This window comes from Streptococcus ovis DSM 16829 (assembly GCF_000380125.1).
Classification (GTDB): domain Bacteria; phylum Bacillota; class Bacilli; order Lactobacillales; family Streptococcaceae; genus Streptococcus; species Streptococcus ovis.
Map to the genome: position 1 here is coordinate 33,888 of NZ_KB904582.1, position 57,040 is coordinate 90,927.

Here is a 57,040-nt window from a genome sequence, read left to right on the forward strand (position 1 = left end):
TCTAGCTTGCTCAAGTAAATGATGATTTATCTGTTTATTAAGAGAAATTCTTTCATCAAAAGCTTTTAATATATTTACAATTTGTGACTGTACCTCTAAAGAGGGAATATCCAACTCTAAGGCGTTTAAAATTGCGGTTGTAAGGCTAGGTACTGCACTACCTACATTCATACTTGCTAGATTAAACATTTTTAACTTATAAAATAGAAATTCAGGCATTAAAATATTTTCGTCTATCTCAGTATAAAATAAAGTATCTACTGTCCAAAATGGCTTATTGGCAAAGAATAAATTTCCTAACGAACCTTTTCGTGGAATTAAAACAGATTTTTTATCATAAAGTGCGGTATCTACATATCTCATTATGCCACCTGAACCATAGACTGGGATATTCCCATCATCTAATTTTTTGTGGTCTTTACCATATCTTATCTTGGCAACTTCGCCTAGCTTATATCTCAAATCCAATCTCCTCCAATCGTTGTTTGATTTCTTCTTCTAGGACATGAGACTGTTTAAACAGTTCAGACAGTTCTGTGGTTAAGCGTTCCATCTTCTCTTCAAAGGGTTCGCTATCTTCTTCCTTGTCTTCAATTCCAACATAACGTCCTGGTGTTAAGATATAGTCCTGCTCAGCAATAGCCTTGGTCTCAACGACAGCACAAAAGCCTTTTTCATTTTCCAATGTTCCTTCTTGGAAGGCTTCAAATGTCTTAGCAATCTTTTGGATGTCATCGTCCGTAAAATCTCTATGTTTACGGTCAACCATGTGACCTAGATTTCTGGCATCGATAAAGACCGTTTTTCCTTTTTGCTTTTTATTCTTAGAAATAAACCAGAGGCAGGCTGGAATAGTCACACTGTAAAAGAGTTGGGCAGGGAGTGCCACAATACCTTCAACCAAATCATCCTCGATAATAGCTTTGCGAATATCCCCTTCGCCACTTTGCGTAGATGATAGTGACCCATTTGCCAAGACAAGACCAATTTTACCATTGGGCGCCAAGTGATGTATCATGTGTTGTATCCACGCATAGTTAGCATTACTATCAGGAGGTGTGCCGTACTTCCAACGAACGTCATCTGCTAGCTTATCTGCTCCCCACTTCTTCAAGTTAAAGGGAGGATTTGCCATGATATAGTCCGCCTTGAGTGTCGGGTGTAAATCGTTGGTAAAAGTATCTGCTTGATGAGGTCCAAAGTTAGGTTCAATACCGCGAATAGCCATGTTGATTTTTGCCATTTTCCACGTATCGGCATTGGCTTCTTGTCCGTAAATGGAGAGATTGTTAATATTGCCGCTATGATTTTCAATAAATGTCTCTGATTGGACAAACATACCGCCAGAACCACAGGCTGGGTCGTACACACGACCATTAAAAGGTTTTAAAATCTCAACAATTGTTTTAACAATGCTTGTTGGTGTGTAAAATTCCCCACCATTCTTACCTTCATAGGCAGCGAATTGTTCCAAGCAGTATTCGTATGTTCGACCGAGCAAATCTTTTTCATTACCATGATCATATATGTTGATATTTGTAAAAATATCAACGACTTCGCCCAGTACACGCTGATCCAAGTCAGGCGAGGCATAGACTTTAGGCAGAACACCACTCAGCGATTTGTTTGCACGCTCAATCTCACGCATGGCATCATCAATCGCAAGACCAATTTCAGGGGTGTGTGCTTTTTCCGCAATGTAAGCCCATCTTGATTTTGGTGGGATAAAGAAGATGTTTTCAGAAACGTATTCATCGCGGTCTTCTTCAAATCCTTCATCTTCTTTGAGAAGATAATTATATTTAATCGTAAACGAATCGGAAACATACTTTAAGAAAATCAAACCAATGATCACTTTTCGATAATCAGCTGCTGAAATATGACCACGTAAAGAATCTGCCGCATCCCAGAGCTCCTTTTCGAAGCCAATATTAGCACTCGTATTTGTATTTGCCATTTTACACTCCCAAATTGTTTTGTTTCCTCTATTATACCATTTTCAAACCCCTATCTCGAACTATTTCTCAAGGGGGTTGGGGATTCTCCCCAAAATAAAAAACGAACATCACCTCAAAAGGGTCACACTGACCTTTGCTGATGTTTGTTTTTTACGATAGTGTGTATACACTATCTGAGCTCGCAAAGACCTTTTAACATTCTAAGGACATAACCGTACTTTATACGGTGCCGCACATTGTCCGTACAAGGATTTTTTATGACGACATAATAAAAAACACTGACCACCATCAGCGTTTTTGCTATCTTATTTTAAAACTATGCTGCCAAAATTACTGGAGTACTATCACTTCTTAGCTACTCGTTGCTTATCTTCCCTGATTTGCTTCTCTACATGTTCTACAAGTTCCTCCATCAGCTGACCTAATTCCATCAAGTCTTGCGGAGAGATTTTCCCAAACTGGGTCGCACTCTTGGCAATAGAATTAATTGTTCTGCCAATAAATAGCAATCTATTCGTCAGAGTCTGATATTCCGGAAAGCTTACTAGCCATGTTTCAAAATCAGGTTTCAACAATTGCTTTCTAGCAAAAATAGAAAAGTTTGAGAAGCCATCTTGCTTCATTCGATTTAACAATTTTTGATTTTCTTCTTCAGATAAAAAGACTTGTTTAATAACGTTTCTAATTCTCCTTTTAACCATTAAGCTCCCTTAGATAATAATTTTCTTTTCTTCTGCTTGTAGTAATGAGTTAACTGCTTTTCATAATTTGAAACTAGCCTTCTGCTATACTCTATAGCTCTGTAAGCTTGAATATTTTGAGACTGCTCTGCAATACTTGATAACTGCCTTAAATTATTTTCGACACGTCTTAAAGAATAAATCAATTCCTCAAACTGTGATTCATCAAATTGAATAAAAAGTGACGTTTCCTTAAAGAGCATCCGACGAGCATAATTAGAAAATGACCCTAATCCTGTATCGTTTACTAACCGATTAAGGACGTCATTCTGCAATTCCGTCACATAAAACTTCTTTAAAATATTTCTGACACGTTCAACCATGACGAACCATCCTTAAATACTTATCTGCCTGCTTAGTGTCATAACGTTCCAACTGTTCAACTAGTTCTAAATAGTCAGTTAATATTCCTTCTTCTAAATCAGGAAAATCATTTTCTGAGGTCTTACAAATGATTTCAATCTGATTGGTGATTTCTCTAATAGAAAAGCTGTAGTCCTCTGACTCCCCTTCATAGTCTCTCTTGAGAGCCTGATAGCGGTCGTACTCCTCTTGTGACTTAAATCCAGCCACTAACATATTTTCTAATTGATAATATACTGTCATCACTAGTTATCCTTCTAATCTTTCCATATATCCATAGCTGCTATGAAATCTTCAGATACTTCCACATTTGAAATTTCTAATGGACGGTAGTCTTTTTCAGACGCTATCACTTGGTCAGCAGTTATAAACCCTCTAGCTTCCCAATTCATTAGTATCCCTTTGACATAACTCATGTTTTGTTTTTTTGGCTCAAGCTCAGCTGTTTTGTGAATAACTAACTGCAATAAAGAATCACTAACTGTTAATCCTTCTAGTAATACTTTTTCCTGTCGGGTTAATTCTCGATGCCATAGTGTTTCCATTAACCAGATGTCATCAGTCAGTCGTGATGAGATTGGATCATTATCTAATCCTATCTTATCTTGACTTAACTTATCTTTCCCTATCCTATCTTTACTTATCTTTAATTATATTGCGGTTCCCATCTGGATCCAGACTGGCTCCAACTTGGAGCCTAGTATTTTGAAGATAATTAATCAAGCGTGGACCTAAATTTAAATTCTCCAACAACTGATTATCCTTCAGATAATCTATAAGAAGTTGACGATGACTACTCGGTGTGTAACGATCTGCTTTGATGGTATTCTGCTCAAAGAAATCCTTGATAAAGTAAACCATTTCATTGTTTAACAAGAGTAAATACTGCTTAAGAGTTAATAAATTCAAACTGTCCTCATTAGCGTTGATCATTCGCATAACAGGAAAAGCTTCAACAATACCATCATCATCTGCATTGACTACCAAGTGACAGTAAAGCGCCTGCGCTTCAAGTGGCAGGCGTAAAAATCGTTGTGTCTGTACTACCGTTTTACTCAACATTCGTCTATTAGCCATCCTTTACCTCATCTTTCATATTGCTTCAACCAACGTGTAACCGCACGTTTATCGTACAGAGTCACCCCATCAATGACCATTGTAGGCATTCCTTCTCGTGTCCATTTTTGAAGGGTTGTCGTTGATACATCAAGCCACCTAGAAAGAGCGGCCATCCGAACCATAGGTTTGTATAGTTCTTTATCTTCTAGCGCTCTTTCAATAGCTGTAGAGACCATTTCATCATAATGTGCCCTTAACTGTTTTTCCAAAACTTTGGGAAGTTGAACAACTAAAGTCGCTTCTTCAGACATACTATTACCTCGTTTCCATTTCTCAATTAAATAAACTCCGAAATTTGTATATTTTATTATACATTTTAAATTATAAATACTTTTTGTATTCTTGTCAAGTGGTATTATACTTTTTGTATTAAATGTGGTAGAATATCAATTAGGAGGAATCTATGACTAATAATATAGCTAAACTTATAGAAGAAAGTGGCAAAAAAATAAAAAGTATCAGTGAAGCGCTAGATATATCCTACCCAACACTATCTAGCTATAACCAAGGAATACGAAAACCTAAAAAAGAGAATGCTCAAAAGTTAGCGGATTATTTTGGTGTTTCAGTGGCATACATCCTTGGAATTGACGAAGAAAAGTACGCTCCGTCAAATTTAAAAATCGTCACTGATAGTTTCAAGACATCTGAAATTACTTCTGTAACACCTTTTAAAAGCGATATGGAGAAGCTTAAGAAAGGAATCGAACTAGGAGAGATTCATTTGTCTATGCCCTTAAATGAAGGCTTCTCAGACGATTTTAGGCGCATTTTAGCTCGCTATTTGGTTAATAATGAAGAAGAATTCATGAAAATCTTCACTAAACACATGAATAGTTTAAAACGAGAATCAGAAATTTGGCAAACCTGGATTCAGACCGAAGAATACCGAATTAGACAAGAAGATCGACATAAAAAATAAACTAACAGTTTCTCAATTACATAAGCTCCGAAAACTTAGAAACGGAGAACTGTTATGTCTGTACACAAGTACCAATCTACAAAAGGAATCACCTATTTTGTTAAAGTTTACCTTGGTCTAAATGACTACGGTAAGAAAAAATATTATACTAAACGAGGGTTCAAGACGCGTAAAGCTGCCAAAGCTCATGAAACTGCTGTTAATCATCAGTTGAATAGTGGAACTTTTGTCCATATTACTGCTCAAACAACCTACACTTACCAAGAGCTTTATCAAAGGTGGTATGAAGCTTATAAAGATACTGTTGAAGCAACTACTGCAGTCAAAACTGCCGACCTCTATCGCCTACATATTCTTCCTGTTTTTGGAGAAAAGAAAATTTCAAAAATCAGTCCTTTAGACTGTCAAACCTTCATCACTGACAAAGCCAAGACATTCAAAAACATGAAGCAAATCAAATCTTATACTTCTAAAATATTTGAATTTGCCATTAATATGAATTATATTGAACGAAATCCCATGAGCAAGGTTATTATGCCTAAACTCAAAAAAACTGTCAGTGAGAACTATTGGACAGTTAACGAGTTGCATCATTTTTTGACAATCATTTTAGAAAATGAACCTTATAAACATTATGCACTATTTCGATTACTAGCATACAGCGGGTTACGAAAAGGAGAGCTCTACGCCCTTAAATGGGAAGATTTTGATTCTGAGAATCAACTATTAACAGTTAGCAAAAGTTTAGGAAGAATAGATGGCCATGCCATTGAAAAAGGAACTAAAAATACATTCTCTGTGCGCTCTATCTATCTTGATGATGAAACCTGTTCTATCCTCAACAAATGGAAACAGGAAACTAGCAGAGAAAAGTGGCAATTATCAGTACAGCCTCTTTCTCTCGACAAAGAATTTATGTTTACATACTGCAACCGAGATGGTGAGATAGAACCCTTACACGCTGACTATATCAACAATATTCTAAAACGTATTATACGTAAGCATAATCTTAAAAAGATTAGCCCACATGGGTTTAGACACACTCACGCAACCTTGATGATTGAAATGGGAATTGACCCAGTCAATACTGCTAAACGCTTAGGCCATGCAAGCAGCCAGATGACTTTAGACACTTATAGCCATGCTACAAAAGCTGGTGAAAAACAGTCAATTACAAAATTTGCAGAGTATCTTAATAAGGCTAAATGAACTAGATTTATTGCTCAGCCTCATATTGACCAAAAACCAAGTCTCGAAAGATTACCAAAAGGATTACCAAAGCACTTTTTTCATCAAAAAAGCACCTTGCGAAAACTTCGCAAAGTGCTCTGGAACGTTGATATAACTGAATATTAACGTTTTGAGAATTGTGATGCCTTGCGGGCTTTTTTAAGACCTGGTTTTTTACGCTCAACCATACGGGCATCACGTGTCAAAAGGCCAGCGCGTTTCAATGAATCGCGGAAGTCTGGGTCTACTTGCAAGAGTGCACGCGCGATACCGTGACGGATCGCACCTGATTGACCAGCGTAGCCACCACCTACAACGTTAACGAAAACGTCGTATGAACCTTGAGTTGAAGTAACTGCGAAAGGTTGGTTAATGACAAGACGAAGGTCAGCGTGTGGGATGTACTCTTCTACATCTTTTTTATTAACTGTGATTTTACCAGTACCTGGAACCAAACGGACGCGTGCAACAGCGTTCTTACGACGGCCAGTACCTGCATATTGTGCTTGTGCCATATTTTATGTGCTCCTTTCTCTTAGATCAATCCTGAAATATCTAGTACTTCTGGTTGTTGGGCAGCGTGAGTGTGCTCAGCTCCAACAAAGACTTTCAATTTCATACCTTGTGCACGTCCAAGAGTGTTGTGTGGAAGCATGCCTTTAACTGATTTTTCAATCAAGCGCACAGCGTTCTTAGAACGAAGCTCACCAGCAGAGATTTGTTTCAAACCACCTGGGTGAAGTGAGTGAGTGTAGTAGATTTTGTCTGTTGCTTTTTTACCAGTCAATTTTACTTTCTCAGCGTTAATAACGATAACGAAATCACCTGTATCAGTATGTGGTGTGAAAGTTGGTTTGTTTTTTCCGCGAAGTACGCTAGCAACTACTGCAGAAAGACGTCCAAGAGGTACATCAGTAGCGTCTACTACGTACCATTTGCGTTCAACTTGGCCTGGTTTAGCCATGAAAGTTGTTTTGTTCATGATTTCTCCTATACGAATTCGTTTCTGTTTACGATGTGGATGTTCCGGTCCACGAGCTATTTGAAGGGTTCCGGGGCCTTTCAAATGGGGTAAACAATACCGTCTACTATAATACCAAAAAAACAAGCCTATCGTCAAGCGATTTGAGCCTGTTTTTTGATTTTATTTTTTGCAAAATAGCAGAGCTGACTTCGTATTCGCTTTCTTCTAATCGTTCTCCCAGAAGAGCTCATCTAGTGTCTTATCCAATGCCTTGCAAATGGCAATACAGAGGTTGATGGTCGGATTATAGTCACCTCTTTCCACCGCCGCAATGGTCTGACGGGACACACCAACCAAGTCTGCCAAGTCTTGCTGGGTTAGGTCTTTGCCCGCACGTGCAGATTTTAATCGGAGGTTTTTCATTCTGAACTCCCCCATTTGTCTATACCAGCCTTAAAAAGTAGACAGAGTGTAAACATCAAAAAATAGAACAGCAGTAACACACTTATCAGAGCATTTTCTGAAAATTCCCAAAAGGACTGTCCTTGTCCAAACTCCATCCAATACTGATAAGTCCGATACAGATTCGTCACTTGCAACAAACTCATTGATAAGAAATTCAGCACTCCCCATAGCAAATGTTGTTTTTTAGGGAGAAAGTAGGCATCCTTCCAAATCCAATAGAGGATAGTTGTAAATAATCCTCCTGAAATAAGGATAAACGCTACAAGAGATGGCTTCATTAGAGAACCCAAACTATCCGCATTGCTCCACCCAATAACAATCAATAATAATAGGGTATAAAATCCGTATTTATATCCTTTGTCACGATGCATTTTTTGACGTTCGTCGTACCCATCACCCAATGCTTCAAAATCTTTAGCAATTATTTTTGCAAAGAACGCCACACCAAGAGCAATCAGTACAATGACCATGATACGATTAAACAGCATCTTACTCCTCCTCTCGTTTGTCGAGATAGTGACGGTAGGCAATCGAACTCCCAGTTACAAATAGGGATAGCCCCATCAAAACCATTGAGCCACTACCGCCTTGTGCAAAGAAATCTGCCCATCCAAGTCCAGCTACGACACTAGCTATAAGTGTCATTGCCACGACGATGACACCAAATAAAGCGATGGGCAGGGCAATGATTTTCCCAATTTTTCCAAAGCGTTTATCTACAAAAGGCGAGGCACCTTTTAAATTTGCATAAGCAACACTGATGGCCACTCCACCCCAGAGAGCCACAAAACTCATAAAACTAGCAGATACTAGAGGAAACAATCGGATCGTAAATGATTCTAACCATAAGACAAAAACCATGAACCAAAAACCAAGCTGGTAACTCTTGAGAACAAATTGTTGCTGTCGTTCATCATATACAGGAACTTTTTGCAACTGTCGCACTTCCTTGTCTGCAACATCTCCCCTGTCTATTTTTTCTTGAATCTTTTTAGCTGACTTTAAGCCCCAGACTAATAGGAAAAATAATATAGCCAGCAAAGTAAAACTAATCCATGCAACCCACCGAAAAGTAGAGGCATCTGATTTTACAGCACTAACGAAGGCAACAAGAGTCATGACTCCTACTACAAAAATGAACAACAACTGATTTTTAACAATATTTTGTTTGTTTTGCATCTTACTCGTCCTCCTTATTTTTTCTATCTCGCCACATACGGACACCAAGAATCAAGGCCGTTTGGAAGAAAAATACACTAATCAACAAGCTAGTATCTGCTCCTTCTTCAAGGAGATTTTCCAAGGAAATGGGAACATTCATCAACAGATAGAGCACTCCCATCGCTAGGAAATAAAATAAGCTAGATTTTGGACTGCTATGTCCTTCATTGATTGGAAAATAGGCACCAACCCAGATACAGTAACCAACCTGTATGCTGATACCGATGTAAAGCAATAAACTAGAAAACAAAGATAGAGACAGTGGAAGCCAGTTAGACAGGATAGAGCCCAAAACAATCATGCAAATCATGCCATAAAAAGCATAACGAAAGCTATTTCCACGTAGAATTTTTTGGTATTCATCATATTCATCTTTGACAATCAAGCCTTCCTTATGTAGTACATACACAAAAACCAATACAGCAAACAGAATAAGCAACATGCCAGCTACATTTTCCATTAGAAGTTCCTCCTTCTTTTTTACATCTCAAATATATCATATACCATTCTTTTTGTAAAGTATATTTTACAAAATGTAATGTAAAAGAGGACCATCCTATTGAATGATCCTCTTTTGAGTTTAGAATGTTAGTTTTCTTCTTTCTTCCACTTTGTCTTACGGATAAGGAAGTAGGCACCTGCTGCTACAAGAAGGGCTACTAGGCCATCTGCAGCGTAGAGCCATTTTTGCCACAATGGTGTGATAGATTGTACCTTCGCTGTTGAAGAAATACCATTCATCGCTAGACTGCGTGAAACAGAGTAAAGAGTGTGTTTAGAAGCTGTACGCAGTTGTGTCATCACTGTTGGATTCTTGGCATAATCGTCAATAGTCCAGTTATCTGTACCAGTATTGAGGTAGAGGTCTGTTCCTGCTTCTAGTCCACCACGAATGGCCATAAATGGAAAGGCTTGTGGGAAGGAAGCTTGGTCTGTTACGACAATTCCTTTGAAGTCCCATTCATCTCGGACGACATTTGTCATCAAGCCTTTGTGGTTTCCTGCCCAAGTCGCGCCAACACGGTTCATACCCGCCATCATTCCAAGCGCTCCACCTTCTGTCACGCTCTTTTCAAACGGAGCAAGATAGATTTCACGGATAGCCTGTTCATTGGCAAAAGTTAAGAGTGAGGCACGGTTTGTTTCTTGATCGTTGAGGGCAAAATGTTTGATAAAGGCAATCAATCCTTTTTCTGTCGCCCCTTTGGTAGTAGCAGCCCCCATTTGACCTGATAGGAAGCTATCTTCTGAATAGTATTCAAAGTTTCGACCGGAGAAGGCTGTACGGTGAATGTTCATGGCTGGAGCATACCAACCTGCAAAGTTTAGTTCTTCTTGCGCTAATGCGTCTTCTCCAATCATTTGCCCCATGTTGTAGAGAATGTCTTTATTCCATGAAGAGGCAAGGAGGATCTCTGAACTCCAAGCGTAGGTTTTTTCCTTGGTCGTCACACCTGTTAATCCTGCCACACCTACGTAAGCTGGTCCGTCTACATGGACAGTGGCGGGTGCTCCTACAGAAGAAACTGCCTGTGTTTGGTAACCCCCAATACGAACAAGATTGTACATTTCTTCCGCACTGAGTTGGTCCATGAAAGTATCCCAAAGCGGATCGCTGAAGTCGACTTCACGCATCATGGCCAATGTCAAACCATTCTTGGCATCTGTTGTTGGCATCTTGGCTTTTTTATGATCTGTTCCTTCTGGAATAGCTAGACCTTTTTGCAAGTCTTCTGTCAATTCAAGTTTGTACTGTTTTGGATATGTTTTTTCCCAGTCACTTCTTGAAAGATAGGTAAAGTCTTTGTCATAGGTTGCCATGTCTGCATCTGCAAATTGGTTTTTGATTTCATTGCCTGTTGCTTCAGATTTGGCAAATTCATCGCTAGAGGAAACTTTTGTTTCAACTGTTAGGTTTGCTTGCCCTTTGCCAGAGAGATTTTCAGCCCCTTTTTTCGCTAAGATATTGTTGATAGCTCTGTGAGCATCTGTTGCGGCGGTGAAGTAGTATTGCCCTTCTTCGACGATGTACGTTCCCTCACCATCATTAGCTGTTGCATCGTACACTTTAAGATTTTCTTCATCCACTGTAATTTTGACAGTTTCTGATTCACCTGCTGCTAGTTCTTTGGTTTTACCGAAACCGACCAATTGGACAGCTGGTTTTTCAATGCCTGCTTCTTTATCATAGTCCGTATATGGAGACTGCATGTAAATTTGTACGACATCTTTACCAGCTACATCACCTGTGTTAGTGACTTTTACTTCAAAAGTATAGCCATCGCCATCTTTGTCATCTTTCACCAACTCATGGTCGAATTGAGTATAAGAGAGACCATATCCAAATGGGAATTGGACTTCTTTTTCATATTGCCATGTTGTTGCATCTTTAGCTGTCACGCCAACATTGGCATCTGCCTTCCCTTGTTTTAGAACAGCATCTTCATAGCGGGTTTCATAGTATTTGTAACCAACATAGATCCCTTCTTGATAGACAACGTAATTTGTTCCACGTGGGTCTTCACTTTTAACAGAATTAGCACCAAAATTAACAAAGGCCGGTGAACCCGTTTGGTCATAAGCATAAGTGCCCACTAATTTACCAGATGGATTGATACTACCATTTAAAATGTCAGCAAGAGCGTAGAGACCATCTTTCCCCGGGTTTCCAATCCACAAGGCTGCATCAACACCATAGTCCGCTTCTTCTAAGAAACCAAGGTCAATGGGATTGGCTGAATTAACCACTAAGACAACATTTTCAAAATTGGCTTTTGCATATTGGAGCATCTCCTCTTCGTTGTGAGTTAATTCGAGGTAATGACGGCCAATATCTTCCTTAGAATCAACTGGATCAGAGTGGAATTTCCCAGCATAACCTTCTCCGTCTAGGGCTTCTAGGTAGGATTCATCATAGACTTTTGGTAGATCAGAAGATTCCCCTCCTGAACGAGAAATGGTGACAATAGCAGCATCAGAATAGTCTTTAAAGCTATTTTTCTCTTTTTCACCCAAGAGATTCATGCCAGCTTCGTGGATGACATAACGACCGCTTCCTGCTATATCTGGGACGTCCATCTTGATATCTTTTGCGGCACCCTTAGTATAGAAATCCCACATCGTACCATTGACTTCAAAACCACTACTTTCTAAGGCTTTCTTCATGGATGGTACTGTAGAAGTGTCAACAGCACCTGATCCACCGCCACCATAGAGGATGTTGTTGTTTGACACCCCAAACAAGGTCACTTTGCTACCTTTTGCAAGAGGGAGATTATTGTCATTTTTAAGAAGGACAATGCCTTCTGCTGCGGCATTTTTACCAGCTTTAGAATCGGCTGTCAAGCGCTCCGCTTCTGAAGCGAAACTCTTTTTAAAATAATTTGTATCTTCCTTCTTATCCCCATCTGTAATTTTGTAGGTCGTATGACCAAAATAAGTAGAGAGAATCGGACTATACTTAACAGCGTAATAGTTTCCCACCCCTGTCGCAATCGCTGCACCACAGAGTAGGGTCAATCCTGCAATGGCAATCGGTTTTTTGATTGTCTTTTTCATTGGATACTCCTTTTGTAATCGTTTTTATGAATCTACTGTATCACATTCTCAGGATGTAAAGGAATTTTCATCGTAAGTGGTAGATTTGTTTTCATAATCTGTCCTTATGGAAAATGAACCTCTCCACTAGAGGAGTCTGTTTTTTGGTATAATAGGATTAGAAAAACGTTTTCTTTTTTAGAAAAGACCGTATATGAAAGGATACGTTCCTACAGTAGAACGTAGAAATATGCAATGACCTATCGAATTGCCCTTGTCGATGACCAAGTCGACATCACAGAAGAATTAGCTGGATTTTGTCAGCGTTTTGCACAGGAGGAAGACTTAGAGGTTTCTGTCCTACAATTTAATTCAGCAGAAGTATTTTTGGATTATTTTCATGAATTTCAAGGAACGGACCGTTCTTTTGATTTGATTGTCCTTGATATTGAGATGGGAGCAATCAATGGAATGGAAGCTGCCCAACACATTCGGAAAGAAGATGAGATGGTCAGTCTCATCTTTGTAACGAGTTTGGCTCAATATGCCATTCAGGGCTATGCAGTGGATGCTCTTGATTTTGTCATTAAACCAGTGGATTACGACAGTTTCTCCTTCCGCTTGGAACGGGCTTTGCGAGCTTTTAAAAAGCAGGTGCAAAAGACTGTCCAACTGCCGTTCAACAAAACAAACCTCTCGCTCAATATAGAAGATATTTTATATATTGAGGTATCTGGGCACCAGTTAAGTTACCATACAGTAACTGAGACCTATGTCACATCAGGATCCCTCTCAACCATTGAACAACGATTACCATCCCATCTCTTTGCAAAACCTAGTCAAAGTTTTCTGGTCAATCTAGCCCATGTGGAAGCGATACAGGGAAATGATCTGCTACTTGCAGACCACACCATTCCTATCAGTCGCTTGAAGAAAGCTAGTTTTCTCCAAGCCTTTTCAAATTATATTGGAGGTTTTAAATGACAGCCCTCGAATTATTTGAAGAATGGCGGTTTTTACTCGAACTGATTGCTGCCATGCTTGTCTTTATCCTTCCTTATCAACCATTTCATCAAGAGACGCGTCGACGGCTATTACTTTCCAGCCTCCCATTACTGGGCTTATCTATTTTCTATTTTGTCATTAAAGAATTTGCCCGTTTTTTAATTTCTACCTTCTCTCCCAGTACCTCAGAAGCTCTTTTGATTCGTATTTTTCTATTTGTTGGCTGGTACCTTGCTATCCTATCAATAAGTTTATTTGTCATGAAGTGGGTCTTTCAGATTTCTGGAAAAGATTTAATTTTCATCGCCGTGGCGAGCTATGCCTTGCAGCATATTGCCTTTGTCTTCATTCATGAATTACTGGCCCAAGCTTTATGGGTGGATCTTTCACAGAATGTTTTCCTGTACCTCATTTTCACTATTCTCACTGTCACCATCATATATCGTATTGTTCTGCACTATTTTAAACCAGAATTGCAACGTTACGCTCAGAGTAGCCTAGTAAAATCTACTACCAGTCAAAAGGTATACAGTGTCATGCTGATTCTCCTGATTTTACAGGCGTTTTCTAGCCAGCATATTTTCAATACAACGACCGGACCCGAACGCTACATCAGTGCCTTATCAAGCATAGCACTCTGTGCCTTAATCCTTTATGCACAATTTATCACCCTGCACGCTTCAAGTCTATTAGAAGAACAATTCATCATGGAGCAACTCTTGAAAGAACGCAAAAAACAATATCAAGTGGAAAAAGAAGCCATTGACCATCTAAACTATCGCTTACATGATTTCAAAAATCAAATTCTGGCATTAAAGGAGCTGGACCATCGTGAAAAGGGACATTATTATGAAGAAATACTTGGCAAAATTATTGATTATGACCACACGCTAAATCTAGATAATGAATCCCTCAATACATTGATGACTCAAAAATATCACTATTGCCAATTGCATCATATCCAACTGACACATATGGTCAATAGTCAGGCTATAGATTTCATCAAGGCAATCGATCTATATGCTATTTTGGGAAATGCTCTAGACAATGCCATTGAATGTGTTGAACAATATAAGAATGAAAAAGACCGACAAGTCAGTCTGCAAATCAAGCAACACAAACAGTTTTTGGTCATTGAAGTCGCGAATAAACTCTTAGAACCTGTCAACTTGGATACTGAAACCAAATTACCTAAAAGCAGTAAATCTGATCAGCTGTCACATGGTTTTGGGCTGAAAAGTATCCAAGCAACACTAGAAAACTATAAGGGATGGCTGACAATCAATTCAGCGCACTCCTCTTTTGTATTGACCATGATTATTCCTATTCCGCAAAAAAAGGCTGATTAATTTCAGCCTTTTCGTTTATCTTGCTTCTTTCCCCACGGTAAATACTGCCAGCGTATCTGGTCCAACATGGGTGGCAATGACGGGACCCAGCGGAAGAATCAGGACATTGTCGATGTTTGATTGCGCTAATAATTGCTCTTTAAGGCTTTCTGCGCCCGCCAAGTCATTAGCATAAGCAACAACAGCTGTGCTGGCTGCTAAATGTTGAGTTGCTTTCGCCAACATTTCTTTCATTGCCTTTTTTCGACCGCGAACTTTGGCAATCGGCACCAGTTTCCCTTCCGCATTGATAGATAAGAGAGGTTTAATATTCACGAGTGTCCCTAAAATAGCAGAGCTTTTTGATAGACGACCGCCTCGCATCAAATGATAAAGGTCATCCACTAGGAAATAGGTCCGTAAACGAGGTAAAACCTCCTCAATCATAGCCTTGGTTTCTGCTAACGTTTGCCCTTCATCACGCGCCTCTGCTGCCAAGATAGAAAGGTACCCTTCTCCACCAGCCGCCGCTAGAGTATCGACAATCTCAATGACAGCTTCTGGAAATTCTTCCAGCACCATATCACGCGCCATGACAGCACTCTGATAAGTACCTGAAAGAACGGATGAAAAAGCTAGATAAAGCACATCTTCCCCAGCTTTGGCATGGCAACGAAAGGCTTCTTCAAACTGCCCCACATTGATTTGACTGGTGGTTGGTTGACTGCCTTGCTTCATCTGTTCTAACAAGACCTCACTGGTCAGACGATTTTCACCTACTGTCTCATAGACGATTCCATCTAAGGTGATGTGCAAGCCTAAAATTTCGACATCATGTTCTGTTGCCCATTCTTCGTTTAAATCTGCTGTCGAGTCCGTCATCAATTTAAAACTCATTTTTTTCCTCATACTTTCAACTATTTTGAATATCAAATCTTTTTTATTATACCAAAAAAATTCGCAAAAAGCGAATTTCGTTTTATAATTCATCTAATAGATCTTGTAATTGAGACAATTGCCCCTCATCCCAAGGACGAAGGCGAGGCTTGTATAGGTCCATGGTTTGAGACAATTTATCCAGTTCAGATTTGGTGCTGTTAACCCGTTTTTCCAACTCTCTAGCAGGGACACGAAGAGCTCCTTGCGAAAAAACTGCCCATTGCTCATTAAGATCGCTAGTCGCCACCTCCACCAAATGAATGGCGGTATTTAACTCGACAGCCATACGCTCAATATAGGCATCAGCTGTTTCTTCTTCCTCGGTAAAAATGACTTCTACCTTATATTGGTCATAACGCTGCCGAACTCCTGGCACGAATTGAGCATCAAAAACACAGGTCACTTCAATATTTTCAAAATGAGCATAGTTATTGAGCTTACGCAGGAGGATATTACGTGCTTCATCCAATTGATTTTTCTTAAAAAGCTGACGGGTTTCCTGCCAAAAGGCAATCATATTGTACCCGTCTACAAGGAGAATTTTCTTCTTCATGATTGTCCTTTCTTCTTTTATAATTTATTTCGGAAGACTTCGTACATGAGAATAGCTGCTGCGACGCTGGCATTGAGGCTCTGTACATGCCCATCCATCGGAATAGTAATCATCTCATCCACCTGCTTTTTAATATTGGCAGAAATGCCTTTACCTTCATTTCCGATGATGAGGGCGAGCTTGCCAGCAGTATTCCACTTGTGGCTTGGCGTGCCGTTCATATCTGTTCCGAAAATCCAAAACCCCTCTTCTTTTAACTTATCTAGCGTTTGGCTGAGATTGGTCACACGGGCAATCGGAACGTGTTCTACCGCGCCTGTCGAGGTTTTGGCAACAACAGGTGTCACGCCAACTGCACGGTGTTTGGGGATAATGACACCAGCTACTTTTGTCGCATCAGCTGTTCGCAAAATAGAGCCAAGGTTATGGGGATCGGTCAAACCATCCAAAATTAGCACAAGTGGATTATCTTCCTGCTCTGCTTTTTCTAAAATCGTCGATAATTCTGCATAGGCAAATTCCGATACGCGAAGGACGAAGCCTTGGTGGATGCCATTATCGGTCATCTCATTCAGCGTTTTTTTAGGTGTCCATGAGATAGACACCTTTTTCTCTGTAGCTAGTGCCTTTATCTTATCCACATTTTTCCCACGCAAGTCATCCTGAATGTAAAGCTTGTTACCTGTGTGGGCCTGCAAACTTTCTGTTACAGCATGAACACCATAGACGATGTCTGATGACTCAAGGTTTGTTTTTCTTACTCTTGTTTTCATGGCTCTATTATACCATGAAACTAGCTCACAATTCCCTTTTTACCCACTTTTCTTTCAGCAATTCAGAACAGACCCCATTCACTCATTTTTATGTTACAATAGCTTCATTACTTCTCGAAAGGAACATCCATGCCTCTTTTTCAACGAACGATTAAACTCATCTTGGCAACTGTCCTAGCAACATATCTGGCAAACTGGCTTGGCTTGGCCTATGCAACCTCAGCAGGAATTATTGCAATTTTGAGTGTCTTAGATACTCGGAAATCGTCTCTAAAAATGGCCATCAATCGCCTCTTTTCTACTCTTTTAGCGCTTGCCATCGCCTGGTTGACTTTCCGCTTTTTTGGCTATGCATTATGGACCTTAGTCATTTATATGGCCTTCTATGTCCCATCCGCTTATCATTTCAAATGGGAAGCTGGTATTGCTCCCTCAACCGTCCTTGTCACCCATCTCCTCCTTGAAAAAAATATTAGTCTTGCATTTTTGGGAAATGAGCTAGCGCTCTTTCTCATCGGAGCTGGCCTCGCTCTCCTCTTTAATCTCTATATGCCGTCTCAAGAGAAAAAAATCCTTGCCTACCACGAAGAAGTCAAGGACCTGCTCAAGCAGATTTTGCTCCGCTTTGAGTCATTCTTGCTCAATGGGGATGGCCGAAACGAAGCTACACTCATCAATCAGCTAGACCAAGTCTTGCAGGAAGCCTTAGCAGTTGTCTATCTTGACCGCCACAATCAAGTATTCAACCAAACCAATTACCAAGTCCATTACTTTGAAATGCGGATGGCACAAAATAAAATCTTACGCAGCATGGCACAGAATATCAATCGCTGTCAATTAGAGAGTCGAGAAAGTGTCATCCTGGCCAGCCTCTTTGAACGAACAGCTCAGCAATTAAGTAGGGAAAATCCAGGACATGAATTGTTGCTTGATATCGAACTCTTCCACGAAACCTTCCGAGAACGACCCCTCCCCCAATCACGACAAGAATTTGAAACGCGGGCCACACTCTTTCAACTCCTCCACGATATGGAAGCTTTTATTCAATTGAAAGTGAATTTCTATCAAGAATACCACGAAGAATAAGTTTTTTAGTATCGAAAGATGCTCCATCACTGACAACATATGATAAAGTCGCTAGAAAAGGACATTCTAGCGACTTTTCTCATTTCTAGCTAGCACTTGAAGCGGAAATCAGATTTCCCTATTCAACTTCCTCCTGCTTTTTTTTAAAACGAATACTGTTTGACCAATGCATCTACCTCCTGCAGTGTGTTAACGAATTCTTTTGGAGAAACAGCAGCCTTTAATTGGTCACAAACATCTCCATCTTGAATCCATTCTTCATACGGAATAGCGTTGATTGGCAAACTCTCCCACCCATCAAACACCCCCATTTGTTGATACAACGCGAGATATGTTTCACCAACCTCACTCGGTTTATGTTCCAAAAGCAACTGAACGACTGTCGCAAAGGCCAACGAGGCAACAGAATCTAATTGGCATAGCGGCTGAGTCTGCTTTCTAATAATCCGCTGTATGCTATAGGCAGGTATGATCCGTGTCTGTTCGCTTACTAAACCACTTAGAATACTGGCTTCTATAATGTTCTCTAAAGCAGGGGTTCGTGCTTGTCGTTCACAATCAACCAAAGCCTGCACCCCTTCATTAAAGATAGTCTCAGAGCAAGCTTGGGCAAGACAGCTAGAAAGGAGTATTCGGAAACTTTTGTCCACTTCCGTTCCTCCCAACTGGTTTGGCACTTGCCCTCCTAGACTATTTGCTAGGGCACCTACGATACCAGAAACAAATGACTGCTTCGGCGCACGGCAAATGACCTTCGTGTCCACCAAGACGATCTCGGGGACCTTGCTGAAACATGATGTCTGGTCATAATTTCCTTCATTAGAGCAGAAAATTGAAGCTATTTTGGTTACCGTAGTAGCTGAGGCAATCGTTGGGGCGACCACAACTGGAAGATTAAAAAGATCTGCAATTGATTTAGCTGTGTCAATCACCTTTTCCCCACCGATGCCAATGACCACATCACTTGCCTCTGCAAGAGCTACGATACAATCAATTTCTTTCCAAGCAGCCTCTCCATAAAATTGCCCTACCGTCACTAACAATCCATATCGCTGCAAATAGTCCCGCCACCTTTTACCAACAACTGGATACACCTCTTCGTCACAGAGTAAAACAGGGCGATTCCCCAAGCTCAAAATTGTCTTCGCACTGGTAAACAAAACATTCTCCCCTTGAATATAACGAGACGGACTCACAAACTCTCTCATCTCCAACCTCCTGTGTGTTTTTTCACAAATAAATATGAAAAATATCCTCAACTGGTTCTTGCCAATTGAGGATACTTCTGTTATAACCTATCTTTATGCTGGCACATTCTCCAATCCGCCGCAAAATCATCGACAGCTTTCTCAATAGATGGCATAGCGAACACAGCTTCAAAGACATCTGCTCCTGCTGTAATGGACTGGGCGCCTTGTGCTAAAGCTTTCGTCACTTGTGAAGCATTTTTAAAGCTTGCAGCTAAAATCTTGCTAGAAGCATTCGTACGCTCAATCGCTAGAGCCAGTTCGTGAATCACCTGCTCAGGATTAATATTCAGATTTTCCATACGATTGTAGTATGGAGCAAGATAATCCGCACCTGCACTGATAGCCAGCAATCCCTGCATGGTCGTATAAATTGCTGTCGCAGTCACATTGTAACCTTCTGCTTTTAAGGTTTTAATGGCAGCCAAGCCAGCTGGCGTTACAGGAACTTTGATATAAACTTGCTCATCCGTTTGTTCACGAATTTTAGCCGCATCTACTAAGATGCCTTCATAATCTTTGGCAACAACCTGCACATGTAACGTTGCTTCCATACCAATCACTTCACGCACATCACGAATTCGTTGGAAGAAATCAATTTCTCCTTCTTTTTTCGCAATGCTTGGATTTGAAGTGACCCCAGCAAGTGGCAAAATGTGATGCCATTTTTTAATATCTTCTAAATTTAAGGTATCAAGTAAAAATTCCATCCTCTATTCTCCTAAAGGGCATGCTCTGTACGGGCAATAATATCATCCTGAGTCGCTTTTGAAAGCACATTGAAGAAGGCAGAGTAACCAGCAACACGTACAATCAAATCACGGTGTTTTTCAGGATGTTTTTGTGCATCAATCAAGGTCTCACGAGACACCACATTGTATTGGATGTGATAGCCGTGTAGTCGATTGAAGAAGGTTCTAAGAAGAGCAATGAGTTTTTGTTTATCTTCTTCTTTGGCAAGGGTCTGTGGGTTCACTTTTTGATTGAGTAGGACTCCACCGACAATTTCTTCTGTTGGTAGTTTAGAAACGGATTTCAATACCGAAGTCGGACCTTTTTTATCCATATTATGTGATGGTGAACAACCTTCAGCTAGCGGTGTTCCTGCATGACGACCATCTGGTGTTGCTAGGGTACCACGACCTTGACCAACATTGGCTGAGATAGAAGAGGTTCCTGAATAGCGAATACCTCCAATTGGACCACGACCATAACGGGTATTTGGATATTTGGCGATTTCATCAACATAGACATCGTAGCACTCGCGTACAAGACTGTCTGCATAATCATCGTCATTTCCGTATTTTGGTGCATCACTAATGAGCATTTGACGAATTTCTTCACCACGCTCACCCGCATAGTCACTTTGTAGTGCTTCCCACAATTCATCGGTGGTGAGACGTCTTTCCTCAAAGACTAATTTTTTGAGCGCAGCCAGAGAGTCAGAAAGGTTGGCAATACCGACCTGCAAGCCAGAAATGTAATCATAAACCGCTCCGCCTTCTTTCAAATGCTTACCCCGACCGATACAATCGTCTGTAAGAGCAGAGCAAAGAATATCTGGCACTTCACGTTCAAGACTGATGTCAATGGCATTTTCCACAATAACACTCATGCGTGTGAGGTAACGAAGATTTTTATCCCATGCTTCTTTGAGCTCTGCGTAGCTCTTCATATCTTTGAAATGGCCATAGCCCGGTGTGAACCGCTTGCCAGATGCTGGGTCAATGCCATCATTCATCGTAATCAGCAAAATTTTAGGGAAGTTGATGTAACTCATGCCTGTGCAACGATAACCCCATTTCCCTGGAACCGCTGTTTCTACGCAGCCAATCGCTGAATAATCGAAAGCGTCATCTTCTGCGACACCTTTTGCAATAAAGGATGGGATAATCACTTCATCGTTGTTAAAGGCTGGCATCCCAAATCCAAGTTTCATGACTTCAATCGCTTCATTCATAAATTCAGGATCCAGACCTGCATGGTAGCGAACAGTTAAGTTTGGTTGGGGCAAATGCGTTTGCGCTACAGATTTTAATACCAAGAAGGATAATGGATTAACCGCATCTTTCTTATCACGCGTTTGCCCACCAATCGTCACATTTTGGTAAAGAGGACTTCCTGCAGATGAGAAGGTATGGGCCTGACTACGCACCTTATTAATCGTAATGGTTTTAATCCACAGGTTGGTCAACCGCTCTACAATTGAATCTTCTGTTTCACGACCTGCTTCCAAATCAGCCTTCACATATGGATACATATATTGGTCAAAACGACCATAAGACAATGAATGCCCATTTGACTCAATCTGGAGAATACACTGGATGAACCACACGGATTGAACGGCTTCCGCAAATGTTCGTGCAGGATAGTATGGCACGCGTTCACAGATAGCCGCTATTTCTAACAATTCTTTCTGGCGTTTCGCTGTAGCTGTCTCTGCCATTTCCTTGGCTAATTGAACGAAGCGATTAGCATAGGTCTTCACCGCATCAATCGTAATCAAAATCGAATCATAAAAATGATATTTATCAATACTTGCAGGATCTGTCAAATCCAGATTTGCCTTCGCTTCACGAGTGCGTTCTTCAAACCCAATCAGACCAAACTCAAGCAGTTTTTGGTAATTAACTGCTAAGTGAGCATCTCCTGAGTTCATCTTTCCTTCCATACCGAAGAAACCTGTCTCCATGTAGACAGACACTTCCTCAGGGAGCATGGCACCTGCACGCGCACGCAGGTTGTCGTTTTCCCAGAAAGGGGCAATCTCGCGCAACCGCTCTTTGGTTTCTTCTGTAATATAGAAGACATCACCATCACGTTTTTCGAAAAGATCCAATTCGTTGAGGACAAACTCAAGCGTATATTCAGGGAAGATGGGGGCATCCTTGTCAGACGAGGCTTGATTTCCGACAATCATGGTTTCGTCATCAATGTATAGTGACATTTTTTCCAAAATATTTTGAAGCATATAGGCACGTTTCAAGACGTTTGGTTTTTCTTGATGCTGACGGTAGCTTTCCGTCGCTAAAATGGCACGTTCTGCATCAATATAAGGTTTTTTATCCAAGACCTTATCACGGTAAGCATACATGCGTTCGGTTAAGTAACCAAAATGTTTTTGCGAATTTTGCTGAACATCGTTTGTATAGTATTGTGTTAAACGTTGAACTGTCATGACAGCCTCCTTTTGTTTCGTTTGAAATTATATTCGCTTCTTTCGTAAACATAATACCATGATTCTGTTCAAAAAACAAGGCAATTCTCATCTGCTCAAAAGCAATTCAAAAATTGCACATTTGTGCATTTCCTCCTTCTTTTTTCAAAAAATAGATTTCGAAACAATCTCTGTTTATCAATAAAAGGGATTTGGCCATACAATACCAATCCCTTTTTCTGTTACGTCACACCAGTTACGAACCTTTCATGCTAGCAAAACTGTCCATTAGGATGCTTGTTCTGCCTTTAACGCAATGTTATCTTGAATCTTAAAGAATGGGAAGTAGACAGCTGTGGATACTGTAAGAACAATGATTTGCACAACTGCACCTTGCCAACCACCTACCATAAATCCTGAGATAATAGCCGGTGTACTCCACGGAAGAGTCACACCAGAGAATGGCTGCATAAAGCCAATTGCAATCGAACCATAAACAATCAGCGCTGCAAGAATTGGTACTAAAATGAACGGCAAGAACATGACAGGATTCATTACAATTGGGAATCCAAACACAACAGGCTCATTGACATTAAAGAGTGCTGGAAAGGCTGCAACTTTACCGAGCGCCTTATACTGTTTTGATTTCGCTGCAAACATCATCGCAACAACCAAACCAAAAGTGATACCTGATCCTGACAAAATTAAGAAACTATCTAAGAATTGTTGGGTTACAATATGCGCACCATTGTCTAAAGATAATTTTCCAGCAGATAACAAGGCTTTATTAGCATCCAAATTTGATAAGAGTAAAGCTGTTACAATTCCATTTACTACGGATTGTCCATGAACGCCAAACCACCACAAGAAGGAAATAAAGAAGGCAATTCCAATTGCACCATAGAGGGAGCCTGTCAAACCTTGCAACGGCACTTGAATAATGTCGTAAATCATTTCAATGAAGGTTCCGCCTGTAGCGACTTTTGCGATAATATACAAAATCATTGATAACAAAAAGATAACAAAGGCAGGAATCATGGCTTCAAATTGTCTTGAGATGGCTTGTGGCACTTGGTCAGGCATCTTAATCACAATATGGTGTTGAATAAACCAAGTATAAATAGCACCTACTGACAAACCAATCAGAATAGCACCGATAATTCCTTGTCCTCCAAACCAAACCTTTGCAATGGCATCACCAATCGGTTCTCCTTGAGCAGGAATATAAGAAGATCTCAGCAAGATGAAAAATGATGACAGGGACAAAACGCCAGCTGGCAATGGTTCAACACCACTATTTTTCGCATAAGCATAACCAATTGAAAAACAGGAAATCAAGCCCATAATCGCAAAGGTCCCTGAGTACACTTGCATGAATGGCTCTGTCCATTCTGCTCCAAAAATACCTGCAATGGCGTGATTCAGTCCTTCAAATGGCAGTTGCCCTAAAATAAGGAACAAACTTCCAACAACTGTCAATGGTAGAATCGCCAACATCCCATCCTTGAGCGCAATGATGCCTCTCATATTCACAAATTTCATAATGGGTGTAATAATTTTTTGAGAATTAAATTGTGCCATGTCAACCCTCTCCTTCTATTATGCAAGCAAGCTAAGTGCCAAATTCAGCACTTTTTCACCATCCAGCATGCCATAGTCTGCCATCGGAATCACAGCAATTGGCACGCCATGTTCTTTACAGATAGCTTCTGATTGATCCAAGGTATAGGCAACCTGTGGTCCTAAAAGAGCAACATTCAAGTCTCCAACATGATCTGATAAATTTCCTTGAGAATACGCATCGATACTGGCTTCAATCCCTTTTTTCTCAGCTGCCACCTTCATGTTATTCACCAACATTCCAGTTGAAAATCCTGCAGCACAAAACAATCCAATTTTAATCATATGACTTCTCCTTTTTTATTCGTATGTGATAATGGTTTCATCTATTTGAAGATACTGGTGTATCCTTAACTTGCCTGTAATTCCTTACGTAAATCAATGATTTCCTTAATCAAATTAATCTCTGTAATCGTCGTCATTAAATGGTCTTGTGAGTGAACAAAAAGAGCTGTAATCTCCGTTTTTGTCCCCCCAGCCTCCTGTGCCAAGAACTTTGTCTGTAGGTTATGTGCTTCAATCAGTGCCTTGTCTGCTAATTGAACTTCTGCCTTACTTCTGTCAAAGTCCCCTTCTTTCGCAAATTTCAGCGCTTGATAGATATGCTGTTTCGCATCACCAGCATTTAAAATCAAGCCCATGATGATTTGATCTGCTACAATGATTTCCATCCTTGTTCTCCAATCTTTCTTTATTTTACGAGCCTGATGAGCTAGTCAGACTCTTTTTTCTTTTGTTCGTAAACAAATCGATTTCGTTTGACATTATTACTATACCACTCGAAGCAAGCGTTTTCAATATTTTGTCGCTCTTTCTTTTTTTTAGCACTTTTGTGCAATTTTATATTTTTTCTGTGCAACAGAAGAAACAGCTATTAGATACAAAAATTGCCCACGGTTCTACCGTAGGCAATTTGTTATACACTATTCATCGTTCATTCCTAGAAGAAACTTATCCTGATCTAAAGCCAATACCTTCAAAGCTGTTCGCTTATCTGTCACCAAGTGATTGACATAGCCCTGTCGGATGGCAGCTAAGATAGCGGCCGCTTTTTGCTCCCCAAATGCAATACCGATAATCTTAGGAATGTTCACAAAATCATGTAACGAAATCCCAATCGTCCGATCTTGCAGCCCCTGATGAACAGGGTTTCCATCCGCATCAAAGAAACGACAACAGATTTCTCCGACCGCATGTGTATCGGCTAACACTTGATAATCTGACTCCGTCAGTAAATCACGCCACTGACTATCTGCTGACCGAACAGGCTCGCCACCGATTCCAATAATGGCAACATCAATTTTCTTCCAATATTCTCGTAACTTTTCAAAATACTTGGACTGGTAAATACCGTTTGCTAACAGTTGACTTTCTTGAATCACGATTGAATTAATGAACAGCATTTTTGCGTGAAAAGATTGGGATAATCGATAAACAAGGCTATTCACATGAAAACGAACATTAATATGACTAGGTCCCCCATCAAGCGGGCAGATCATGATATCTTCCAAGGTCTTCGTCCCAATTTTATCAATTGTTTTGCTTAATGTAGAGCCCCAAGACAGGCCAATGACATCTCCTGATCGGACTGTACTCTTGACTAATTCTGCTGCAGTATTGGCAAGTCTATCTAAGCCTTCGTCTATCGATACACCTTCTGGAATATCCACTAATTCAACTTTTTTTAGCTTGTATTTCTGACGCAAATATTCTTCCAAGGCAAATAATTCGGCATCAAATTCTTTAATCGATATCTGAACAATCCCATCTTTTTTAGCCCGTTCCAACATCCGACTCACAGTGGTCCGATAAATCCCCATTTCTTCAGAAATTTGGGCCTGATTTTTCCCTTCAATATAATAAAGATAGGCTACTTTTGCTAATACTCTCTTTTTCTCAGTATTCATATCCCACACCGCTATCAAGATACTTGTACTAATTTTTCAGCAAGTTGGTGTTTCACTTCATCAGGGACATCTTGATCTGAAATCACATACGAAACTTGGTCTAGCGAGAATTGATGAACAAGACTCAATTTTTGGAACTTAGAAGAGTCTGTCAAGATAATTAAGTCATCTGCATGAGCTGCCATGCAATTTACCACCTCACCCCGCATCAAATCTTTACACATGAATCCACCCTCTTTAGAAAATCCATCTGTTCCCACAAAGAGCTTTTGAACATGAAACAATTGGATCATTTCTTTCAATAAGGGACCAACCGTTACTTCTGAATTATTTTGGTATTCTCCTCCCAATAAAAAGACACTACATGAATCATATTGACGAAGGTAATTCGCAATAAAACAAGAATTCGTAATAATGGTCACATTCCGACGCTGTTGACAGATAGCTTCTGCCAATAGAGCGCAAGTCGACCCCGACTCAATCATAATAGTGTCGTTGTCCTGAACCAGCTCTAGCGCCTTCTGGGCAATTCGCTTTTTCAAATTGTAGTGATACGAAAGGCGCACATTCAAGTCATCTCCGCTATTTAACACAGCATAACCATGCTCCCTCCGCAACAATCCCTTGCTTTCCAGTTTATCAAGGTCCTTACGTACCGTCACCTTTGAGACCTGCACTAGCTCAGATAGGGTATTAACATCGATACGTTTTTCCTGACTAACCAATTGAATAATTTTTTCTAATCGTTCCATAATTTACCTCTTTACTGATACTATCATAGAATAAATTGTTTAAAAAGTAAACAGCATTACGTTCGTAATTGAAAAAGTTTCGTAAGTGTGGTACACTAATCACAAAAAGAGAAAAAGGACAGAAATGATGACCAATACACAGTCTGGAATTATCTTTAATATTCAACACTTCAGTATCCATGATGGACCCGGGATTCGGACAACTGTCTTTTTAAAAGGCTGCCCTTTGCGTTGTCCTTGGTGTGCCAATCCTGAATCCCAAAAGAAAGCTCCAGAGCCGATGCTCAATCAATTGAACGGTGCGACTGAAACGATTGGAGAAACGCGCACCGTTGAAGAGATTATGGAAGAGGTTTTAAAGGATCGAGATTTCTACGAAGAATCTGGTGGCGGTATGACCTTATCAGGAGGTGAAATTTTTGCGCAATTTGACTTTGCACTCGCTATTTTAAAAGAAGCAAAGAGACACAATCTCCATACTGCTATTGAAACAACGGCTTTTGCAAAACACGAAGACTTTGCCAAGCTCATCGAGTATGTGGACTTTATTTACACAGATTTGAAACATTATAACCAATTGCAACACCGTAAGGTAACAGGTGTCAATAATAATGTCATTATCCAAAATATTCATTATGCTTTCAGCCAACAAAAAACAATCGTCTTGCGTATTCCTGTTATTCCTCATTTTAATGATCGTCTAAAAGATGCAAAGGCCTTTTCAGAATTATTTAATAAGCTTTCGATTGACACGGTTCAACTTCTCCCATTTCATCAATTTGGTGAAAACAAATATGCATTATTGGACAGAAATTACACCATGTCAGAGGTACAAGCATACCATCCAGAAGATTTAGTAGACTACCAAGAGGTATTTTTACAACACAATATTAATTGTTATTTCTAGCATCCATAACGCCGCTCATATTGAAAAAACAGCACTGAAATGACCAGTGCTGTTTTCATAAGGATGATTAGACCTTTTCTACCGTCTCAATACACCAATTAATCAGCTCTTCCATGCGTTCGATTTGCTCCGTCATGTGAAGGTAACCCATCACAGCTTCAAAACCAGTTGACATCTTGTAGGTGATAATGTCCGTATTTTTGGCCTTGGTGTTCGTGTTAGCGTTACGTCCACGCTTGTAGATTTCTTCTTCTTTTTCGGTCAATAGCTGCGCTTCTAACATTTTTGTAATGAGCATCGCCTGCGCCTTCGCCGAAACATAATGCGTCGCTAGACGGTGCAATTGATTGGGTTTGGTCTGCCCTTGAAAAATGAGGTGACGACGAATGTACAAGGAATACACCGCATCTCCTTCAAAAGCAAGAGCAATTCCATTGATGAGGTTGACATCTAGCTTAGTCACGTGTCCACCTCACACCATCTTTAGTGTCGAGGAGTTTAATTCCTTGTGCTGCCAATTCATCCCGAATGCGATCTGCTGTCGCAAAATCACGACTAGCACGCGCTGTTTGACGTTCTTCAATCAAGCGTTCAATGTCTGCATCCAAAACTTCTTCTTTAAAGACAATCCCAAAGACTTCCAACATCTTGGTTAATGCAGCCTTGACCGTTTCATCATAGTTGCCCGAATTAATCCACTTGGCCATTTCAAAGATGACGGTAATCCCATTTGCAGTGTTGAAATCTTCATCCATAGCTTCTTGGAAACGATTCACAAACCCAGCTAATTCGTCACTACTTACTTCGCCTGTGAAAGGTTGTTCATAGGTGTTTTTTAGGTATTTCAGATTGGTCTGAGCATCATGAATAGCTTTTTCAGTAAAGTTAATTGGTTTACGGTATTGCTGTGTGGCAAGGAAAAAGCGCAAGACCTGTCCATCAACAGTTTTCAGTGCATCGTGTACGGTGATAAAGTTGCCAAGGGATTTTGACATTTTTTCATTGTCCACATTGACAAAGCCATTGTGCATCCAATAATTAACAAATTTGTGACCTGTTTTAGCCTCTGACTGGGCGATTTCATTAGTGTGGTGTGGGAATTCGAGATCGGCCCCTCCACCATGGATATCGATAGTGTCACCAAGCAATTCTGTCGCCATAACCGAGCATTCAATATGCCAACCTGGACGACCTGCTCCCCAAGGACTTTCCCAAGAGACTTCACCTGGTTTAGCCGATTTCCAAAGGGCAAAGTCCACAGGATTTTCCTTACGAGATGTTTCTTCATCGGTACGACCACTGGCTCCTAAAACCAAATCATCGAGGGTTTTATTGGCTAACTTAGCGTAATCCACAGATTTTTCCACACGAAAATAGACATCCCCTTCGGACTCATAAGCGAAGCCTTTTTCCATAAGGTCAGCCACAAAGGCAATGATTTCATCCATGTAATCAATGACACGAGGATTTTTAGTGGCAGGCTTGATACCAAGCGCAGCTGTATCTTCCATAAAGGCTGCAATGTACTTATCTGAAAAATCCTTGGTGGTCATGCCTTCTATAGATGCACCATGGATAATTTTATCATCCACATCGGTGAAGTTAGACACATAGGTCACATCAAAACCACGGTATTCCAGATAACGACGGATGGTGTCAAAAGCCACTGCACTCCGCCCATTTCCCACATGGATATAGTTATACACCGTTGGACCGCAGACATACATCTTGACCTTGCCTTCTTCTAAAGGCACAAAATCACGCAAGCTACGGGTCATGGTATCATAAATTTTAATCGTCATACGCATACTCTTTTCATCAATCTAATGCCTCTATTATACCACAAAGAAACCCTCGCACAACGATACGAGGGGCATTCTTTCTTTTACTCTTTTTTCTTTTGGTCACGTTGGTATTGCTGATAGAGGCGGACAGAGTAAACCATGGCAACTATCAGCCAAATCAATCCCATCCAAGTTTTTCCAGCAACGAAATAATTCGTTGATAAGCCTAGCCCACCGATTATCGTAAGCAAGTGTGGCCAATAATGTTTGATAAATGTTAGCATACTATCTTTCTCCTACAAATGCGACGAGTGCAAACTTTCTTCACGTAATTGTTCCAATTTTGAGGTGTAATAACGACTTTCACGTTCCTCCTCAATCTGGTGGATGACCAAGTCATCCTTTTTGCCATGCACACGAACAACTTTGGCAGGTATGCCAACAACCGTCACTTCCGGAGGCACATCGGATACGACAACCGCAGCTGCTCCCACTTTAGAATGATGACCAATTTCGATAGGACCAATGACCTGTGCATGAGCTGAAATCAAGGCTCCTTCACGAACAGTTGGATGGCGTTTGCCACAATCTTTTCCTGTTCCGCCCAAGGTAACACCGTGATAAAGCATGACCCCTTTTTCAACAATCGCTGTCTCCCCAATCACCAAGCCAGCTCCGTGGTCAATAAAGACACCGCTAGCAATTTCAGCTCCTGGATGAATCTCAATCTGGGTCCAGAAACGCCAGAACTGACTATGCATGCGTGCCAAGAGTTTCAAATTATGTTTCCAAAGAAAATGAGACAAACGATGTGCCGCCAAGGCTTTAACACCTGGATAAGTCAACAACACTTCCAGGGTACTACGTGCAGCTGGGTCGTTCTCTTTTACGATGTTAATGGTATCCTTCCACCAACCCATATTTCCTCTCCTTAGTGAGAAAACAAGTCCATATCGAACTTGTCTTTCTCTTCTTATTTCTCTACTTTGTGGAATTTAAATTCGCCAAATCCAGCAGAATCCTTTTTCTCACGTTTGTCATGATGACGGCGTGGACGGTCAGAATGTTCTTTCTTGCCTTCTGCCAATCCTTCTGGTTTTGGAAGTAAGGCTTTCATTGAAGCATCTACACGGCCTTTTTCGTCAATTTTCATGACTTTGACATCGACTTCATCACCGATTTCAACTAAGTCTTCAACACGATTTGTCCGCGTCCAAGCCATTTCAGAGATATGAACAAGGGCATCTGTTTTGTCAAAGAGATTGACAAAGGCACCGAATTTTTCAATGCGCACAACTTTTGCCTTGTAGACTTCACCAACTTTTGCTTCACGGACTAAGCCTGCGATGATTTCTTTTGTGCGCTCAATCGCGTCACGGTCGCTAGAGTAAATAGCTACTGTACCATCTTCATCAATATCAATTTTCACGCCAGTCTCTTCGATAATTTTATCAATGGTTTCGCCACCCTTACCGATGACAATCTTAATCTTGTCTACATCAATCTTGATGGTGTCAATTTTTGGTGCAGTTGGTGCCAAATCAGGACGCACTTCTGGAATAGCTTCATGAATCACATCCAAGATTTCAAAGCGAGCTTTCTTGGCTTGAGCAAGAGCTTCTTCCAAGATTTGTGGCGTAATACCATCAATCTTGATATCCATTTGAAGGGCCGTAATCCCTTCACGAGTCCCTGCTACTTTGAAGTCCATATCGCCAAAGTGGTCTTCCAACCCTTGGATATCTGTCAAGACAGTGTAGTTTGTCCCATCTGAAATCAGACCCATGGCAATACCAGCAACGGGCGCCTTAATTGGCACACCACCTGCCATGAGGGCAAGAGTGCCAGCGGTGATAGAAGCCTGCGAAGATGAACCATTTGATTCTAAGACTTCCGCTACCAAACGGATAGCGTATGGAAATTCTTCCAAACTTGGCAATACTTGCTCAAGCGCACGTTCACCAAGGGCACCGTGACCGATTTCGCGACGACCTGGCGCACCGTAACGACCTGTTGAACCAACGGAGTATTGTGGGAAGTTGTAATGATGCAAGAAGCGTTTCTTATACTCATCATCCAAGCCATCGATGATTTGCGTGTCGCTCATTGGAGCAAGTGTCAATACAGACAAGGCTTGGGTTTGACCACGTGTAAAGAGACCTGAGCCATGTACTTTTGGCAAGAAGTCTACTTCTGCCGCCAATGGACGAATCTCATCGACACGACGACCATCAGGTCGAACCTTGTCTTCTGTAATCAGACGACGCACTTCTGCGTGCTCCATCAATTCAAGGATTTCATGAACATCACGCATGATGCGGTCAAATTCTTCGTGACCTTCAAATTTTGCTTCGTAGTCTGCAATCACGCGCTCACGCACCGCATTGGTCGCATCTTCACGCGCTAATTTTTCTTCCACTTGAACAGCGGCTTTCAAATCGTCATTGTAGGCTGCGACGATTTCTGCCTGCAAGTCAGCATCTACTTGAAGCAATTCAACATCGGCTTTTTCCTTGCCGACAGCTGAGACGATTTCATTTTGGAATTCCAATAATTTTTGGATTTCTGCATGACCTTTCAAGAGAGCTTCCAACATCATTTCTTCTGACAATTCTTTAGCGCCAGATTCAACCATGTTAATGGCATCTTTGTTACCAGCAACTGTCAATTCCAAGAGTGAAGCTTCTTGTTGAGCCTTATCTGGGTTGATGATGAGTTCGCCATCCACATATCCCACTTGCACACCAGCGATTGGTCCGTTGAATGGAATATCTGAAATCGCAAGGGCCAATGAGCTACCAAACATAGCTGCCATTGGAGCACTCGCATTTTCATCATACGAAAGCACCGTGTTAATGACTTGGACTTCATTGCGGAAGCCTTCAGCGAACATTGGGCGGATCGGACGGTCAATCAAACGTGCTGTCAAGGTCGCATCTGTTGACGGACGACCTTCCCGTTTCAACCAGCCACCTGGGAATTTCCCTGCCGCATACATCTTTTCTTCATAATTGACTTGCAATGGGAAAAAATCACCTGTCGCCATTTTTTTCGACATCACAGCCGCTGTGAGAACAGTTGAATCACCATAGCGAACCACTACCGCACCATTGGCTTGCTTGGCAACTTGTCCTGTTTCAACGACCAATTTACGACCAGCAAAGACCGTTTCAAATACTTGTTTCGTCATATCAGACTCCTCTAAAATTATTCATTTCGATACGTTTGTTTTCTACAAAAACCAATCTGTTTTCTTCAACAAACTCGTCTTTGCATAAAACGACGTACCGTCTTTTATTCTACCATATTTTTCTTAAAAGGACAGCATTCAAAATCAGGAGAAAGGAAATCTTTTCACATTTTTTTGCCATTTTTTGTACCTCCCAATCATCTTCCGAGTTCACTTCCTTGATGTTCTGGTAGAAATGGTATAGAATGGGAAAGAAATGGAGGTTTTCTAATGAAAAAATTTATTGCCGAATTGATCGGTACATTCGTCCTTGTCTTTGTTGGGACAGGATCTGTTGTTTTTGGGAACGGGACTGAAGGTCTTGGTCACCTTGGTATCGCCTTTGCCTTTGGTTTATCTATTGTCGCAGCTGCTTACTCAATCGGTGCCATCTCTGGTGCTCACTTAAACCCAGCTGTTTCGATTGCAATGTTTGTGAACAAACGCATGAACGCAAAAGAATTGGCTTGCTATATCGCGGCACAAGTCGTAGGTGCTATTGTAGCTTCTGCAGCTGTCTTCTTCTTGGCTGGCGGAGCTGAAAGTGGACTTGGAGCGAATGGTTTCTCTACTGTATCTGCTGCAGGCGCCTTCCTCTTTGAAGTCATTGCCAGCTTTATCTTTATCTTGGTCATCATGACAATCACTTCTGAAAGCAAAGGAAATGGTAAAATTGCTGGTCTAGTCATTGGTTTGACATTAACAGCTATGATTTTGGTTGGTTTAAATGTAACTGGTCTTTCTGTCAACCCAGCTCGTAGTCTAGCACCTGCTCTCTTCGTTGGTGGAGAAGTGTTAAGCCAAGTATGGGTCTTCTTGACAGCACCTATTGTTGGTGGTATCCTTGCTGCCCTTGTTGCAAAACACTTGATTGGCACTGAAGCTGAATAAAGTCTAACTGATTGGATTCACATCCTCTCTAAAAAATAAAACGAACAAGACATGTTTTCTGTTTCCAGAAGCGTTCGTCTTGTTCGTTTTTTTGTGTCGTCTATTGTTTTCCACTCATGAAGGGACATTTATTTTAAAGTGGAAAACAAGTTTTGTTACAACTCACTCACAACTTCAGCAAGTAACTCAAAAGATTTTAGTTGAGCCACGTGATCATAGATATAGCCTGTTACAATGAGTTCATCAACATCTACTTTTTGTTTCAACTCTATCAGTTGCTGACGAACGTTTTTCTTATCGCCAACAAGAGACATAGCGGACATATTTTGCATCACTGCCTTTTCACGATAAAGAAGATCTTCTCTCTCAAAAGCAATTGGACCAAAGTGAGGGACCTTATTCGTTTGCACATAGTCTTTCCAAACCTCTTCTTCACTCTCTTTAGGGGGTTGAAGACCTGCTTGATTACCAGAGACAATGTTTAAGAACATTTGAATCAAGCTATTTTTTAATGTCACAGCCTCTTCATTTGATGTTGCTAAAATGGCATTAGCTCCTACCATAACGTAAGGGCGCTCCAAATGTTTTGATGGTTTAAAATTTCGTCGATAAATCGCAACTGCTTCTTCCAGCATTGCTGGTGCAAAATGTGAGGCAAACACATAGGGTAATCCCAATTCTGCTGCTAGATAGGCACTATCCGTACTTGAACCTAAGATGTAAAAAGGAATATCCAAACCCGCTGCAGGATAAGCGTGTACAGGGTGAGTGTCCTCAAAATAACCACGTAATTCAGCCAAATCTGCTGCAAAATCAGGATATAAATTCTCTGTTCGACGAATCGCACGCGCTGTTTGCCCATCTGTTCCTGGTGCACGACCTAGGCCAAGATCCACGCGATTTGGATACAGGACTTCCAAGGTGCCATACCGCTCTGCCACTATATAAGGAGCGTGATTTGGCAACATTACACCACCTGACCCAACCCGAATTTTAGAAGTGTTGGCAAGAGCGTGCTCCATCAACAAGTCCGTTGCACTGGAGGCAACCGTCTTCATGTTGTGATGCTCTGCAATCCAGTAACGCTCATAACCTAGTTTCTCGACTTGCTTGGCAAGTACCACCATATCGTCTATCGCATCTTTATAACTTTGTCCTTCTCGCAATTGAACAAGATTCAAAACGGATACTTTCATTTCTATTCCTACTTTCTATTTCAGCTACGACATCCGTATGTCCCTAATTTGGAGACACTACCTCTCCATCTTCTTTGACAAATGCTTCCCTAAGAGGTATCGGTAAAATACTGAGCACAACCTCCGAAGGACGGCATAAAGCGGTTCCTTTTTCAGTCACCACAACAGGACGGTTTATAAGAATCGGATCCTGTATCATGGCATCCATAATTTCTTGCTCGGTCTTATGGACATCTGCTAGTCCATGCTTGTCAAATTCCGGTACATTGGTCCGTAGTAGTTCCCTTGCAGACATCTGCATCTGAGCTAATAATGCCTTCAATGTTTCCTCAGTAGGTGGGGTCTGCAAATACTCAATGATGGTTGGTTCAATCCCTACTTGTCGAATCATAGCCAATACATTTCGTGATGTTGCACAATTTGGATTGTGGTAAATAATAACGTCTTCCATAAACACCTCCATCAAATGATTTTCTATGTTTAACTATAAAAGATTCCCGAAGGGATTGCAACCCAAAAGATCCGATTGACACTGCCCAGAAAATAGGACCGTCGTCTACTTGAAATGAGAAGTCCTTTCTGCTAGACTAGTATACAAATTTAGGAGGCCAGATATGTCTACATTACGATTAATAACACCAAACATAGAGTTTAAAGAAGAAATCTTGGCATATAAAGAAGAGTTTCAACATGAACATCTCTATGGTGGCGCACGCTTACAGGAAATGGATCAACTAGATGACTGGCTTGAGCACATCCGTCGTGCCTCCTCTTACAAAACCTGCCAAGAAGGACGTTCTCCATCTTCGACTTTCCTTTGTATTCGCGAATCTGACCACAAAATGGTTGGAATTTGTAATATTCGCCACGACCTTCATCAAGAATTTCTTATCAATATTGCTGGACATATCGGCTACTCCATTCGCCCCAGTGAACGCCGTAAGGGCTATGCGACCGAGCAACTGCGACTGGCTTTGATAGAGGCGAAAAAACTAGGTATCGAACGTGTGCTGGTTACCGCAGCAGATTGGAATATCGGTTCTCAAAAAACCATTCTCGCAAATGGTGGCGTCTATGAGGATACTCGTAAAGAGCCAGACGACGGAGACCACATGCTCCGCTATTGGATAGACAACAAATAACCGAGCTGGAAATCATCCAGCTCGGTTTTTATGATCTAGCAAATGAATCATTCTAGTCTTGTCTATCTAAATCCTTCAGTGTAAAATGAAAGATATAGCGCCAGGAAAAAGCGAAGCAGAGAATGGCCAAAACCCCAATGAGATAAGGAAGAGAAAATCTTTCTGGATTTTTGCCCTCTAAAAGAATGCTAAATCCAATAGCACTAATCACTATAGTCGAAAAAACTAGCCCCGCCTTTTTCCAACCGTAACCCTTGTCTGCGTAAGCAAAGAAAAGAGGCCACCACACCATCTCCAACAGTCTCCGATAAGAAAGCCATATGCCATCTTTACCTGCATACCAACTTATTCCCAACTGAATCGCCAATTCCAATATCAATAGAATATGAAAAATATTCCAAACTCGTTTAAAATAAGCAGCCATTGTTCGTTCTCCTGTCTCTCTTTTTTATCTACAGGTTTTTCTATCTTCAGTATATCACTTTCTTAAATGCTTGGCTATGCAAAAAAGCCCCTCAATTGAGGAGCTCTCTTGCGAAATCGAACTCGATGGAATTCTACATCGTGATTAGCGACGAAGTCCAAGTGAGTTGATCAATTCACGGTAACGGTTAACGTCTGTCTTACGCAAGTAAGCCAACAAGTTACGACGGCGACCGATTTTTTTCATCAAACCACGGTAAGTTGCGTGGTCTTTTTTGTGTTGTTTGATGTGGTTGTTCAAGTGGTTGATTTCCCAAGTAAGGACTGCAACTTGCACTTCTACTGAACCAGTATCGCCTTCATGACGAGCATATTGCGCCATGATTTCATTTTTTTTCTCTTTTGAGATTGCCATGAGTATGTCTCCTTTGTATTTGAGCTTAATCCGAGTGGCAGGTTGGCATCTCCCGCAACCAAGAAAAGCTAGATTGTCCTTTGGACCCCTACTAGTTTACCAATCTTTCTTCACTTTGTCAAATACTTATACTCAAAAAAGAGAGTGGGCCAAATCGTTCCATCTCAAATAAGTTAAAAGAGGCGGGACTTTTGTCCCAGCCTCAGAGTTCCGCCTCTATTATTTGGCCTTTGGTAGGATCAAGTTCATCACGACACCAACAATGGCGCTAAGCGCTGTACCAGATAGCGTTAAAGCACCGATGTTCAAGACTGCACCACCCAATCCAAGTACCAACATGGAGCTAGCAATAATAAGATTACGAACTTGACCAAAATCCACACGGCTTTCAATTAAGACTTTGAGACCATTGCTTGCAATGACTCCATAAAGAAGAATTGACATGCCTCCAAGAACCGCATTTGGAATCGTTGAAATTAAGGCTGTGAATTTCCCAAAGAAGGAGAAGGCAATGGCAATCAGGGCAGCATTTCGAATGACTGATACGGAAGCAATGCGTGTCATCCCAATCACACCTGTATTTTCTCCGTAAGTTGTATTGGCAGGTCCACCAATCAAGGCTGAGACAGCTGTCGCAACCCCATCTCCAATCAAAGTCCGGTTGAGACCTGGATTTTTCAAGAAGGGACGACCACAAATTTGACTCAAAACAGTGTGATCCCCTATGTGTTCTGCCACTGTCACGACCGCAATCGGTAAAATTGCTAACATTTCTGGTCCAAAATAAAGATTGTAACTATCAAAAACACCCGTTTTAAAAGGAAGAATGAAGCCTGGTAATTCCAGCCATGCCGCTTCTAAGACTGGTTTGAAATCTACCAAGCCAAGGAAGATGGAAAGAACATAACCGCCAATGATGGCAAAGAGGAAGGGAATAATTTTAACAAAACCTTTTCCATTCGTATTAATAAAGGCTGCAATCAAAAAAGTTACAATCGCTACCAACATTTGACGCCAGTCCCCATCAACTACAAAACCTGCATTGGTCACAGCAGAATTAGCTAGACCCAAGCCGATAATGATAATCATAGGACCGATAACAATTGGTGGCAAGAGAGTATCAATCCATTTAGTACCAATCACCTTGACCAACCCTGCAATTAGTACATAGATCAATCCAACAAAAAGAATCCCAGTTTGAGCAGCAGAAACATTGCCGTCCATCGCCTTGATTGCCACTGCCATTGCAGAGATATAAGCAAAGGAAGAGCCAAGATAGACAGGCACTTTGAAATTCGTCGCTACTTGATAAATCAAGGTCCCTACACCAGAAGCAAAGAGCGCTACTGACACAGGCATACCTAAGATTAAAGGTACTAAAATCGTTGCACCAAACATGGCAAACACATGTTGAAAGCTGAGAAGAATTCCTTTCCCAAAGGATGGTTTCTCATCCACGTCTAGCAACAAGTCAACTGTAGAAACATCCAAATCAAGAGCCGTACGGTCTTCATGCTCGGAAACTTGCATTTTTAAATCCATCGTATCTCCCTTTTTGGGCACACAAAAAGGCCCAAACTTTCTATATAAGTAGTCATAGGCCCTTAATTTTTCCTGTTGTCTTTCTCACCTCACGGGATGAGTTTAAAAACCTACGCTTTTATCATTCTAACACAATCCTTTTTAAATTTCTAGTCTCATTTTTTATTTTTTATGAGATCCCTATCAAAAATACCGATAAACTAGGCATCCTGAAGGTTTATAAAAATTGACTCACTTCTTCTACTGAATAACGAGCAGACTTGACTTCGCTTGCTTGGCTATTTGGATCAGCTTTTCCTAGGGCAATGGCCATATTAGGCACAAATCGTTTTAGATCAAGTCCAAGGGTCTCAGCTGCGACCTTTGAATTGTAACCTTGAATAGCATTGCTGTCATATCCATGCGCACGTGCAACCAACATCAGCTGCATGGCTGCAAGCGAGCTATTCGTCTTGGCATCATGGACTAACCCTTCATAAGAAGCAGCTTCATAAAGAGGAAGGAAGGTCCGCAAGACTTCATCGCGTTTTTCAGGAGTAATCCGACCATCTTCACAAGCCTTGTTCCATAAATCACGATAAGATTTGTAGGCTTCTGTATCACCGAAAACAAAGACAATCGCTGACGCTGTTTCAAGCTGCGGTGTATTAAATTTCATAAAGAAAGAGCGCAACTTTTCCTTTCCTTCTTCTGTATCAATGATGACAAAGCGCCAAGGTTGTAAATTGCAAGCCGATGGTGAAGTAATTGCTTCTGCAATCATGGTTTGCAACTCTTCACGACTAATCCGAACTGTCGGATCAAAACGACGCACAGAATGACGATGGAGTAAAACATCTGAAAAATCATTATTTACAAATTGTGTCATGGTAGATCTCCTTTATTAGAATAAGTGTTTTGTTACCATTTTCACAATTTCATTGTACACCTTTTACTTTGAAAGAACAAGTGTTTCATCAAAAAAGAAGAATATTTCCTCTTCTTCATCATTCAATGCTATAGGGAATAAGGGCTTTCCGTTCTGTTTCGGTCAATCTTCGCCAGTCACCGAGAGCCAAATCGTCTGGTAGCATTAGTTCTCCCATACGAACCCGTTGCAGGTCAGTTACTTCCTTACCACAAGCAGCTACCATACGTTTGACCTGATGGAATTTCCCTTCGCGAATCGTGATGCGAACACGACAAGTACTTGCCTCCTCGTCCACCTCTAAGAGATCTAATTGAGCCGGTTGACAGGTATGGTCTTTAAGAACAATCCCTGTCGCAAAGGATTTCATATCTGCTTCTGTCATGATACCTGCTACTTCAGCAATATATTCTTTATCGACATGTCGTTTAGGAGACAAGAGCGCATGAGCCAACTCCCCATTATTGGTCAGCAGTAAGAGTCCATGTGTATCCTTGTCCAAACGTCCAACTGGAAAGACCTGTTTTTGTCGCGCTGTCTCATCCAGCAAATCTAGAACCGTCCGATGTTGGGCATCTTCAGTGGCCGAAATAACTCCTTTAGGCTTATTCAGCAGATAATAGACAAAGGTCTCATGGTTCAACTCTTGCCCTTGATAGATGACCTGATCTATTTTCTCATTCACCTGTAGCTTTGGAGAAGTTTCTACTTTGCCATTGACCATAATTTCTTTTTTCTTGAGGAGTAGTTTGACCTCAGTCCGACTGCCAATTCCACAGTCCACCAAAAATTTATCCAATCTCATCCTTTACCACCTTCTTCATTTTAATAAAGGGATACTGACCTCCATTTGTTTCTTGGATGTATCGCCCAATCTCCTTAAATCCACATTGCTCATAAAGATGCTGGGCACGCTCATTAAAGGCTGCTACTGATAGTTCGATTATCTTCTCTTCGTAGTTGTTCCGCAGATAATCTTCTATCGTTTGATAAAAAGCTCTGCCATTTCCCTGCCCAGTATAAGACGGCTTCATCCCTAGTCCCAACTCCAAACTCGTCCCGGTAGGAAATACACAGAAATAGCCCATCAGTGCACCATTGCGAATCACTGCAAAAAAGTGATCCCCTCGCGCCTCTTCCGAAACCAATTCTGCGTAATCTTCAGGATCAGCTGTCGCATCATAAAAATCATAAGGCGCAGGGTACTTCCACTCAGTCGCAATTTCCAGAGCCAAATCTTGACTTAGAGGCATCACATAAAAATAATCCATGTTCCGAAAGCTCTTAATCAGATTACGAATTCGTCGATTTTGGGTCGCAACTTGATCTGCTTGGTACACATAGTCTACATAACCTAGTTGGTAAGCCATTATCATATTTTTAAAAATAAGTTGTACGTCTGTTGGGAAGCGAAGAATGAGTTCATTCAAGCGATGATTCTCTAACATTTACAGGAAGTCTCCTTTGTATTTTCTCTATTATACCAAAAAGAGGACCCATATTCAGACGAAATGTGTTGTCCTACCTTTGACCATCTTAGAACATCATTACTACTTCCCCATACTATTACAAAATATAATCATTTTATAAGAAAGACTTATAGCAAAGCCGAGTTGTCACCATCTGTCCTTCAAATTGTTGATTTAACAAGGTTTGCAACAGTCTTCTTTAAAAGAAATAGACTGTTTGGATAATAGAGTACAGCTTGAAAAAGAAGCGCTTTCATGCTATGATGAGAAAGAAAATAATGAAACTGGAGGCACTTATGTCTATTACATCCTTACTTGGTATCCAATATCCTATTTTTCAAGGGGCCATGGCACAAATTGCCCACTATCAACTAGCTGCTGCAGTTTCTGAGGCAGGTGGCCTAGGCATTATTGCCTCTGGAGGCATGACTGGAGAAGAGCTTCGGACTGAAATCCGTGAATTGCGAAAACTGACTGATAAACCATTCGGTGTCAACATCATGCTCATGATGAAAAATGTTGAAGAAATTGTCAATGTCATCATTGAAGAAAAAGTGCCTGTTGTAACAACTGGCGCTGGAACACCAAAATTCATCATGCCTTATCTCAAAGAAGCAGGTATCAAAGTTATTCCTGTGATTGCCAGTGTCAAGCACGCTGTTAAGATGGAAGAACTTGGAGCAGATGCAGTCATCGCTGAAGGAACCGAAGCTGGAGGACATATTGGCGAAATGACTACAATGGCACTACTACCTCAGGTGACTCGTGCAGTGGATATCCCTGTTATTGGAGCAGGAGGAATTGCAGATGGTCGCGGGATTGCTGCCGCCTTTGCTCTCGGCGCGCAAGGAGTGCAAATGGGAACTCTCTTCCTTGCGACTACTGAATGCCCCATTTCAGATGCTTATAAACAAGCAATCGTCGAGGCCATTGATACTGCAACCGCTGTAACAGGAAGAATTGCTGGTGCTCCAGTACGTTGCATTCGAAACGAAATGACAGACCATTATATCGAATTAGAACGCAAAGGGGCTAGTCGAGACGAATTGGAAGAAATCACACTGGGTTCTCTTTCAAAAGCAGTGTATGATGGCGACATTGTCAATGGATCTATGATGAGTGGTCAAATAGCCGGTCTTGTTTCAGAAATAAAACCTTGTAAAGAAGTCATTGAGCAATTGATAACAGATGCTAAAAATGTTCTCTCTCACTTGTCTATTTAAGCAAATTAAACATTCCCTCGTCCATCTGAACGGGGGAATGTTACGTTATTGTACATAGAAGGAGATGCCTTCATATTTCCAACCGCGCCCAACAAGTACGTTTTTCTCATTGGCATCTGCGGTATAAAGATGAACTCTCAATCCTGCATGATGATATAGACGATAAATCGGACGTTTTCCAGAAGAGTACCAGGCAATTCCTTCATAGCGCCAGCCATTTTTTGAAAGAACATTTTTTTCGTTTACATTTGTCGTATACAGATGTTCACGTAGCCCAGAATGATACAGGCGGTAAACCGCTTGCCCATTTGTAACTGCTTTAAATTTTTCACCTTCAAATTTCCAGCCACGTTGGCCTAAGGTCTTAGCTTCTGATAAATTCTTCGTGTAGAGGTGACGTTGGATTCCTCCATGATAAACACGATAGACCGTTTCAGATTTGACTGTTGGTTGGGTTGTTTTCGTCGTCTTTTTAGTAGTGGCTTTAGTCGTTGGTTTGGTCGTCTTTTGCGGAGCCGCATTGACCGCTTTCTTAGCGACGACTGGCTGGATTGCCTTTGGCTGTTCTTTGAGATAAATATAGCCTAAAAACTTGCGTGCAATTCCAGGAACTTGTGATTTCTTATAATTTTTATACAACACACCATTGTATTTGCCCCATTTACCTCCCAAATAACCACCTTGGGAAATAGTAACCGTATCCCCTTTGACCTCTTCGACCAAGGCAAGATGGCCATAATTATAGGTTCCATCAATTTTATAAGGAGTTTGTTCCCACACAGCCAGAGCATATTTAGCAGGTTCTTTCCCCAATTTGTATCCTACTTTTGGCATATAATCCCAATAGGCTGAGGCACCATACAGCTTATATTTGTTCATTCCCGCATATGGTAGGTTATAGTTGAACAAAGACTTTGTGCGGTCTCTCACCCACTGAACACAACCAGCATAGGTATAATCCACCGTGCTTTCAAGACTAACCTGTTTCTCTTCTGACACTTTGGGTACTTGCGTCGTAATCGGCTCTTGTCTTGTATCTTCTTGGATTGTAGTCGACTGCACGGTACTTGTTGTAGCTTCTGTAGTCGAAGGCGTAATAGCTGTTGTATTGGGCAAAGTAGTCCCTGTGCTCGTTGTAGATAAGTTGGACGTAGTCGTTTCAGTATTTGCCAGCGTCAAAGTGGTAGACTGTAACAGGCTAATACCAATCACCAACGTTAGAACAATTGATTTTAACAACATTTTCTTCTGTTTCATATATATCCCTTTTCAGTTAATGCCGTTACATTATACCTCCTCTATATTACAAACAGAAGTCATTTTGATTAAATTTCGTTCAAATCAAACACTGGATTTCTGATGTTTTTAAACCTTTAGCTCTTGGCTATTTGCTATCTTGTTTTCAGACACTTTCTAGCGAACAATGCCTGTATTTAGTGCTTGTTTCTTGTCGTAAATTGTTTTCCAATTAAATAAAAACTAATAATAAAACAGCAAACTGCATAAATTCCAAAAGCCCCTGTCTGGGTCGGATTTAGTTTTTCCAAGATTGTCGGAAAAATGGAAGCCGTTGCTCCCCCAATATTACACCCCATCAAAACAATTGTCATCACTGCATTCATCAAATGCTTTGGTGCTTTTTCTGTCGCACTACTAAAAACAATCGTCAAAACGATACTATAAAAGAAACCACTAATCATAGCCCCTAAACCAAGCATCAGTAACTGTTGCGAGAGGGCTACAACAACCACTGAAAGACCAAACATCGTATATGCAAGAGGGAGGAGCCAATTTTTCAAACAACCAATTAGGAGGGCATATACCGTACCAGCTACAATTCCCATGAGCTGCATCGAACTAAGAATCCAACTAGCTTGTATCGCCGTGCCTAGTCCAGATTTGGTCACAATCACTGGAATTCGAATCGTCAAGAAGGTATTGACATTAATGACAAAAAAGGCTAAAAAGGCTAGGCCAAGTGCTACTTTCCACAATTCCAGATTCAATTTTTCTTTTTCTACTACATTTTGCACAACTGGTTCTTCTTGCATTGGAACAAAGGCTAAGAATAACATGAGAATGAGTAGAGCTAGCAAATAAATCAAAAAAGTTGCTTGCCAGCCAAAGCCAGTCAACCAGCCTGCCAAAAGCGTCAAACTAGCACTTCCAAGTACTTCTGCTGAACCACGCAAGCCCATCATTCGAACTCGTTCTTTTCCACTGAAATGAGTCCCAACTATATTGATTGCCCGGGCATTAATCATCCCAAGCCCAAGTCCCATCAGGATACGTGCTAGAAACATCAAGGGATAGGAAGCAACAACAGCTGGCAATACGCCTCCAATTGCCAGTAGCAACAAGCCACCAGCAATGATTTTTCGTTCAGATAAAAACCTGACAAAAAGAGGATTGAGTAGGAGCCCAGCCATAATCGCTAAAGAAGTTACTGTCACTAAAAATTCAACTTGAGAAGAACCAATTCCTTGCTCCGCAAAGGCATCAATCATTTGAGGAAGGGCAGGGGAAATTGCAAATGTAGAGACCAACATCAAGGACAGAGAGAGAATACTTATCTTTTCTAATATTTTTTTCATGCATCACCTATTAAAGCATACGCTTTATTTCCATTTTTTCACTTTCTCCAGTATAATAGATTTGAAAATCAATAAATAGGACATTTGTCACAAAATTGCCATGAAACACATCAAAAATACCCATCTTAGACAAACATTTATCGCGTCCCCTGTTATCCAAGATTTATTTCCTGAGAAATTTCAAGACCAGCTCCAACTAGTCACCTATCAAGCAGGTGAAAGCATCTGCCACCAAGGTGATCAACTTCAATACTTATCCGTCTTCTTGCAAGGCAAAATCAAAGTAATGCGTCGCCTCTTTAATGGTCGAGAGCTCATTTTTGGCATCTATGATACCCCAAATATTATCGGGGATATTGAGTTAATGATTAAGGAATCGGCCGTCTCATCTGTTGTTGCTCTAGAAGATTCCTGGGTCCTCCAGCTTCCTCTCACCAATACTGAGGAGCTCCTGAGCGATACAAGTTTTCTCTATAATATTGGCAAAAGTCTTGCCCATATTCTTTATACACAGGGAATCCAATCCGCTAGTAATGTTGGTTATTCTGTCAAAGAACGGCTTGCAACGCATATCTTATCCATTGAGCACGATGGTTACTTTCGTTTAGAATTAGGGACACTGGCCGATTCTTTTGGAACAAGCTACCGCCATCTTTTACGGGTTCTACGAGAATTATTATCGCTCGGCATTCTTTCGAAAGAGAAGAAACTGTATCATATTGAACAGCGCATCAAGCTAGAGCAGTGGGCCATTGAAACCTGATGCAAAACTTTTATTCTCTGCCATTTCATGTTATACTTTAGAAAGAAGATTAGAAGGAGAAAGAGTATATGTCCGTTATTGAACGTTTAACCAAAGCCAGTCACTTGATTGATATGGATGATATTATTCGTGAGGGAAATCCAACCCTACGCCAAGTTGCTGAGGAAGTGCCCCTTCCTCTCTCTGATCAAGATATTTTACTTGGTGAGAAAATGATGCAATTTTTAAAGCATTCTCAGGATCCAGTCATGGCTGAAAAAATGGGATTACGTGGTGGCGTTGGACTTGCAGCTCCTCAGTTGGATATCTCCCGTCGCATCATTGCGGTCCTCGTGCCAAATCCAGAAGATCCAGACGGCAATCCCCCTAAAGAGGCCTACGCCCTGCAAGAAGTGATGTACAATCCCAAAATTGTAGCTCACTCTGTGCAAGAAGCTGCTGTTGAGGGAGGAGAAGGTTGTCTCTCTGTAGACCGAGAAGTAGCAGGCTACGTTGTCCGCCACGCTCGTGTAACAGTTGACTATTTCGACAAATTTGGTGAAAAGCATCGCATCAAACTAAAAGGATTCAATGCCATTGTCGTCCAACATGAAATTGACCATATCAATGGTATCATGTTCTATGACCGGATTGACCCAGAGCACCCACTAGCTGTGAAAGATGGTATGTTAATTATTGAATAAAAAAAGAGTTCACCGAACTCCTTCATTTGCAGACAAATCCCTTGGAAATTCCAATTCCGCAGGGATTTTCTTTTTATCTGCTAAATCCTGCAGCAATCATTGCTTGTTTTTTAGGCCGAAGCAACCACAAGGCAACAGGGAGAAAAATAAATGCTAGTAGCGGAAGCGCGAGCCAAGCATTGTCAGGAATCGTTGGCGCTTCTAGGCCTTGGATCCCAATAGCAACAAAATCTTGCATAAAGTGTCCAAGCATCACCCAAAGTAAAGATTGGCTACGAACATAAATAGCACCATAGAATATCCCCATGAGCGTTGCCGCTGTTATCTGAAACAGGGTATAATCCAAGGGTTGATGCGTGATATTTTGTAGATGAGCTAGACCAAAGATGAAACTAGATCCAATAACAGCTAACCAGATATCACGCCCTCTTTGTTGGCTATCCTTCAACAATCCGCCTAGTAACAAACCACGACAGATATATTCTTCCATAATAGCTGCTTCAAGGCTCACAATAAGGGACAAGCCAATATTTTCTGGCCTAATGCTAAAGACACCCGTCACATTAAAGAACAAAATGTATACAAACAAGGGGGCTGCTGCCCCTAATTGTTTCCAAAAAGGAATATTTCTAGAATAAAACTCTGGAAAAATACGAAACAATCGTCTGTCTAAAAAGGCAAAAATTCCTACTAGTAACACCCCCTGCACCACGATAGCCGGCACAGTCGGTAATGGTAAATAATGACAACAATACAAAATCACTTGCAACAGTCCCCACATTAGTAGGGCTCGTAGCCACCTATGCTCTTGAAGTCTTTGCATCAATACTCCTTTCTAAAAACACTGAATATCCTATCGATACCCAGTGTTCATTTGTTCTATTAAATTGCCCAGTCACCATTGCGGAAGACTGGTACAACCGTGCCATCTTCATGGATTCCGTCGATATCCATTTGAGCGGAACCAATCATGAAGTCCACATGAACATCTGAACGGTTAAGTCCTGCTGCTTCCAACTCTTCTTGGGTCATTTCCGTACCACCTTCGATACTAAAGGCATAGGCTGCGCCGATGGCCAAATGGTTTGAGGCATTTTCATCAAAGAGGGTGGTAAAGAAAGTAATATTTGATTGTGAAATTGGGCTCTTGTCTGGTACAAGGGCAACTTCTCCAAGAGCTCGCGCCCCATCATTATCAAAGACTAATTTCTTTATGACTTCATCGCCTTTTTCAGCTGACACATCCACAATTTCACCATCTTTAAAGGTTACTTTGATACCTTCGATGATGTTGCCATTATAGCTGAGTGGTTTTGTAGACGTTACATAGCCATCCGCCACGCGGTAATCAGGCGCTGTGAAAACTTCTTCTGTCGGCATGTTCGCCACGAAATGCTCCCCTTGCGCATTGATAGAACCAGCTGATTCCCAACGGTGGTTTTTTGGTAGGCCAAGTGTCAAGTCGGTTCCTGGCGCTGTGTAATGCAACTTGGCAAATTGTGCTTTGTTCAAGATAGCAGCTTTTTCATCCAAGCGTTCTTCATGTTCAATCCATGCTTGAACGGGATCTTCTTCATAGACACGACAAGTTTTGAAGATTTGGTCCCAAAGAAGGTCTACCGCCTCTTCTTCGCTCGCTGCATTTGGAAAGACTTTCTTCGCCCATTCTGGACTAGAAGCCGCACCTAAGGCCCAACTAATTTTATTGGCTTGGCTAGCATTGCGAAGCGGTTTAAGAGCAATGTTGGCTGCACGAGTCGCACGAGATAATTTCTCTGCATCTACACCATCTAAAGCACCTGGATCATCTGATAAGATCACCAAACGGCTTGCTTTTTTCTCCAAGACGTAGTTCATTTCTTCAACTTTGTGAGCTGGAATAGCTTCCAAGCGCTCTACAGGAACATTCAAATAGCGCTCTCGCAAAATCACATCGTCATCCCACTGCATGATGACCTCTTCAGCACCAAGAGCATAGGCTTCTTTGACCAATAGACGGGCAAATTCAGCTTGATCAACAGCGATACGAAGATGAACCGTGTGTCCTGGTTGAACATTGATACCACGCTTCACCAAGAGATGAGCATATTTTGCAAGGTTTTCTTTAAAATTTGGTAAAACCATGAGTGTCTCCTTTAAATAAAATACCTTACTATTCTATCATACATAAAAGTAAAAAGATACTATTGGAAATAAACTCGCCCCAACCGCCACATCATCCGTAGATTACGCCAAAAACGCCCTATACTAAAGGATGTCAAACCTAATAAAAAGAGAGCAAGCAGTAACATCCATCCAACCTCTTTATCTCGCCACACAATAGCAAGGACTACTCCGGCACAAAGGCCTACTATCAAACTCACTATCAGGATTACTAGGCAACTCAACCACCCTCCCCAAAAATAGAAATGTCGATAGGGAGCTGAGGGACCAACCTTTTTTTCTGTGACAACATCACCAAATTCAAAGACCAACATACCGAATAGTTCAAAGAAAAATTCAATCATTTATCAGCCTCCTTTTGCTCAAAAAAATCTTGTAGATGATGACGATAAGGTGCTGCTTTTTCCAACCAAGCTTCTCTTGCTGGAAATCCCTTGGCTACCATCTGATTAAAAAAGAAAATAACTGCGTTTCCTACAATCAATTCAATCAGAGTGAAAATCAGGGCGTCAAACAAGGGGTCATTCAAATAGACAGGAATCACAAACGGTAGAAGAATCACTATCCCTACCAACCAAAACCATTTATGAAAGAGTTTGTCTCGTCGCAAATCTTTTTCCAACTTTTGATAAAAACTCTCTGATGTTTTACCTTTGGCTAAGTGTTTTCGGAAACGTTTGGCGTAGGTCTGATGCAATTCAGATTCAACATATAATTGACCCCCCTGTTTTTTGAACGTTTTCGCCTCCTCTTTTACCAATCGTTTATCAGGATTGTACCAAGTTCCAAATTTTCGATAGTTTTGATAGACTTCCCATAGTTTGTAAGGTAAGACATAGGCGGCTGCGATAGCCATTGTCCAAAAACGAGAGCCCTTTACTACAAAATGCCCACTCAGATGAAAAATACCAATAAAGAACAAGATGCTAACTGCTAGCATGAGCCCATAGAAAAGAACTGTTTTTATACCAGCTTTCCGAACTAAAAAATGGTAAGCTAGATGACCAATCGGGGTAAGAAGGAAACTAAGCAACAAACCGAGAAGATAAGGTGAAAGATTGATGGTTGCCCCTTCAACCTGACCAAACAAACTATCTCCCCCAAAGAAGAACAGCTCAACACCGAAAAACCAAAGAGCTAGATCGTACAGACGCTTGGGGATACTAGCGATGAAACGATGAAGCTTGCGTTGTTCAAAATAGGATTGGCAAAAGGTTTCAATATCGTCTCCTATAATCTCTTCAACAGGCTTATTTTCTGCCTGTGCGGTAAAAAGAACATCATAGAGATTGAGCATAGCATCATCGCTCTCTTCCTCTGGGATTTCCTGCACATTGGCATAAAGATACACACGGTCAAAGACGCCTTTATAGGGCTCTTTTAATTGCTCTGATAGGGTAAAGAAACTCATAAAACCTCCTATTTCTGTTCTAAAATCTGCTCTACACTGACTACTATGGTCTGAAAATCAGCTTGAAAGCTCTGCAATTTTTCACACCCTTCTGGTGTGATGGTGTAGTACTTTCGGATGGGACCCAGAGGAGATTTTGCTTTACGGCATTGAATCAATCCTTGCTTATCCAAGCGAGTCAGAACTGGATAGAGAGTTCCTTCACCAATTCCAGCTAGGCCTGTCTTTTCCAATTCAGACAATATCTCATAACCATAGGTTTCTCCACGTACGATAATCCCTAATACACATCCCTCTAAAATACCTTTTAGTAATTGCGTGTCAACAGCCATCTCCCCCTCCTTTCCACTACTTTGTAATACAAAGTAGATTTGACGTCTTTATCATACTCCATATACTTGGCATTGTCAAGTAGCAATCAAACTCATTTACAAAAAAAGATTGGGCATTCTCAATAGCGAGAATCGTCCAATCTTTTTCATTCTACCCTAAAATAAATCATCAAAAAGGCTGAGCTGGTTATCTTCTGGCATATTGCCCAAAATCCCCATGTCGTCCATCTTATCCACAAGGGTTGTAGAGAGTCCGCCACGCTTACGGAGTTCTGTCTTAGAAAGGAATTCACCCTCCTCACGTGCTGACACGACCTGTTTAGCAACGTTCTCACCAAGACCATCCATAGCTACAAATGGTGGAATAAGCGTATCTCCTTCAATCTTGAATTCAATCGCTTCTGAATTGTATAAATCTAACTTGCCAAACTTGAAGCCACGTTCCAACATTTCATTGACGATTTCAAGTGTCGTATAAAGGTCAATTTCGACATTTGAAGCCTCATTATTCTTGCGCTTGTCTGCGATTTCTTTCATCTTGGCTTTCACCTTATCCAGGCCACCTGACATGGTTGCCAAATCAAAGGCTTTCGCACGAATAGAGAAGTAGGCAGCATAGTAGTAAAGCGGGTGATGGACTTTGAAATAGGCCACGCGCAAGGCCATCATAACATAGGCCGCCGCATGGGCTTTCGGGAACATGTACTTGATTTTTCCACAGGACTCAATGTACCAGTCTGGTACGTTATTCTCCTTCATTGCCTGGATATAACCATTTCGCTCTTCTTCGGAAATCTTGAGCCACATGCCCTTCCGCACGCGCTCCATGATATTGAAGGCCATCTTCGGCTGCAAGCCTGCGTGCATCAAATACACCATGATATCATCCCGACAGCCGATAACAGTAGACAAATCTGCAATACCAGCCTTGATCAAATCTTGCGCATTTCCCAGCCATACATCGGTACCATGAGACAGACCTGACAGCTGTAAAAGCTCCGCAAAGGTAGTTGGATGCGTCTCTTCTACCATGCCTCGAACGAAGTTGGTTCCGAACTCAGGAATTCCCAGCATCCCTGTCGGCGTGCCAATCTGCTCCGGCGTAACACCCAGAATATCCGTTCCTGTAAAGAGTGCCATCACACCCTCATCATCAAAAGGAATGGTGTTAGGATCAATTCCTGATAGCTGTTGCAATTTCCGAACCATGGTCGGATCATCGTGTCCAAGGACGTCGAGCTTCAAGACATTTTCATCAATATCGTGGAAGTTAAAGTGAGTCGTTTGCCACTCAGCTGTCACATCATCAGCTGGATACTGGAAAGGCGTGAAATCATACACATCCATATAGTCTGGAATAACAACAATCCCCCCTGGGTGCTGACCTGTCGTCCGTTTCACACCAGCCGCTCCCGCCGCAAGACGTTCTACTTCAACATCGCGATAGAATTTCCCGTAGTCCCGTTCATAGCCCCGCACAAAACCATAAGCTGTCTTGGCCGCAACGGTACCAACGGTCCCTGCACGAAAGGCATAATCTTCGCCAAAAATGTCCCGTACATCTAAATGGGCATACGGTTGGTCATCCCCTGAAAAGTTCAAATCAATATCGGGTACCTTGTCCCCATCAAATCCAAGGAAGGTCTCAAAGGGGATATCCTGTCCATCTTTTGATAGCTTATGTCCACACTCTGGACAGTCCTTATCTGGCATATCAAAGCCCGAACCATACGTTCCATCTGTAATAAATTCTGAATATTGGCAGGACGGGCAAACATAATGCGGTGGCATCGGATTCACCTCAGTGATCCCAATCATGGTCGCCACAAAGCTAGACCCAACTGACCCCCTGGAACCAACCAAATAGCCACGTGCATTGGAACGATGTACCAACATCTGCGAAGCGAGATAAATCACAGCAAAACCGTTTCCGAGAATAGAGGTCAATTCTTTTTCAATCCGTCGGTCAATGATGTCAGGCAGAGGATTTCCATAAATTTCAAAGGCCTTTTGATAGGTCAGTTCCGCAACTGTCTCTTCGGCTTTTTCAATATAAGGGGTATAGAGGTCCTTTTTGACCACCTCGACGTCCTCAAAACGCTCCAACATGGCATTGGTACTGGTGATGACAATCTCTCTTGCCACTGCTTCTCCTAGAAAGGCAAATTCATCCAGCATTTCATTAGTTGTCCGGAAATGTGCCTTAGGCAATGGTGCAGGCTGAGCGGACTCCCCATGTCCAATTGGGCGGTTCATCATTGCCCCTTGCCCTAGCGCACGTACGATAATTTCACGGTAAATTTCTTCCTCAGGATCAATATAATGAACATTTCCTGTTGCGAGAACTGGCAAATTCGCCCTATGTCCCACTTCAATCAAATTCTTGATGAGAGTATGGATTTCCTCCATATTTTTAAACTGCTCACGCGCTATTAGTGGTTCATAGAGGGCTGGTGGCATCACTTCAATGAAGTCATAATAGCCAGCTGTCTTCACCGCATCGTCTATTCCTTTAGATACTAATACATCAAAAACTTCACCCTCTTGACAGGCAGTCCCCAGAAGCAAGCCTTCACGGTGAGCATCCAAGACTGTCCGTGGAATCCGAGGCACTCCTTCAAAATATTTGGTATTGGATAAGGATACCAGTTTAAAAATATTTTTAAGTCCCACCTGATTGGTCACATAGATAGTCGCATGTTTCACACGCGCCTTTTTATAAGAATCCTCTGATATTAGTTTTGTATTTAAATCTTGAAGTTTGGTCAGTCCATGCTTTTCCTCCGCTTCTCTGAGGAAAATAAAGAGTAGACGGCCTGTTGCTTCCGCATCGTAATTCGCCATGTGGTGATGATCCAAGGCCACTCCAAATCGCTTGGTCAAAGGTCCCAAACCATGACGCTTATACTCTGGATAAAGATTTCGAGCAAATTCTAAGGTATCAATGACCGGCTGGCTAATCTGAGCCAAGCCATGCCGCTCATAGTTGGCATTCATAAAGCCCACGTCGAAGCTAGCATTGTGAGCCACAAGAACTGTATCTTCACAAAAGGCCTGAAATTCCTGCAGCACTTGTGCTAACGGTTTGGCATTGCGGACGTGTTCGTCCGTAATCCCCGTCAAGTCCGTCGTAAACTGACTGAGCGGATGACCTGGGTTGATGAATTCATCAAATTCAGCAATAATATTGCCCTTGTACATCTTCGAAGCCGCAATCTGAATCAAATCATTGTAGACCGCTGAAAGTCCTGTCGTTTCTACGTCAAATACGACATAGGTTGCTTCCTTCAAATCCACATCCGCTTCATTATAGGTAATAGGCACACTGTCTTCTACAATGTTCGCTTCCATCCCAAAAATTGCTTTAATGCCAGCTTTTTTCGCAGCATGATATCCGTGTGGGAAAGACTGAACATTCCCATGGTCGGTAATAGCAATGGCTTTGTGCCCCCATTTAGCAGCACGAGCAATGAGGTCTTCCACTGGTGGCAAGGCATCCATGGTGGACATATTGGTATGGGCATGAAATTCAACACGTTTTTCATTTTCAGGCATCAAATCCTTACGAATCTCATGCTTGACTTCCTGCACTTCCTGCACATTCATAGTCAGGTCACGGGTGAAATTGTTCATCTCCACATTTCCCCGTACACGAAGCCAATTCCCTTTTTTCACCATATCAAATTTCTGAGCCTCTTCTTCATTTTTAGCCCATTTTTGCAAAGTAAACGAAGAAGAATAGTCAGTCATTTTAAAATTGATAATCACACGACCGGTCCGCGTCGTCTTCTGCTCCGCTTCAAACACCAATCCTTCAAATACCAGCTGGTTTTCTTCCGTTTCGACATCTGCCATTCGTGTAATCTCTGCCTTATCCAGATTTGCCCGTGTTTGTCGTGGTTTTTTAAATTCTTGGAAAGAAGGTTGAGGCGCTGCTTCAGGAGGAGGAGCCATTTGTGCCAACTGTTCGAGTGCTGTCAAGGTTTCCTCGTGTGCTTGTTGGTAAATCTCTTCATTTTGTGCATGGAATTGTGCCTCTATATTCTCTGTCATTTCAGTAGAAATAGATAAGTCAACTTGCAACTGTCCAAATCCAAACCGAGAAAATTGTTCTGCTAAATTTGGCAGATGATTTTTTCGAAAATGAGGTGTATCAATCGTCGCCGGTCCTTTAATAAAGAGAATCCCTTCTCTATAATCGACTTCTAAGGACTGATAAAGAGATTTGAAGCCTGCACTTTGGCAGAGTTCTTCTTCAAAAGCCGCCTGGTAATAGGCTTGTAAAATAGAAGTTTCTAAACATGGATGATCTGCCATCAAGCTAAATTTCACCTGATAACCCAATTTAGCAAATTCATTTGATAAATGGGCTTTTAGGACTTGGTAATGGGCCAGTTCAAGCGTCGTCTCAAAACGGAAGACAAATTCCCAAAGCTTGCTGACTTTGTGGATGACAACATCTTCAATCGCTCCATGAGAAAAAGCACTTGACTGTCGTAGTTCAAGTGGCATTCCTATCTGTTCTAATAGCAACTGAAATTTATCGATCATAGCATTTCCCCTGTCTCTCATTACACTTATTTTACCATAAAATGTGTGACATTTCGAGACAGAGGTAGGTCACCATTCTCATAAAAAAGAAACCTGCAATTGCAAGTTTCTTTCAGTTCGTTAACCTTGGACTAAGATCTTCAAGGTTTCTAGTAATTGATCAACGTGGACCTCAATCGTATCCCCAGTTCCCTTGATTTTTACTTCAACAACACCTTCAGCCGCTTTCTTCCCAACTGTTACTCGAATTGGTAAACCAATCAAGTCACTATCTGAGAATTTGACACCAGCGCGCTCATTGCGGTCATCTGTCAATACTTCATATCCGTGACTCATCAACTGCTCTTCTACTTGTGCAATCAGAGCCATGGCAGCTTCATCTTTCACATTTACTGGAATGAGGTGGACATCAAATGGTGCCAATTCTTTCGGAAAGTTGATCCCCCATGCAAAGCGGAAGTCTCCTTTTGGTGTCTTATTGACAAAGAGACGCGCGTGTTGTTCAAGCACAGCCGATAACAGTCGGCTGACACCAATACCGTAACAACCCATAATGATTGGAACAGCACGGCCGTTTTCATCCAATACAGTTGCATTCATGCTATCTGAATAGCGAGTACCTAATTTAAAGATATGACCAATTTCAATACCTCGGGCAAATTGAAGCACACCCTTACCGTCTGGAGAGACTTCTCCTTCTTTGACTTCGCGAATATCCACATATTCGGTCACTTGGAAATCACGTCCACTATTAGCACCTGTGTAGTGGAATCCATCTTCATTAGCGCCTACAATAGCGTTTTTAACATCCTGTACCTTGCGGTCAGCAATGATTTTCACATTTTCTGGAAGACCAACTGGTCCAAGAGAACCAAAGTGAGCTCCAAAAGTTGCCACGACTTCTGCTTCGTCTGCTACATCAAAGAAATCCGCACCTAAATGGTTCTTCAATTTGACATCATTGACTTGGTCATTGCCGACTAGAAGAGCTACTATCAACTCACCATCAGCCTTGAAAACCATGGTTTTAATCGTATTTTCTTCTGAAACATTTAAGAAAGCCGCCACTTCGTCAATGGACTTACAATCAGGCGTTGCGACTTTCACAAGTTCTTCTTCAGACACCACCTTGTTGCTAGGCTTGTATTCGTTCGTTGCCATCTCAAGATTGGCAGCGTAGTCAGACTCACTTGAATATGCAATCGTATCCTCACCAGATACCATCCAAGTAGCCAATTCTGTTTTGATTTGTTCCATCACATCCGCTGGGATTTCATCAAAGGAAGCCACCGATTTGTCCAAGACAACCCAACGTTCAAGGTCTGTACGGTCAGGCGTAATAGCCATAAATTCTTGGCTATCTTTCCCGCCCATAGCACCGCCATCTCCGATAATGGCTTTAAAATCTAATCCTGCACGAGTGAAAATCGCTTCATAAGCCCGTTTGTAATCATCGTATGTCTCATCCAAACTATCATAGTTGGCGTGGAAAGAATAGCCATCTTTCATGATAAATTCACGTCCACGCAAGAGACCATTTCTTGGACGTTTTTCATCACGGTATTTCGGTTGAATTTGATAAATATTAAGTGGCAATTGCTTGTAAGACTGAACAGCATCACGCGCGAGCAAGGTCACTGTTTCTTCATGGGTTGGACCCAAGATAAAATCAGAACCTTCACGGTTCTTCAACTTGTACAAGTCTTCACCGTAAGTATCATATCGACCTGATTCACGCCAGATATCCGCTGACAGAAGGGCTGGCGCCAAAAATTCAACCGCCCCAATCTTTTCAAACTCTTCTCGCATGATAGTTTTTGTCTTTTCAATCACACGATTTGCCAGTGGCAAATAACTGTAAATTCCTGCCGAAACTTGACGGACATAGCCTGCCCGAACCATAAGGGCATGGCTGATTACTTGAGCATCCGATGGCATCTCACGAAGCGTCGGAATCATCATTTTTGACTGTTTCATATTATTCTAGACGAGTTCGCTTCCAGAAAAGACGGGAAAACCCAACCTTCCAATCAACGATTACTCGTCTTATTTCCTTTCCTATTCTAGTTTCTGTCTTCGTTTAGAAGAAGACACGCATAATATCATTCCAAGTGACTGCAATCATCAAGACAAACATGATGGCAACGCCCACTAATGTAATATACGATTCTGTTTCTTGTTTCAATGGTTTCCGACGAATCAATTCAATCAGATTCATCAAAATCTTTCCACCATCCAAGGCCGGAATTGGAATCAGATTAAAAATCCCAAGGTTAATGGACAGCATCGCTAATAGATTGAGCACGGAAGTAAAGCCATGTTCTGCCGCCTGTGAGCTGACATTGTAGATGGCAACAGGCCCCCCCAATTGATGAATATCAAAACGGGCAATAATATTTTTCAAAGCTGTCACAATTAAGAGCGCTGTTGAGGCCGTCTCTTTAAAACCACCAACGACCTTATCCACAAACCCAGTCTTTAGATACGGAGACACACCTAGACGATACGCACCGTCCACCTTCTGCGTGA

Annotated in this window: 60 protein-coding genes (1 of these 60 running past the window's edge); 11 read left to right on the plus strand and 49 right to left on the minus strand. The window is 41.4% G+C overall.

The annotated features are described in order from the left end of the window. The 8 genes from A3I9_RS12800 to A3I9_RS0109880 form a co-directional block, all read right to left on the minus strand. Positions 1-462 (minus strand): restriction endonuclease subunit S (locus A3I9_RS12800; RefSeq protein WP_042361677.1); only part of this gene is annotated, 462 nt, incomplete at its 3' end. Further along, positions 452-1,957 carry a class I SAM-dependent DNA methyltransferase gene (locus A3I9_RS0109850; RefSeq protein ID WP_018378864.1) on the minus strand — a complete coding sequence of 502 codons (1,506 nt, stop codon included), beginning with the start codon at positions 1,955-1,957 and terminating at the stop codon, positions 452-454. The genes A3I9_RS12800 and A3I9_RS0109850, both read right to left, overlap by 11 nt. A gap of 345 nt (positions 1,958-2,302) precedes the next feature. Further along, on the minus strand, positions 2,303-2,659 hold the full coding sequence (locus tag A3I9_RS0109855; protein WP_018378865.1) for a hypothetical protein: 357 nt from the start codon (positions 2,657-2,659) through the stop codon (positions 2,303-2,305). Next, positions 2,659-3,021 (minus strand): hypothetical protein, encoded by a 363-nt coding sequence (locus A3I9_RS0109860; protein WP_018378866.1) that lies wholly within the window; start codon positions 3,019-3,021, stop codon positions 2,659-2,661. The genes A3I9_RS0109855 and A3I9_RS0109860 overlap by 1 nt, the downstream gene beginning before the upstream one ends. Then, complete coding sequence (locus A3I9_RS0109865) at positions 3,014-3,304, minus strand: DUF5962 family protein (protein ID WP_018378867.1); 291 nt, start codon at positions 3,302-3,304, stop codon at positions 3,014-3,016. Before A3I9_RS0109865 ends, A3I9_RS0109860 begins: the two co-directional genes overlap by 8 nt. Before the next feature lie 14 nt (positions 3,305-3,318). Next, the gene (locus A3I9_RS13885) at positions 3,319-3,606 is read right to left on the minus strand and encodes a DnaD domain protein (RefSeq protein WP_018378868.1); all 288 of its coding nucleotides are present in this window, start codon (positions 3,604-3,606) and stop codon (positions 3,319-3,321) included. A 91-nt stretch (positions 3,607-3,697) separates the two neighbouring features. Further along, on the minus strand, positions 3,698-4,138 hold the full coding sequence (locus tag A3I9_RS13890) for a hypothetical protein (protein ID WP_018378869.1): 441 nt from the start codon (positions 4,136-4,138) through the stop codon (positions 3,698-3,700). Positions 4,139-4,146: 8 nt separating this feature from the next. Beyond that, positions 4,147-4,431: a hypothetical protein gene (locus A3I9_RS0109880; RefSeq protein ID WP_001287945.1), complete on the minus strand. Its 285-nt coding sequence runs from the start codon at positions 4,429-4,431 to the stop codon at positions 4,147-4,149. Between the two features lie 152 nt (positions 4,432-4,583). On the opposite strand from A3I9_RS0109880, the gene A3I9_RS0109885 reads away from it, so the two are divergent. Both A3I9_RS0109885 and A3I9_RS0109890 read left to right on the plus strand, forming a co-directional pair. After that, entirely contained in the window at positions 4,584-5,102 is a 519-nt protein-coding gene (locus A3I9_RS0109885; RefSeq protein WP_018378870.1) for a helix-turn-helix domain-containing protein, read from the plus strand. 54 nt (positions 5,103-5,156) lie between these two features. Then, positions 5,157-6,311: a site-specific integrase gene (locus A3I9_RS0109890; RefSeq protein WP_018378871.1), complete on the plus strand. Its 1,155-nt coding sequence runs from the start codon at positions 5,157-5,159 to the stop codon at positions 6,309-6,311. A 143-nt stretch (positions 6,312-6,454) separates the two neighbouring features. Here the strand turns inward: A3I9_RS0109890 and rpsI are convergent, their stop codons facing one another. The 7 genes from rpsI to A3I9_RS12810 form a co-directional block, all read right to left on the minus strand. Further along, complete coding sequence (gene rpsI, locus A3I9_RS0109895; protein ID WP_018164140.1) at positions 6,455-6,847, minus strand: 30S ribosomal protein S9; 393 nt, start codon at positions 6,845-6,847, stop codon at positions 6,455-6,457. A gap of 20 nt (positions 6,848-6,867) precedes the next feature. After that, entirely contained in the window at positions 6,868-7,314 is a 447-nt protein-coding gene (gene rplM, locus A3I9_RS0109900; RefSeq protein ID WP_018378872.1) for a 50S ribosomal protein L13, read from the minus strand. 207 nt (positions 7,315-7,521) lie between these two features. Then, complete coding sequence (locus A3I9_RS0109905; protein ID WP_018378873.1) at positions 7,522-7,719, minus strand: helix-turn-helix transcriptional regulator; 198 nt, start codon at positions 7,717-7,719, stop codon at positions 7,522-7,524. Beyond that, the gene (locus A3I9_RS0109910) at positions 7,716-8,249 is read right to left on the minus strand and encodes a hypothetical protein (protein WP_018378874.1); all 534 of its coding nucleotides are present in this window, start codon (positions 8,247-8,249) and stop codon (positions 7,716-7,718) included. Before A3I9_RS0109910 ends, A3I9_RS0109905 begins: the two co-directional genes overlap by 4 nt. Position 8,250: 1 nt before the next feature. Then, positions 8,251-8,940, minus strand: a complete 690-nt coding sequence (locus A3I9_RS0109915; RefSeq protein WP_018378875.1) for a hypothetical protein — start codon at positions 8,938-8,940, stop codon at positions 8,251-8,253. Position 8,941: 1 nt separating this feature from the next. Then, positions 8,942-9,442, minus strand: a complete 501-nt coding sequence (locus tag A3I9_RS0109920; RefSeq protein ID WP_018378876.1) for a hypothetical protein — start codon at positions 9,440-9,442, stop codon at positions 8,942-8,944. Between the two features lie 128 nt (positions 9,443-9,570). Then, on the minus strand, positions 9,571-12,540 hold the full coding sequence (locus tag A3I9_RS12810; RefSeq protein ID WP_018378877.1) for a glycoside hydrolase family 3 C-terminal domain-containing protein: 2,970 nt from the start codon (positions 12,538-12,540) through the stop codon (positions 9,571-9,573). Between the two features lie 234 nt (positions 12,541-12,774). On the opposite strand from A3I9_RS12810, the gene A3I9_RS0109930 reads away from it, so the two are divergent. Together A3I9_RS0109930 and A3I9_RS0109935 are read left to right on the plus strand one after the other, a co-directional pair. Further along, positions 12,775-13,503 carry a LytR/AlgR family response regulator transcription factor gene (locus A3I9_RS0109930; RefSeq protein WP_018378878.1) on the plus strand — a complete coding sequence of 243 codons (729 nt, stop codon included), beginning with the start codon at positions 12,775-12,777 and terminating at the stop codon, positions 13,501-13,503. Then, a complete protein-coding gene (locus tag A3I9_RS0109935) occupies positions 13,500-14,873 on the plus strand; it encodes a sensor histidine kinase (protein ID WP_018378879.1) in 1,374 nt (457 codons plus the stop codon). Before A3I9_RS0109930 ends, A3I9_RS0109935 begins: the two co-directional genes overlap by 4 nt. A 15-nt stretch (positions 14,874-14,888) precedes the next feature. On the opposite strand, the gene A3I9_RS0109940 is transcribed toward A3I9_RS0109935, so the two are convergent. The 3 genes from A3I9_RS0109940 to rlmB form a co-directional block, all read right to left on the minus strand. Continuing rightward, on the minus strand, positions 14,889-15,749 hold the full coding sequence (locus A3I9_RS0109940) for a DegV family protein (protein ID WP_026217434.1): 861 nt from the start codon (positions 15,747-15,749) through the stop codon (positions 14,889-14,891). Between the two features lie 82 nt (positions 15,750-15,831). After that, a complete protein-coding gene (locus tag A3I9_RS0109945; RefSeq protein ID WP_018378881.1) occupies positions 15,832-16,344 on the minus strand; it encodes an NYN domain-containing protein in 513 nt (170 codons plus the stop codon). Between the two features lie 17 nt (positions 16,345-16,361). Next, positions 16,362-17,117, minus strand: a complete 756-nt coding sequence (gene rlmB, locus A3I9_RS0109950) for a 23S rRNA (guanosine(2251)-2'-O)-methyltransferase RlmB (protein WP_018378882.1) — start codon at positions 17,115-17,117, stop codon at positions 16,362-16,364. 129 nt (positions 17,118-17,246) lie between these two features. On the opposite strand from rlmB, the gene A3I9_RS0109955 reads away from it, so the two are divergent. Further along, positions 17,247-18,203 (plus strand): aromatic acid exporter family protein, encoded by a 957-nt coding sequence (locus A3I9_RS0109955; protein WP_018378883.1) that lies wholly within the window; start codon positions 17,247-17,249, stop codon positions 18,201-18,203. A gap of 143 nt (positions 18,204-18,346) precedes the next feature. Here A3I9_RS0109955 and A3I9_RS0109960 read toward each other — a convergent pair whose 3' ends face one another. The 8 genes from A3I9_RS0109960 to A3I9_RS0109995 form a co-directional block, all read right to left on the minus strand. Continuing rightward, on the minus strand, positions 18,347-19,411 hold the full coding sequence (locus tag A3I9_RS0109960) for an iron-containing alcohol dehydrogenase (protein ID WP_018378884.1): 1,065 nt from the start codon (positions 19,409-19,411) through the stop codon (positions 18,347-18,349). Positions 19,412-19,491: 80 nt separating this feature from the next. Beyond that, a complete protein-coding gene (locus A3I9_RS0109965) occupies positions 19,492-20,160 on the minus strand; it encodes a fructose-6-phosphate aldolase (RefSeq protein WP_018378885.1) in 669 nt (222 codons plus the stop codon). Between the two features lie 11 nt (positions 20,161-20,171). Beyond that, positions 20,172-22,628: a glycyl radical protein gene (locus tag A3I9_RS0109970; protein ID WP_018378886.1), complete on the minus strand. Its 2,457-nt coding sequence runs from the start codon at positions 22,626-22,628 to the stop codon at positions 20,172-20,174. 267 nt (positions 22,629-22,895) lie between these two features. Continuing rightward, positions 22,896-24,188, minus strand: a complete 1,293-nt coding sequence (locus tag A3I9_RS0109975; RefSeq protein WP_018378887.1) for a PTS sugar transporter subunit IIC — start codon at positions 24,186-24,188, stop codon at positions 22,896-22,898. An 18-nt stretch (positions 24,189-24,206) separates the two neighbouring features. Then, positions 24,207-24,512 carry a PTS sugar transporter subunit IIB gene (locus A3I9_RS0109980; protein WP_018378888.1) on the minus strand — a complete coding sequence of 102 codons (306 nt, stop codon included), beginning with the start codon at positions 24,510-24,512 and terminating at the stop codon, positions 24,207-24,209. Between the two features lie 65 nt (positions 24,513-24,577). Further along, positions 24,578-24,898, minus strand: a complete 321-nt coding sequence (locus A3I9_RS0109985) for a PTS lactose/cellobiose transporter subunit IIA (protein WP_018378889.1) — start codon at positions 24,896-24,898, stop codon at positions 24,578-24,580. A 252-nt stretch (positions 24,899-25,150) separates the two neighbouring features. Then, positions 25,151-26,134 carry a sugar-binding transcriptional regulator gene (locus tag A3I9_RS0109990; protein WP_018378890.1) on the minus strand — a complete coding sequence of 328 codons (984 nt, stop codon included), beginning with the start codon at positions 26,132-26,134 and terminating at the stop codon, positions 25,151-25,153. 14 nt (positions 26,135-26,148) lie between these two features. Beyond that, entirely contained in the window at positions 26,149-26,886 is a 738-nt protein-coding gene (locus A3I9_RS0109995; protein ID WP_018378891.1) for a DeoR/GlpR family DNA-binding transcription regulator, read from the minus strand. 127 nt (positions 26,887-27,013) lie between these two features. On the opposite strand from A3I9_RS0109995, the gene A3I9_RS0110000 reads away from it, so the two are divergent. Then, positions 27,014-27,793 carry a glycyl-radical enzyme activating protein gene (locus tag A3I9_RS0110000; protein ID WP_018378892.1) on the plus strand — a complete coding sequence of 260 codons (780 nt, stop codon included), beginning with the start codon at positions 27,014-27,016 and terminating at the stop codon, positions 27,791-27,793. A 67-nt stretch (positions 27,794-27,860) separates the two neighbouring features. Here A3I9_RS0110000 and A3I9_RS0110005 read toward each other — a convergent pair whose 3' ends face one another. The 5 genes from A3I9_RS0110005 to pnp all read right to left on the minus strand — a co-directional run bounded on the left by A3I9_RS0110005 (position 27,861) and on the right by pnp (position 32,767). Beyond that, complete coding sequence (locus A3I9_RS0110005; protein ID WP_018378893.1) at positions 27,861-28,256, minus strand: Mini-ribonuclease 3; 396 nt, start codon at positions 28,254-28,256, stop codon at positions 27,861-27,863. Beyond that, positions 28,249-29,595: a cysteine--tRNA ligase gene (gene cysS / locus A3I9_RS0110010; RefSeq protein WP_018378894.1), complete on the minus strand. Its 1,347-nt coding sequence runs from the start codon at positions 29,593-29,595 to the stop codon at positions 28,249-28,251. Before cysS ends, A3I9_RS0110005 begins: the two co-directional genes overlap by 8 nt. Positions 29,596-29,678: 83 nt before the next feature. Continuing rightward, positions 29,679-29,861, minus strand: a complete 183-nt coding sequence (locus A3I9_RS0110015) for a hypothetical protein (RefSeq protein ID WP_018378895.1) — start codon at positions 29,859-29,861, stop codon at positions 29,679-29,681. 12 nt (positions 29,862-29,873) lie between these two features. Further along, entirely contained in the window at positions 29,874-30,497 is a 624-nt protein-coding gene (cysE, locus tag A3I9_RS0110020; RefSeq protein ID WP_018378896.1) for a serine O-acetyltransferase, read from the minus strand. A 53-nt stretch (positions 30,498-30,550) separates the two neighbouring features. Further along, entirely contained in the window at positions 30,551-32,767 is a 2,217-nt protein-coding gene (gene pnp, locus A3I9_RS0110025; RefSeq protein ID WP_018378897.1) for a polyribonucleotide nucleotidyltransferase, read from the minus strand. 270 nt (positions 32,768-33,037) lie between these two features. Here pnp and A3I9_RS0110030 point away from each other — a divergent pair, with 270 nt between their 5' ends. Continuing rightward, complete coding sequence (locus tag A3I9_RS0110030) at positions 33,038-33,697, plus strand: MIP/aquaporin family protein (protein ID WP_018378898.1); 660 nt, start codon at positions 33,038-33,040, stop codon at positions 33,695-33,697. Between the two features lie 155 nt (positions 33,698-33,852). On the opposite strand, the gene A3I9_RS0110035 is transcribed toward A3I9_RS0110030, so the two are convergent. Both A3I9_RS0110035 and arsC read right to left on the minus strand, forming a co-directional pair. Next, positions 33,853-34,893 carry an LLM class flavin-dependent oxidoreductase gene (locus A3I9_RS0110035; RefSeq protein ID WP_018378899.1) on the minus strand — a complete coding sequence of 347 codons (1,041 nt, stop codon included), beginning with the start codon at positions 34,891-34,893 and terminating at the stop codon, positions 33,853-33,855. Positions 34,894-34,936: 43 nt separating this feature from the next. Then, a complete protein-coding gene (arsC, locus tag A3I9_RS0110040) occupies positions 34,937-35,344 on the minus strand; it encodes an arsenate reductase (glutaredoxin) (RefSeq protein WP_018378900.1) in 408 nt (135 codons plus the stop codon). Positions 35,345-35,507: 163 nt separating this feature from the next. Here arsC and A3I9_RS0110045 point away from each other — a divergent pair, with 163 nt between their 5' ends. Beyond that, complete coding sequence (locus tag A3I9_RS0110045) at positions 35,508-36,035, plus strand: GNAT family N-acetyltransferase (RefSeq protein WP_018378901.1); 528 nt, start codon at positions 35,508-35,510, stop codon at positions 36,033-36,035. Between the two features lie 52 nt (positions 36,036-36,087). On the opposite strand, the gene A3I9_RS0110050 is transcribed toward A3I9_RS0110045, so the two are convergent. From A3I9_RS0110050 to A3I9_RS0110075, 6 genes are all read right to left on the minus strand, one after another. Continuing rightward, positions 36,088-36,459: a hypothetical protein gene (locus tag A3I9_RS0110050; RefSeq protein WP_018378902.1), complete on the minus strand. Its 372-nt coding sequence runs from the start codon at positions 36,457-36,459 to the stop codon at positions 36,088-36,090. A gap of 144 nt (positions 36,460-36,603) precedes the next feature. After that, the gene (gene rpsO, locus A3I9_RS0110055; RefSeq protein ID WP_018378903.1) at positions 36,604-36,873 is read right to left on the minus strand and encodes a 30S ribosomal protein S15; all 270 of its coding nucleotides are present in this window, start codon (positions 36,871-36,873) and stop codon (positions 36,604-36,606) included. Positions 36,874-37,092: 219 nt separating this feature from the next. Further along, a complete protein-coding gene (locus tag A3I9_RS0110060; protein WP_156809200.1) occupies positions 37,093-38,403 on the minus strand; it encodes a uracil-xanthine permease family protein in 1,311 nt (436 codons plus the stop codon). Positions 38,404-38,632: 229 nt separating this feature from the next. Further along, positions 38,633-39,283, minus strand: coding sequence for a nitroreductase family protein (locus A3I9_RS0110065; protein ID WP_018378905.1), 651 nt, complete (start codon positions 39,281-39,283; stop codon positions 38,633-38,635). A gap of 118 nt (positions 39,284-39,401) precedes the next feature. Beyond that, complete coding sequence (locus tag A3I9_RS0110070) at positions 39,402-40,127, minus strand: pseudouridine synthase (RefSeq protein ID WP_018378906.1); 726 nt, start codon at positions 40,125-40,127, stop codon at positions 39,402-39,404. Continuing rightward, on the minus strand, positions 40,114-40,770 hold the full coding sequence (locus A3I9_RS0110075) for a GNAT family N-acetyltransferase (protein ID WP_018378907.1): 657 nt from the start codon (positions 40,768-40,770) through the stop codon (positions 40,114-40,116). Before A3I9_RS0110075 ends, A3I9_RS0110070 begins: the two co-directional genes overlap by 14 nt. A gap of 317 nt (positions 40,771-41,087) precedes the next feature. Between A3I9_RS0110075 and A3I9_RS0110080 the strand changes: the two genes are divergently transcribed. Further along, complete coding sequence (locus tag A3I9_RS0110080) at positions 41,088-42,014, plus strand: nitronate monooxygenase (protein WP_018378908.1); 927 nt, start codon at positions 41,088-41,090, stop codon at positions 42,012-42,014. A gap of 45 nt (positions 42,015-42,059) precedes the next feature. Here A3I9_RS0110080 and A3I9_RS13075 read toward each other — a convergent pair whose 3' ends face one another. Next, complete coding sequence (locus A3I9_RS13075) at positions 42,060-43,271, minus strand: CHAP domain-containing protein (protein WP_018378909.1); 1,212 nt, start codon at positions 43,269-43,271, stop codon at positions 42,060-42,062. A gap of 176 nt (positions 43,272-43,447) precedes the next feature. Next, the gene (locus A3I9_RS0110090; RefSeq protein ID WP_018378910.1) at positions 43,448-44,608 is read right to left on the minus strand and encodes an MFS transporter; all 1,161 of its coding nucleotides are present in this window, start codon (positions 44,606-44,608) and stop codon (positions 43,448-43,450) included. 100 nt (positions 44,609-44,708) lie between these two features. Between A3I9_RS0110090 and A3I9_RS0110095 the strand changes: the two genes are divergently transcribed. Together A3I9_RS0110095 and def are read left to right on the plus strand one after the other, a co-directional pair. Continuing rightward, entirely contained in the window at positions 44,709-45,371 is a 663-nt protein-coding gene (locus tag A3I9_RS0110095) for a cyclic nucleotide-binding domain-containing protein (RefSeq protein WP_018378911.1), read from the plus strand. Between the two features lie 68 nt (positions 45,372-45,439). Then, the gene (def, locus tag A3I9_RS0110100) at positions 45,440-46,054 is read left to right on the plus strand and encodes a peptide deformylase (RefSeq protein ID WP_018378912.1); all 615 of its coding nucleotides are present in this window, start codon (positions 45,440-45,442) and stop codon (positions 46,052-46,054) included. A gap of 73 nt (positions 46,055-46,127) precedes the next feature. Here def and A3I9_RS13080 read toward each other — a convergent pair whose 3' ends face one another. From A3I9_RS13080 to rseP, 8 genes are all read right to left on the minus strand, one after another. Next, complete coding sequence (locus tag A3I9_RS13080; RefSeq protein WP_083903980.1) at positions 46,128-46,877, minus strand: CPBP family intramembrane glutamic endopeptidase; 750 nt, start codon at positions 46,875-46,877, stop codon at positions 46,128-46,130. 59 nt (positions 46,878-46,936) lie between these two features. Beyond that, the gene (locus A3I9_RS0110110) at positions 46,937-48,178 is read right to left on the minus strand and encodes an aminopeptidase (protein ID WP_018378914.1); all 1,242 of its coding nucleotides are present in this window, start codon (positions 48,176-48,178) and stop codon (positions 46,937-46,939) included. 59 nt (positions 48,179-48,237) lie between these two features. Further along, on the minus strand, positions 48,238-48,561 hold the full coding sequence (locus tag A3I9_RS0110115; RefSeq protein WP_018378915.1) for a hypothetical protein: 324 nt from the start codon (positions 48,559-48,561) through the stop codon (positions 48,238-48,240). After that, on the minus strand, positions 48,558-49,628 hold the full coding sequence (locus A3I9_RS0110120) for a hypothetical protein (RefSeq protein WP_018378916.1): 1,071 nt from the start codon (positions 49,626-49,628) through the stop codon (positions 48,558-48,560). Before A3I9_RS0110120 ends, A3I9_RS0110115 begins: the two co-directional genes overlap by 4 nt. A gap of 8 nt (positions 49,629-49,636) precedes the next feature. Next, the gene (locus tag A3I9_RS0110125; RefSeq protein WP_018378917.1) at positions 49,637-49,960 is read right to left on the minus strand and encodes a PadR family transcriptional regulator; all 324 of its coding nucleotides are present in this window, start codon (positions 49,958-49,960) and stop codon (positions 49,637-49,639) included. A gap of 156 nt (positions 49,961-50,116) precedes the next feature. Then, positions 50,117-54,511, minus strand: a complete 4,395-nt coding sequence (locus tag A3I9_RS0110130) for a PolC-type DNA polymerase III (protein WP_018378918.1) — start codon at positions 54,509-54,511, stop codon at positions 50,117-50,119. Positions 54,512-54,631: 120 nt separating this feature from the next. Next, positions 54,632-56,488 (minus strand): proline--tRNA ligase, encoded by a 1,857-nt coding sequence (locus tag A3I9_RS0110135; protein WP_018378919.1) that lies wholly within the window; start codon positions 56,486-56,488, stop codon positions 54,632-54,634. A 103-nt stretch (positions 56,489-56,591) separates the two neighbouring features. Next, positions 56,592-57,040, minus strand: the 3' portion of a protein-coding gene (gene rseP, locus A3I9_RS0110140; RefSeq protein ID WP_018378920.1) for an RIP metalloprotease RseP. 811 nt of this gene lie beyond the right edge of the window; the window shows 449 of its 1,260 coding nt (coding positions 812-1,260); its start codon lies off the right edge, out of view; it ends in the stop codon at positions 56,592-56,594.

Bases quoted from the DNA above. Each gene is read 5' to 3' on its own strand.
- A3I9_RS0109850 (WP_018378864.1), bottom strand. From the start codon at position 1,957: ATGGCAAATACAAATACGAGTGCTAATATTGGCTTCGAAAAGGAGCTC.
- A3I9_RS0109855 (WP_018378865.1), bottom strand. From the start codon at position 2,659: ATGGTTAAAAGGAGAATTAGAAACGTTATTAAACAAGTCTTTTTATCT.
- A3I9_RS0109860 (WP_018378866.1), bottom strand. From the start codon at position 3,021: ATGGTTGAACGTGTCAGAAATATTTTAAAGAAGTTTTATGTGACGGAA.
- A3I9_RS0109865 (WP_018378867.1), bottom strand. From the start codon at position 3,304: ATGACAGTATATTATCAATTAGAAAATATGTTAGTGGCTGGATTTAAG.
- A3I9_RS13885 (WP_018378868.1), bottom strand. From the start codon at position 3,606: ATGGAAACACTATGGCATCGAGAATTAACCCGACAGGAAAAAGTATTA.
- A3I9_RS13890 (WP_018378869.1), bottom strand. From the start codon at position 4,138: ATGGCTAATAGACGAATGTTGAGTAAAACGGTAGTACAGACACAACGA.
- A3I9_RS0109880 (WP_001287945.1), bottom strand. From the start codon at position 4,431: ATGTCTGAAGAAGCGACTTTAGTTGTTCAACTTCCCAAAGTTTTGGAA.
- A3I9_RS0109885 (WP_018378870.1), top strand. From the start codon at position 4,584: ATGACTAATAATATAGCTAAACTTATAGAAGAAAGTGGCAAAAAAATA.
- A3I9_RS0109890 (WP_018378871.1), top strand. From the start codon at position 5,157: ATGTCTGTACACAAGTACCAATCTACAAAAGGAATCACCTATTTTGTT.
- rpsI (WP_018164140.1), bottom strand. From the start codon at position 6,847: ATGGCACAAGCACAATATGCAGGTACTGGCCGTCGTAAGAACGCTGTT.
- rplM (WP_018378872.1), bottom strand. From the start codon at position 7,314: ATGAACAAAACAACTTTCATGGCTAAACCAGGCCAAGTTGAACGCAAA.
- A3I9_RS0109905 (WP_018378873.1), bottom strand. From the start codon at position 7,719: ATGAAAAACCTCCGATTAAAATCTGCACGTGCGGGCAAAGACCTAACC.
- A3I9_RS0109910 (WP_018378874.1), bottom strand. From the start codon at position 8,249: ATGCTGTTTAATCGTATCATGGTCATTGTACTGATTGCTCTTGGTGTG.
- A3I9_RS0109915 (WP_018378875.1), bottom strand. From the start codon at position 8,940: ATGCAAAACAAACAAAATATTGTTAAAAATCAGTTGTTGTTCATTTTT.
- A3I9_RS0109920 (WP_018378876.1), bottom strand. From the start codon at position 9,442: ATGGAAAATGTAGCTGGCATGTTGCTTATTCTGTTTGCTGTATTGGTT.
- A3I9_RS12810 (WP_018378877.1), bottom strand. From the start codon at position 12,540: ATGAAAAAGACAATCAAAAAACCGATTGCCATTGCAGGATTGACCCTA.
- A3I9_RS0109930 (WP_018378878.1), top strand. From the start codon at position 12,775: ATGACCTATCGAATTGCCCTTGTCGATGACCAAGTCGACATCACAGAA.
- A3I9_RS0109935 (WP_018378879.1), top strand. From the start codon at position 13,500: ATGACAGCCCTCGAATTATTTGAAGAATGGCGGTTTTTACTCGAACTG.
- A3I9_RS0109940 (WP_026217434.1), bottom strand. From the start codon at position 15,749: ATGAGTTTTAAATTGATGACGGACTCGACAGCAGATTTAAACGAAGAA.
- A3I9_RS0109945 (WP_018378881.1), bottom strand. From the start codon at position 16,344: ATGAAGAAGAAAATTCTCCTTGTAGACGGGTACAATATGATTGCCTTT.
- rlmB (WP_018378882.1), bottom strand. From the start codon at position 17,117: ATGAAAACAAGAGTAAGAAAAACAAACCTTGAGTCATCAGACATCGTC.
- A3I9_RS0109955 (WP_018378883.1), top strand. From the start codon at position 17,247: ATGCCTCTTTTTCAACGAACGATTAAACTCATCTTGGCAACTGTCCTA.
- A3I9_RS0109960 (WP_018378884.1), bottom strand. From the start codon at position 19,411: ATGAGAGAGTTTGTGAGTCCGTCTCGTTATATTCAAGGGGAGAATGTT.
- A3I9_RS0109965 (WP_018378885.1), bottom strand. From the start codon at position 20,160: ATGGAATTTTTACTTGATACCTTAAATTTAGAAGATATTAAAAAATGG.
- A3I9_RS0109970 (WP_018378886.1), bottom strand. From the start codon at position 22,628: ATGACAGTTCAACGTTTAACACAATACTATACAAACGATGTTCAGCAA.
- A3I9_RS0109975 (WP_018378887.1), bottom strand. From the start codon at position 24,188: ATGGCACAATTTAATTCTCAAAAAATTATTACACCCATTATGAAATTT.
- A3I9_RS0109980 (WP_018378888.1), bottom strand. From the start codon at position 24,512: ATGATTAAAATTGGATTGTTTTGTGCTGCAGGATTTTCAACTGGAATG.
- A3I9_RS0109985 (WP_018378889.1), bottom strand. From the start codon at position 24,898: ATGGAAATCATTGTAGCAGATCAAATCATCATGGGCTTGATTTTAAAT.
- A3I9_RS0109990 (WP_018378890.1), bottom strand. From the start codon at position 26,134: ATGAATACTGAGAAAAAGAGAGTATTAGCAAAAGTAGCCTATCTTTAT.
- A3I9_RS0109995 (WP_018378891.1), bottom strand. From the start codon at position 26,886: ATGGAACGATTAGAAAAAATTATTCAATTGGTTAGTCAGGAAAAACGT.
- A3I9_RS0110000 (WP_018378892.1), top strand. From the start codon at position 27,014: ATGACCAATACACAGTCTGGAATTATCTTTAATATTCAACACTTCAGT.
- cysS (WP_018378894.1), bottom strand. From the start codon at position 29,595: ATGACGATTAAAATTTATGATACCATGACCCGTAGCTTGCGTGATTTT.
- A3I9_RS0110015 (WP_018378895.1), bottom strand. From the start codon at position 29,861: ATGCTAACATTTATCAAACATTATTGGCCACACTTGCTTACGATAATC.
- cysE (WP_018378896.1), bottom strand. From the start codon at position 30,497: ATGGGTTGGTGGAAGGATACCATTAACATCGTAAAAGAGAACGACCCA.
- pnp (WP_018378897.1), bottom strand. From the start codon at position 32,767: ATGACGAAACAAGTATTTGAAACGGTCTTTGCTGGTCGTAAATTGGTC.
- A3I9_RS0110030 (WP_018378898.1), top strand. From the start codon at position 33,038: ATGAAAAAATTTATTGCCGAATTGATCGGTACATTCGTCCTTGTCTTT.
- A3I9_RS0110035 (WP_018378899.1), bottom strand. From the start codon at position 34,893: ATGAAAGTATCCGTTTTGAATCTTGTTCAATTGCGAGAAGGACAAAGT.
- arsC (WP_018378900.1), bottom strand. From the start codon at position 35,344: ATGGAAGACGTTATTATTTACCACAATCCAAATTGTGCAACATCACGA.
- A3I9_RS0110045 (WP_018378901.1), top strand. From the start codon at position 35,508: ATGTCTACATTACGATTAATAACACCAAACATAGAGTTTAAAGAAGAA.
- A3I9_RS0110050 (WP_018378902.1), bottom strand. From the start codon at position 36,459: ATGGCTGCTTATTTTAAACGAGTTTGGAATATTTTTCATATTCTATTG.
- rpsO (WP_018378903.1), bottom strand. From the start codon at position 36,873: ATGGCAATCTCAAAAGAGAAAAAAAATGAAATCATGGCGCAATATGCT.
- A3I9_RS0110060 (WP_156809200.1), bottom strand. From the start codon at position 38,403: ATGCAAGTTTCCGAGCATGAAGACCGTACGGCTCTTGATTTGGATGTT.
- A3I9_RS0110065 (WP_018378905.1), bottom strand. From the start codon at position 39,283: ATGACACAATTTGTAAATAATGATTTTTCAGATGTTTTACTCCATCGT.
- A3I9_RS0110070 (WP_018378906.1), bottom strand. From the start codon at position 40,127: ATGAGATTGGATAAATTTTTGGTGGACTGTGGAATTGGCAGTCGGACT.
- A3I9_RS0110075 (WP_018378907.1), bottom strand. From the start codon at position 40,770: ATGTTAGAGAATCATCGCTTGAATGAACTCATTCTTCGCTTCCCAACA.
- A3I9_RS0110080 (WP_018378908.1), top strand. From the start codon at position 41,088: ATGTCTATTACATCCTTACTTGGTATCCAATATCCTATTTTTCAAGGG.
- A3I9_RS13075 (WP_018378909.1), bottom strand. From the start codon at position 43,271: ATGAAACAGAAGAAAATGTTGTTAAAATCAATTGTTCTAACGTTGGTG.
- A3I9_RS0110090 (WP_018378910.1), bottom strand. From the start codon at position 44,608: ATGAAAAAAATATTAGAAAAGATAAGTATTCTCTCTCTGTCCTTGATG.
- A3I9_RS0110095 (WP_018378911.1), top strand. From the start codon at position 44,709: ATGAAACACATCAAAAATACCCATCTTAGACAAACATTTATCGCGTCC.
- def (WP_018378912.1), top strand. From the start codon at position 45,440: ATGTCCGTTATTGAACGTTTAACCAAAGCCAGTCACTTGATTGATATG.
- A3I9_RS13080 (WP_083903980.1), bottom strand. From the start codon at position 46,877: ATGCAAAGACTTCAAGAGCATAGGTGGCTACGAGCCCTACTAATGTGG.
- A3I9_RS0110110 (WP_018378914.1), bottom strand. From the start codon at position 48,178: ATGGTTTTACCAAATTTTAAAGAAAACCTTGCAAAATATGCTCATCTC.
- A3I9_RS0110115 (WP_018378915.1), bottom strand. From the start codon at position 48,561: ATGATTGAATTTTTCTTTGAACTATTCGGTATGTTGGTCTTTGAATTT.
- A3I9_RS0110120 (WP_018378916.1), bottom strand. From the start codon at position 49,628: ATGAGTTTCTTTACCCTATCAGAGCAATTAAAAGAGCCCTATAAAGGC.
- A3I9_RS0110125 (WP_018378917.1), bottom strand. From the start codon at position 49,960: ATGGCTGTTGACACGCAATTACTAAAAGGTATTTTAGAGGGATGTGTA.
- A3I9_RS0110130 (WP_018378918.1), bottom strand. From the start codon at position 54,511: ATGATCGATAAATTTCAGTTGCTATTAGAACAGATAGGAATGCCACTT.
- A3I9_RS0110135 (WP_018378919.1), bottom strand. From the start codon at position 56,488: ATGAAACAGTCAAAAATGATGATTCCGACGCTTCGTGAGATGCCATCG.